The organism is Shimia sp. R11_0 (assembly GCF_017744035.1).
GTDB classification, from domain to species: Bacteria; Pseudomonadota; Alphaproteobacteria; order Rhodobacterales; family Rhodobacteraceae; genus Shimia; species Shimia marina.
The window spans coordinates 1-56,296 of record NZ_JAGHQY010000003.1; the positions used below are offsets into that span (position 1 = coordinate 1).

The 56,296-nt window shown below is 55.7% G+C and carries 54 protein-coding genes and 1 tRNA gene (1 of these 55 cut by a window edge); 26 read left to right on the plus strand and 29 right to left on the minus strand.

What is annotated here, in order from left to right:
* Positions 1-41: 41 nt before the first annotated feature.
* Positions 42-118, plus strand: a tRNA-Met gene (locus tag J7382_RS06950).
* 102 nt (positions 119-220) lie between these two features.
* On the opposite strand, the gene J7382_RS06955 is transcribed toward J7382_RS06950, so the two are convergent.
* The 6 genes from J7382_RS06955 to J7382_RS06980 form a co-directional block, all read right to left on the minus strand.
* Complete coding sequence (locus J7382_RS06955; RefSeq protein ID WP_209068325.1) at positions 221-790, minus strand: zinc ribbon domain-containing protein; 570 nt, start codon at positions 788-790, stop codon at positions 221-223.
* Between the two features lie 47 nt (positions 791-837).
* A complete protein-coding gene (locus tag J7382_RS06960; RefSeq protein WP_209068327.1) occupies positions 838-1,044 on the minus strand; it encodes a hypothetical protein in 207 nt (68 codons plus the stop codon).
* Positions 1,041-1,289, minus strand: coding sequence for a hypothetical protein (locus tag J7382_RS06965; RefSeq protein ID WP_209068329.1), 249 nt, complete (start codon positions 1,287-1,289; stop codon positions 1,041-1,043). The genes J7382_RS06960 and J7382_RS06965 overlap by 4 nt, the downstream gene beginning before the upstream one ends.
* Before the next feature lie 8 nt (positions 1,290-1,297).
* Complete coding sequence (locus J7382_RS19930) at positions 1,298-1,591, minus strand: transposase (RefSeq protein ID WP_247744896.1); 294 nt, start codon at positions 1,589-1,591, stop codon at positions 1,298-1,300.
* A 94-nt stretch (positions 1,592-1,685) separates the two neighbouring features.
* The gene (locus J7382_RS06975) at positions 1,686-2,651 is read right to left on the minus strand and encodes a pyridoxal-phosphate dependent enzyme (RefSeq protein ID WP_209068330.1); all 966 of its coding nucleotides are present in this window, start codon (positions 2,649-2,651) and stop codon (positions 1,686-1,688) included.
* An 8-nt stretch (positions 2,652-2,659) separates the two neighbouring features.
* A complete protein-coding gene (locus tag J7382_RS06980; RefSeq protein ID WP_209068331.1) occupies positions 2,660-3,613 on the minus strand; it encodes an ornithine cyclodeaminase family protein in 954 nt (317 codons plus the stop codon).
* 127 nt (positions 3,614-3,740) lie between these two features.
* On the opposite strand from J7382_RS06980, the gene J7382_RS06985 reads away from it, so the two are divergent.
* The gene (locus tag J7382_RS06985) at positions 3,741-4,361 is read left to right on the plus strand and encodes a PAS domain-containing protein (protein WP_209068333.1); all 621 of its coding nucleotides are present in this window, start codon (positions 3,741-3,743) and stop codon (positions 4,359-4,361) included.
* Positions 4,354-5,508, plus strand: coding sequence for an acetylornithine deacetylase (argE, locus tag J7382_RS06990; protein WP_209068334.1), 1,155 nt, complete (start codon positions 4,354-4,356; stop codon positions 5,506-5,508). Before J7382_RS06985 ends, argE begins: the two co-directional genes overlap by 8 nt.
* Before the next feature lie 45 nt (positions 5,509-5,553).
* On the opposite strand, the gene J7382_RS06995 is transcribed toward argE, so the two are convergent.
* From J7382_RS06995 to J7382_RS07005, 3 genes are all read right to left on the minus strand, one after another.
* Positions 5,554-6,678, minus strand: a complete 1,125-nt coding sequence (locus tag J7382_RS06995) for an aminotransferase (protein ID WP_209068335.1) — start codon at positions 6,676-6,678, stop codon at positions 5,554-5,556.
* 14 nt (positions 6,679-6,692) lie between these two features.
* A complete protein-coding gene (locus J7382_RS07000; RefSeq protein ID WP_209068337.1) occupies positions 6,693-7,652 on the minus strand; it encodes an ornithine cyclodeaminase family protein in 960 nt (319 codons plus the stop codon).
* A gap of 168 nt (positions 7,653-7,820) precedes the next feature.
* Positions 7,821-8,786, minus strand: a complete 966-nt coding sequence (locus tag J7382_RS07005) for a LysR family transcriptional regulator (RefSeq protein WP_209068338.1) — start codon at positions 8,784-8,786, stop codon at positions 7,821-7,823.
* Between the two features lie 241 nt (positions 8,787-9,027).
* On the opposite strand from J7382_RS07005, the gene J7382_RS07010 reads away from it, so the two are divergent.
* From J7382_RS07010 to J7382_RS07025, 4 genes are all read left to right on the plus strand, one after another.
* Positions 9,028-9,849, plus strand: coding sequence for a DeoR/GlpR family DNA-binding transcription regulator (locus tag J7382_RS07010; protein WP_209068340.1), 822 nt, complete (start codon positions 9,028-9,030; stop codon positions 9,847-9,849).
* Positions 9,846-10,619 carry an inositol monophosphatase family protein gene (locus J7382_RS07015; RefSeq protein ID WP_348540014.1) on the plus strand — a complete coding sequence of 258 codons (774 nt, stop codon included), beginning with the start codon at positions 9,846-9,848 and terminating at the stop codon, positions 10,617-10,619. The genes J7382_RS07010 and J7382_RS07015 overlap by 4 nt, the downstream gene beginning before the upstream one ends.
* Complete coding sequence (locus J7382_RS07020; protein ID WP_209068343.1) at positions 10,619-12,295, plus strand: Na/Pi cotransporter family protein; 1,677 nt, start codon at positions 10,619-10,621, stop codon at positions 12,293-12,295. The genes J7382_RS07015 and J7382_RS07020 overlap by 1 nt, the downstream gene beginning before the upstream one ends.
* 212 nt (positions 12,296-12,507) lie before the next feature.
* Positions 12,508-13,911 (plus strand): multicopper oxidase family protein, encoded by a 1,404-nt coding sequence (locus J7382_RS07025; RefSeq protein ID WP_247744897.1) that lies wholly within the window; start codon positions 12,508-12,510, stop codon positions 13,909-13,911.
* Positions 13,912-14,052: 141 nt separating this feature from the next.
* Here the strand turns inward: J7382_RS07025 and J7382_RS07030 are convergent, their stop codons facing one another.
* The 4 genes from J7382_RS07030 to J7382_RS07045 all read right to left on the minus strand — a co-directional run bounded on the left by J7382_RS07030 (position 14,053) and on the right by J7382_RS07045 (position 18,686).
* The gene (locus J7382_RS07030; protein ID WP_209068345.1) at positions 14,053-14,277 is read right to left on the minus strand and encodes a hypothetical protein; all 225 of its coding nucleotides are present in this window, start codon (positions 14,275-14,277) and stop codon (positions 14,053-14,055) included.
* A gap of 33 nt (positions 14,278-14,310) precedes the next feature.
* Entirely contained in the window at positions 14,311-14,997 is a 687-nt protein-coding gene (locus J7382_RS07035) for an extensin family protein (protein ID WP_209068346.1), read from the minus strand.
* Between the two features lie 402 nt (positions 14,998-15,399).
* Positions 15,400-17,499, minus strand: a complete 2,100-nt coding sequence (locus tag J7382_RS07040) for a S8 family serine peptidase (protein WP_209068348.1) — start codon at positions 17,497-17,499, stop codon at positions 15,400-15,402.
* A 2-nt stretch (positions 17,500-17,501) separates the two neighbouring features.
* On the minus strand, positions 17,502-18,686 hold the full coding sequence (locus J7382_RS07045) for a phosphatase PAP2 family protein (RefSeq protein WP_209068350.1): 1,185 nt from the start codon (positions 18,684-18,686) through the stop codon (positions 17,502-17,504).
* Between the two features lie 169 nt (positions 18,687-18,855).
* Here J7382_RS07045 and J7382_RS07050 point away from each other — a divergent pair, with 169 nt between their 5' ends.
* Positions 18,856-20,472, plus strand: coding sequence for a hypothetical protein (locus J7382_RS07050; protein ID WP_209068352.1), 1,617 nt, complete (start codon positions 18,856-18,858; stop codon positions 20,470-20,472).
* A gap of 250 nt (positions 20,473-20,722) precedes the next feature.
* On the plus strand, positions 20,723-21,808 hold the full coding sequence (locus J7382_RS07055) for an extracellular solute-binding protein (RefSeq protein WP_209068354.1): 1,086 nt from the start codon (positions 20,723-20,725) through the stop codon (positions 21,806-21,808).
* Between the two features lie 29 nt (positions 21,809-21,837).
* On the opposite strand, the gene J7382_RS07060 is transcribed toward J7382_RS07055, so the two are convergent.
* Positions 21,838-22,518 (minus strand): GntR family transcriptional regulator, encoded by a 681-nt coding sequence (locus J7382_RS07060; RefSeq protein WP_209068355.1) that lies wholly within the window; start codon positions 22,516-22,518, stop codon positions 21,838-21,840.
* A gap of 122 nt (positions 22,519-22,640) precedes the next feature.
* Between J7382_RS07060 and J7382_RS07065 the strand changes: the two genes are divergently transcribed.
* Positions 22,641-23,627: an AbrB family transcriptional regulator gene (locus J7382_RS07065; RefSeq protein ID WP_209068751.1), complete on the plus strand. Its 987-nt coding sequence runs from the start codon at positions 22,641-22,643 to the stop codon at positions 23,625-23,627.
* A 1-nt stretch (position 23,628) separates the two neighbouring features.
* On the opposite strand, the gene J7382_RS07070 is transcribed toward J7382_RS07065, so the two are convergent.
* The 4 genes from J7382_RS07070 to J7382_RS07085 form a co-directional block, all read right to left on the minus strand.
* Complete coding sequence (locus tag J7382_RS07070; protein ID WP_209068356.1) at positions 23,629-24,480, minus strand: ABC transporter permease; 852 nt, start codon at positions 24,478-24,480, stop codon at positions 23,629-23,631.
* 12 nt (positions 24,481-24,492) lie between these two features.
* Positions 24,493-25,350 carry an ABC transporter permease gene (locus J7382_RS07075; protein ID WP_209068358.1) on the minus strand — a complete coding sequence of 286 codons (858 nt, stop codon included), beginning with the start codon at positions 25,348-25,350 and terminating at the stop codon, positions 24,493-24,495.
* A complete protein-coding gene (locus J7382_RS07080) occupies positions 25,350-26,450 on the minus strand; it encodes an ABC transporter ATP-binding protein (RefSeq protein ID WP_209068360.1) in 1,101 nt (366 codons plus the stop codon). Before J7382_RS07080 ends, J7382_RS07075 begins: the two co-directional genes overlap by 1 nt.
* 75 nt (positions 26,451-26,525) lie before the next feature.
* Positions 26,526-27,596, minus strand: coding sequence for an extracellular solute-binding protein (locus J7382_RS07085; protein ID WP_209068362.1), 1,071 nt, complete (start codon positions 27,594-27,596; stop codon positions 26,526-26,528).
* Positions 27,597-27,853: 257 nt separating this feature from the next.
* Here J7382_RS07085 and J7382_RS07090 point away from each other — a divergent pair, with 257 nt between their 5' ends.
* Entirely contained in the window at positions 27,854-29,095 is a 1,242-nt protein-coding gene (locus J7382_RS07090) for a cytochrome P450 (RefSeq protein ID WP_209068363.1), read from the plus strand.
* Between the two features lie 15 nt (positions 29,096-29,110).
* Positions 29,111-29,431, plus strand: coding sequence for a 2Fe-2S iron-sulfur cluster-binding protein (locus tag J7382_RS07095; RefSeq protein WP_209068364.1), 321 nt, complete (start codon positions 29,111-29,113; stop codon positions 29,429-29,431).
* A gap of 48 nt (positions 29,432-29,479) precedes the next feature.
* Here J7382_RS07095 and moaA read toward each other — a convergent pair whose 3' ends face one another.
* The 4 genes from moaA to glmU form a co-directional block, all read right to left on the minus strand.
* A complete protein-coding gene (moaA, locus tag J7382_RS07100; RefSeq protein WP_209068365.1) occupies positions 29,480-30,484 on the minus strand; it encodes a GTP 3',8-cyclase MoaA in 1,005 nt (334 codons plus the stop codon).
* A 125-nt stretch (positions 30,485-30,609) separates the two neighbouring features.
* A complete protein-coding gene (locus J7382_RS07105) occupies positions 30,610-31,287 on the minus strand; it encodes a DNA alkylation repair protein (protein ID WP_209068752.1) in 678 nt (225 codons plus the stop codon).
* Positions 31,288-31,297: 10 nt separating this feature from the next.
* Positions 31,298-33,121 (minus strand): glutamine--fructose-6-phosphate transaminase (isomerizing), encoded by a 1,824-nt coding sequence (gene glmS, locus J7382_RS07110; protein ID WP_209068366.1) that lies wholly within the window; start codon positions 33,119-33,121, stop codon positions 31,298-31,300.
* Positions 33,121-34,476: a bifunctional UDP-N-acetylglucosamine diphosphorylase/glucosamine-1-phosphate N-acetyltransferase GlmU gene (gene glmU, locus J7382_RS07115; protein WP_209068367.1), complete on the minus strand. Its 1,356-nt coding sequence runs from the start codon at positions 34,474-34,476 to the stop codon at positions 33,121-33,123. Before glmU ends, glmS begins: the two co-directional genes overlap by 1 nt.
* Before the next feature lie 136 nt (positions 34,477-34,612).
* Between glmU and J7382_RS07120 the strand changes: the two genes are divergently transcribed.
* Together J7382_RS07120 and J7382_RS07125 are read left to right on the plus strand one after the other, a co-directional pair.
* Positions 34,613-35,287, plus strand: coding sequence for an HAD-IA family hydrolase (locus tag J7382_RS07120; protein ID WP_209068369.1), 675 nt, complete (start codon positions 34,613-34,615; stop codon positions 35,285-35,287).
* Between the two features lie 57 nt (positions 35,288-35,344).
* Positions 35,345-36,550, plus strand: a complete 1,206-nt coding sequence (locus tag J7382_RS07125; RefSeq protein WP_209068370.1) for an aminotransferase class I/II-fold pyridoxal phosphate-dependent enzyme — start codon at positions 35,345-35,347, stop codon at positions 36,548-36,550.
* Positions 36,551-36,662: 112 nt separating this feature from the next.
* Here J7382_RS07125 and arsC read toward each other — a convergent pair whose 3' ends face one another.
* The 3 genes from arsC to J7382_RS07140 are packed head-to-tail and all read right to left on the minus strand — an operon-like array spanning position 36,663 to position 38,403.
* Entirely contained in the window at positions 36,663-37,001 is a 339-nt protein-coding gene (gene arsC, locus J7382_RS07130; RefSeq protein ID WP_209068372.1) for an arsenate reductase (glutaredoxin), read from the minus strand.
* Complete coding sequence (locus J7382_RS07135) at positions 36,998-38,065, minus strand: quinone-dependent dihydroorotate dehydrogenase (protein WP_247744899.1); 1,068 nt, start codon at positions 38,063-38,065, stop codon at positions 36,998-37,000. Before J7382_RS07135 ends, arsC begins: the two co-directional genes overlap by 4 nt.
* Entirely contained in the window at positions 38,062-38,403 is a 342-nt protein-coding gene (locus J7382_RS07140; RefSeq protein WP_209068754.1) for a DUF952 domain-containing protein, read from the minus strand. The genes J7382_RS07135 and J7382_RS07140 overlap by 4 nt, the downstream gene beginning before the upstream one ends.
* Positions 38,404-38,527: 124 nt before the next feature.
* Here J7382_RS07140 and J7382_RS07145 point away from each other — a divergent pair, with 124 nt between their 5' ends.
* The 6 genes from J7382_RS07145 (at position 38,528) to J7382_RS07170 (ending at position 45,532) form a co-directional block, all read left to right on the plus strand.
* Entirely contained in the window at positions 38,528-40,090 is a 1,563-nt protein-coding gene (locus J7382_RS07145; protein ID WP_209068378.1) for a 5'-nucleotidase C-terminal domain-containing protein, read from the plus strand.
* A 69-nt stretch (positions 40,091-40,159) separates the two neighbouring features.
* The gene (locus tag J7382_RS07150; protein ID WP_209068380.1) at positions 40,160-40,465 is read left to right on the plus strand and encodes a DUF1992 domain-containing protein; all 306 of its coding nucleotides are present in this window, start codon (positions 40,160-40,162) and stop codon (positions 40,463-40,465) included.
* The gene (locus tag J7382_RS07155; RefSeq protein WP_209068382.1) at positions 40,465-41,124 is read left to right on the plus strand and encodes an SOS response-associated peptidase; all 660 of its coding nucleotides are present in this window, start codon (positions 40,465-40,467) and stop codon (positions 41,122-41,124) included. The genes J7382_RS07150 and J7382_RS07155 overlap by 1 nt, the downstream gene beginning before the upstream one ends.
* 118 nt (positions 41,125-41,242) lie before the next feature.
* Positions 41,243-42,061: a bifunctional allantoicase/(S)-ureidoglycine aminohydrolase gene (locus J7382_RS07160; RefSeq protein ID WP_209068384.1), complete on the plus strand. Its 819-nt coding sequence runs from the start codon at positions 41,243-41,245 to the stop codon at positions 42,059-42,061.
* A gap of 167 nt (positions 42,062-42,228) precedes the next feature.
* Positions 42,229-43,227 carry a type I glyceraldehyde-3-phosphate dehydrogenase gene (locus tag J7382_RS07165; protein ID WP_209068386.1) on the plus strand — a complete coding sequence of 333 codons (999 nt, stop codon included), beginning with the start codon at positions 42,229-42,231 and terminating at the stop codon, positions 43,225-43,227.
* A gap of 28 nt (positions 43,228-43,255) precedes the next feature.
* On the plus strand, positions 43,256-45,532 hold the full coding sequence (locus J7382_RS07170) for an NADP-dependent malic enzyme (protein ID WP_209068388.1): 2,277 nt from the start codon (positions 43,256-43,258) through the stop codon (positions 45,530-45,532).
* 182 nt (positions 45,533-45,714) lie between these two features.
* On the opposite strand, the gene J7382_RS07175 is transcribed toward J7382_RS07170, so the two are convergent.
* Positions 45,715-47,487, minus strand: a complete 1,773-nt coding sequence (locus tag J7382_RS07175; RefSeq protein WP_209068390.1) for an SLC13 family permease — start codon at positions 47,485-47,487, stop codon at positions 45,715-45,717.
* 142 nt (positions 47,488-47,629) lie between these two features.
* On the opposite strand from J7382_RS07175, the gene J7382_RS07180 reads away from it, so the two are divergent.
* Complete coding sequence (locus tag J7382_RS07180; protein ID WP_209068392.1) at positions 47,630-48,370, plus strand: YebC/PmpR family DNA-binding transcriptional regulator; 741 nt, start codon at positions 47,630-47,632, stop codon at positions 48,368-48,370.
* Positions 48,371-48,451: 81 nt separating this feature from the next.
* Here the strand turns inward: J7382_RS07180 and J7382_RS07185 are convergent, their stop codons facing one another.
* The gene (locus tag J7382_RS07185; protein ID WP_209068400.1) at positions 48,452-49,003 is read right to left on the minus strand and encodes a superoxide dismutase family protein; all 552 of its coding nucleotides are present in this window, start codon (positions 49,001-49,003) and stop codon (positions 48,452-48,454) included.
* A 319-nt stretch (positions 49,004-49,322) separates the two neighbouring features.
* Between J7382_RS07185 and opgC the strand changes: the two genes are divergently transcribed.
* Positions 49,323-50,408 (plus strand): OpgC domain-containing protein, encoded by a 1,086-nt coding sequence (opgC, locus tag J7382_RS07190; RefSeq protein ID WP_209068401.1) that lies wholly within the window; start codon positions 49,323-49,325, stop codon positions 50,406-50,408.
* On the opposite strand, the gene J7382_RS07195 is transcribed toward opgC, so the two are convergent.
* Positions 50,401-51,276, minus strand: coding sequence for a LysR family transcriptional regulator ArgP (locus J7382_RS07195; RefSeq protein ID WP_209068403.1), 876 nt, complete (start codon positions 51,274-51,276; stop codon positions 50,401-50,403). The genes opgC and J7382_RS07195 overlap by 8 nt on opposite strands.
* Before the next feature lie 85 nt (positions 51,277-51,361).
* Between J7382_RS07195 and J7382_RS07200 the strand changes: the two genes are divergently transcribed.
* Positions 51,362-51,979 (plus strand): LysE/ArgO family amino acid transporter, encoded by a 618-nt coding sequence (locus J7382_RS07200; protein WP_247744900.1) that lies wholly within the window; start codon positions 51,362-51,364, stop codon positions 51,977-51,979.
* Positions 51,980-52,074: 95 nt separating this feature from the next.
* Positions 52,075-53,007, plus strand: coding sequence for a pirin family protein (locus J7382_RS07205; protein WP_209068406.1), 933 nt, complete (start codon positions 52,075-52,077; stop codon positions 53,005-53,007).
* Here J7382_RS07205 and J7382_RS07210 read toward each other — a convergent pair.
* On the minus strand, positions 52,991-54,151 hold the full coding sequence (locus tag J7382_RS07210; RefSeq protein WP_209068408.1) for a methyl-accepting chemotaxis protein: 1,161 nt from the start codon (positions 54,149-54,151) through the stop codon (positions 52,991-52,993). The genes J7382_RS07205 and J7382_RS07210 overlap by 17 nt on opposite strands.
* Before the next feature lie 200 nt (positions 54,152-54,351).
* Between J7382_RS07210 and J7382_RS07215 the strand changes: the two genes are divergently transcribed.
* Together J7382_RS07215 and betC are read left to right on the plus strand one after the other, a co-directional pair.
* The gene (locus tag J7382_RS07215; RefSeq protein ID WP_209068409.1) at positions 54,352-55,257 is read left to right on the plus strand and encodes a DMT family transporter; all 906 of its coding nucleotides are present in this window, start codon (positions 54,352-54,354) and stop codon (positions 55,255-55,257) included.
* Positions 55,258-55,371: 114 nt separating this feature from the next.
* On the plus strand, positions 55,372-56,296 hold the 5' portion of the coding sequence (gene betC / locus J7382_RS07220) for a choline-sulfatase (RefSeq protein ID WP_209068410.1). 584 nt of this gene lie beyond the right edge of the window; only the first 925 of its 1,509 coding nucleotides appear in the window; it begins with the start codon at positions 55,372-55,374; its stop codon lies beyond the right edge, outside the window.

Genomic DNA, 56,296 nt, shown 5'->3' on the forward strand with positions numbered 1-56,296 from the left:
CAAATAGCCTCAAAGCCAAAAGGCAAAAAAGGCAAAAGCGTCGCGGGATGGAGCAGCCCGGTAGCTCGTCAGGCTCATAACCTGAAGGTCGTAGGTTCAAATCCTACTCCCGCAACCAATATATACAGAACGGGCCGAAGCAAGGCGCTCCGAGGCCGTTTTTGTTTGGCCCAAGGCCAGCAAACCAGCCAGCTCCCCAACCAGTTCAATGTCCATGCCATCAGTGCGTGGGGGGCAGCTGGATCTCCTCCAGCAGGGACCGGATGATCGTTGTGGCTTCGGCTTTGGTCTCGGGATCGTTTAGCGCTTCGCTTAGGTTGGCGACCTTGCTGCGGTACACATCGGACAAATTGGGATGCAGCAACACTGGTGCCGATTGGTCCGCATTGGACAGATCGGCTTCCAGTTCCGCCTTATGGGCTTCCAGGCTGTCCATCTTCTCTTTCATGCTCTCGTGAAACATCCCTTCGGCAATGGCGTCGATGATGCGGTCGATCTGCCGGGTGACCTGGGTAAGGTCACGTTTGGTTTTAGCTTCATCAACAGAACTCTGGACTGAGAGGCGATTGTGTTCTTCTTGGTAGGCTTTGACAAACTCGGCAATGAGATCGGGATGCAGAAGCTGGTCTTTGAGGCCAGTTATAACACGGCTTTCCAGTTCTTCCCACTTGTTGGTCTTGCGGTTGTCGCTGGTGCCTTTGTTCCGAGTATTGGCGCAGCCGTAGTTGGTTTTGCCCACAATGGTGTAGCCGCCGCTGCAGCAAGCGCACTTCAAAAGACCTGAAAACAAGTGTTTTGCTCGCTTGGCGCGCTCTGGACGGTTGAGACCGTCCGCTATCACGGCGTTGCGTGACGCTTTTGGGCGTGCTTTGGCAGATATGTGATGTCGGCACACCAGACTTGGTTGGGCTGGGTTATCCGCAAACCGCGCAACAGATAGGGATAGGTCTTGTGCCCTTTCGCCGCCTTGCTGGTGTTGGGCTTCTGGTAGATCGGCATCAAGCCCATCAGCCGCATCAGGCGTCGGATGCGCTTCTCGTTCACCAACCTCTCGGGACATTGCCCCGCAATGCCCTGCCGGTCAGTGGATGGCCTTCGTTTCGCAAGTGCCAAGTCATTTGCCGGACGCCAAAGAACGGTGTTTCCAGAAACTGCTCATCGATCTGGCGCATCAACAGCAGATTCATCGCTGTCTCACCCTTGGGCAGGTAGTAAAACGACGATCGAGAGATCGATAACAGCTTGCACTGTTTGCCAATCGACAGGTTGGTATTCGCAGGCTCAACCATCTTGCGTCTCACTTGCCGGTCCACGGCTTGAGCTTACGTGATACAAAATCGTTGGCGACGGCCAACTCCCCGATCTTCGCGTGCAGTTCTTTGACCTGCTCTTCGTCGATCTCTGGAGGCTTCTTTCCGCCGCGTTCAGACACGCCCGACGCGCCTTTCAGCAAAGCGCGTTTCCAGCTGTGGATCATCGTCGGATGGACGCCAAATTGGCTGGCAAGCTCAGCCACAGTTCGCTCCCCCTTCAAAGCCTCAAGCGCAACTTTCGCCTTGAACTCGGGCGAGTGGTTCTTCCGTTTCGGCATCTCTGATCTCCTCTCCGTCGAAGATCAGCAGACAACAAATCGTAGCTTACGTCAGTTTCCGAATTTCGGAAGGTCGCTCAAAAGGTACGTGGTGTTATATGATGGTGCTTGTTATCTGATCTTGGTCAAAATTAGCCCCACAGAGAAGCACGGCGCTTGTTTGATTTTTGTAGTTTTCAGGGTTGTTAAGGTAGGGAACAAGGGCAAGTGCGGCGGCGCCTTCGACAAGCATGTTGTCTTGCCAAGCGAGTGCTTTAAGGGCTTCGGCGATTTGAGCTTCATCGCAGTGAATGATTTCGTCGATAACCTCTGTGGCCATGGGGAGAGTCACAGACCCTTCATCCACACCGCCGGCAACGCCATCGGCCAATGTATCGAAATGATCTGTTTCGACGATTTGGCCTGCATTGATAGAGGCGGCCAAGGCGGCGGTGTTTACGGCGCTTACGCCAATCACCCGTGTATGTGGCGAGAAGGCCTTCAAGACCGCGCCAATACCAGAAATGAGGCCCCCGCCGCCCATGGAGATAAAGATGTTATCAAGCCTTGGGAGTTGGTCGAGCAACTCGAGACCGATGGTGCCCTGACCTGCGATGACCCCAAGATCGTTGTATGGGGAAATATAGGTGTATCCTTCTTGCCTGGCCAGCTCTCGAGCATGTACCTCCGCGAGCGAAGAATCTGCGCCTGCGATGATCACGCGTGTCCCATAGCTTTCGATGGTTTCGCGTTTTTGTGTCACGACATTTTCTGGCAGGACCACCGTCAATTTATGCCCGGTTTTTTTCGCTGCAAAGGAGCAGGCGATGCCGTGATTGCCGGAGGAGGCTGTGATGACGGGCCGCTCTGTCGGAGTCGTGGTGAGCTTGGCCGTGGCACCGCGCAGCTTGAAAGATCCGGTAAACTGGAAGTTTTCCGTTTTATAGACCAGTTGCGTTCCCTCAGGCTGTGTCAGTCGGGATGGGATGATTGGTGTCTTGTTGATCAGCTGCGCGATGCGCTTGTGTGTGGTTACGGAAGCGGCAGCGGAGCGTAGGATCAGTTCGGAAGGCTTGGACATGGAGGCGCTCATAAAGATGTGTTTTGAAGATTGGCCGCGCGCAAGATCGCGAGGGACACGGCGGCATCCTGTACGGCCAGTCCTGTCAGGTCCGCGATGATGATTTGAGTATCATTTGTGCGGCCGGGGTGATCCTGGTTTAGAACGTGACCGAGGCAGATTGGGCGGCTGTTTGGCGGGAGGTGTTGAAACTCGCCCAATTGCAGAGATTGAGAGGAAGCGTCACAAATCAAAAGCTCCGCAGATGTGATCAGGTTGGTGGAGAGTTCCTGTTTGCCGGGGCTATCCGCACCAAGAGCCGTGATATGGGTGCCGGGCTCGATCCAGTCGCTTGTGATCAATGGCTTTCTTGACGGCGTGCATGTGATAATGACCTCAGCGGCGCCACAGGCTTCAGCCAGATCTGTGACCGACACGGCATCAATTCCGTGTTTCCGAAGCTCTTCAGCGGTTGAATGAGCTTTGGCGGTGTCTCTTCCCCATATTTTAAAAGAGAGGCTCCGATCGGGGGTCAGCTGTTGCAAGCACCGGGCTTGATGGCGGGCCTGCAAGCCTGTTCCAATCACCAGGACGGTGCCGAAGCCTGATTTTGCCAATGCCTTCGTGGCAAGTGCGCCGCCAAGTCCGGTGCGAATGTCGGTGAGCCAGCCTTCGTCCCTAAGTATCGCCAAAGGCGCGCCTGTTTGGGCGCAAAAGACAAGGTTCATTCCATTTGAAGAGGGCAGGCCATTGTCTGGATTACGGTAAAAGCCGGTTGAGACTTTCACAACAAACCCTTCTGTCCCCTCAATAAACCCAGTTTTGACACAGCATTCTCCTTGGGGTTCAGGGAATGTCAGCTGGGCTATGGCTGGGGTCTGTGTGTGGTTTTTAGCGGATGCGATAAAGGCGTTTTTGATCGCCTCTGATGCAATGGAGAAGTCGAACAGCTCTTGAATTTGGTCTTTGTTCAGGTCGATCACTGGGAAGTCTCTGTGGCGGCTCTGTCAGCGGGATTGACCGTTGACCTCTGTTTTGGACTAAAATATCTAAAATAGACATATGAGTCAATTGGGCGTGTCGCCAGACGTGCGTTGAAAGGACAGTTTCTTGTCTCTGAGAACCTTGCGGGCCAACGCCTGTGCCACTGCGGATGCAATTGGATCTTTGTTTGGCCAAAGTGTCGAGGTTGTGGTGCATGATTTGGAAGCGGGCACGATTGCCCATATTGTGAACCCTTACTCACGTCGTGTTCCTGGAGATCCCTCAAACGTGCAGGACGTGGATTTCCGCGCTATGGATATGGTGATTGGTCCATATGAGAAAATCCACTGGGATGGCTCCATCTTACGTTCGATCAGTATTGTGCAGCGTACTGAGGAAGGGCGTGCGGCTTATATGATTTGTGTGAATTCGGATCAGTCTGGATTGCTGTCTCTACAGCGCGCTGTGGAAGCACTGCTTCCGAGCAAGGCAGCAGGATCGGATGTAGGGGATGTATTTCGCAATGACTGGCATGAGCGGCTCAATATCTTTGTCAGCGACTGGTGCCGCGTACGGGATGTTTCAATCGAACGGCTCGACCGTAGTATGCGTCGCGCGCTTCTAGCTGAGCTTGATGTGTCCGGCGCATTGAATGAGCGCAATGCAGCTGCCTATGTTGGCCGCCTTCTTGGCGTGAGTCGCGCGACTATTTACAATGATCTAAAAGCAGGAGCCTCTGATGTCTGATCTCCAAAATACGTTGAGCATTCTGGAACTCTTGGTTGGCTTTGCGACAGTGTCTGAGCGGTCCAACACAGACCTGATTGTCTATGTTGCCGAGTATCTCGAAGAGTTGGGGGTTGAGGCACATGTCTTCCCCGATGCAACCGGACAGAAACATGGCCTCGTTGCACACATCGGTCCCTTGGTCCCCGGCGGCGTTGTTTTGTCTGGACATACAGATGTTGTGCCGGTGACAGGACAGGATTGGCATAGCGATCCTTGGACCTTGACTGAACGAGGTGGCTGCTACTACGGGCGTGGCACATGTGACATGAAAGGGTTTCTGGCTCTGGTATTGGCGGCTGTACCTAAAATGCTGGCCGCGCCTTTGCAAAAGCCGATTCAGTTGGCGTTGTCTTTTGATGAGGAAGTTGGCTGTACCGGGACTGTTCCATTGCTTGCAGAACTGCAGGCGCAGTATCCCATTGCCGACCGAGTGATTGTTGGTGAGCCGACCAACTGGCGTGTTGTGACAGGCCACAAGGGGGGCATTGATGTGACAACTGACATCAAGGGAAAGGCGGCCCACTCTTCCATGCCGCATTTGGGGGTTTCTGCGATCTCCGCCGCAGCCCGTCTTGCGGCATGGCATGAAGAAGAAATGCGGCGTTGTGCTGAACATGCGGATTTGACATCCGGTTTCATGCCTCCGCACAGCACCTTGCAGGTGGGGACCATTCATGGGGGTGTTGCTATGAATATTGTCCCTGACGCTTGTGTGATGGAGACTGATATTCGCTTTACGCCACCTGAAACGGCAGAGGAGTGGCTGCAACGCTACGGATGTTTTGCGGCAGAGGTTGAGCGTGACATGCAGGCACTTCACCCTGAAGCCAGCATCAACTTGCGTGGCATCGAGGTGATCCCCGCGATGATGCCGGAAAAAGAGGGGCCAGCGGAACGTTTGGCGCGTCAATTGACAGGAGACAATGCTGGTCATTGTGTGTCCTATCAGACGGAGGCGGGCCATTTTCAGAGTGCTGGGTATTCCACGGTGGTCTGTGGGCCGGGAGATATCGCACAGGCACATCAACCCAATGAATTCATCACGGCAGAACAGTTGCGGCGTGGGCAGGATGTGATGGAAAAGCTGATCGACAGATTGTGTTAAAGTAGCTGGAGCAAAAGGCCCAAGGCGGGCCCTTTGCAGCACAGGTCAGATGGCGTGGCGCTTGAGGAAAGCAGAAAACTTGGCCAAGCCAGCAACCAGATCAGCTGTTGGATTGGTGTAACCAAGCCGAAGCCAGCCCTCCATGTCCATTGCGCTGCCGGGGGTGAGCATCACACCTTCTTCTTTGAGCAATGTGACGCAGAGCTCGCGGGAGGTCATGGGCAGGTTGTACTTCAAGAGCGCGGTGGTGCCCGATTTTGGTTTGACCCAGCTGATCAGAGGCTCGTTTTCGAGCCAATCCTCAACAATCTGAAGGTTTTTGCGAGTGATGCTCTGCGCGCGCGCAAGAATTTTTTCGCGGTTTTCCAAAGCCATCGCAGCCAGGAGTTCATCAATCTGACCAACGGAAATTGTGTTGTAGTCACGATGGATCATCACATCATGCAGCATGTCTTTGGGGCCTGCGATCCAGCCGACCCGCAGGCCCGCGAGAGAATAGGCTTTGGACATGCCCGCAGTGCTAATGCCTTTTTCATACAGATCAGCGACTGCTGCGGTCATACCATCGCCGTCTTGATCTGTGCCGCGGTAGACTTCGTCACATAGCAGCCACGCATCAACTGACCGCGCGATTGCAACAATCTCTTCCAGCAGAGCCTTATCCATAAGCGCGCCGGTGGGGTTGTTGGGATTGTTGATGGCGATCAGCTTTGTATCTGGGCGCACCATGCTGCGCAATTTGTCCAGATCTGGCAGGAAGGCTTGCTCAGGACGCAGATGTAGTAGCTCAATATCCGCTCCGATGCTTTCAGGGATGGAGTAATGTTGTTGGTAGGTGGGGATGACCGAAATCACATGATCGCCACGTGCAACAAGTGTTTGATGCACCAGAGAGTTGGCCCCAATTGTGCCATGGGTTGTCAGCACATTTTCACGATTTTGGGTGGTGTAGAGGCTGGCGATGGCGTCGCGTAGCCGGTCAGAGCCTTCGATGGCTCCGTATGTCATCTTCATGCCTGACAGTTGGTCTAGAATGCTGTCTTGCACGCCTGCCATCTCAAAGAGTTCACCAAGAGTGATGGATTCAACGCAGGTTTCAGCGAGATTGAGATCACATTTCGTCTCATACTCGTTCATCCACATTTCGACGCCAAAGGGACGAATATCCATTGGTTTGTCCTTTCTCAGCTTTGGTTCTTTGCCGCGTCATAAACGGCGCGGGCCATGAAAATATCTTCGAGCCCCAAGCCAATGGAGCGGAAGAAAACCGGTTTGTCACCTGAAGGTGCCGCACAGGATGTGGTTTGCAGCTCTGCAAGATCGCCACGGATGCTGTCAGCGGACCAGCCGGCTTCCGTTGCCAGCTTCATGTCGCCAGCAGAGGCCGGAGTGGTTGCGCGATAATCGCAATAGACGTCGGCTTCAGAGAGAAATGCCGGGTCCACCTCATGTGCGTTGGCCACATTGGTGCTGATGGAGGTCACCAGTGTTGCGGGCGGGAGGTCGGTTGTGTTGAGGACAGGCGTGCCCGAAGAGGTGCAGAGCATGATCACATCGGCATCACGCGCGGCGGCTTCGGCGCTTTGGGCGCATTGCACGCGCGTGTCGAGAGCGTGCCAGTGTTGCTGAAGTTCCGGGTTCTCGTTCAGAGATGGGGAGAAGACGTGAATGTCTGACCAGTCCCGCAAGGCTGCCGTATGGCGCAGGTGCGCTTGGGCAACTTTGCCAGACCCTATGATTGCAAGCTTTGCTGCACCGGGTTTGGCGAGATGGTCGACCGCCAGTGCGGTGGTGCCCGCAGTGCGTTCTGTTGTCAGCTCACCGGAGTCACACAGCAGGAGGGGTTGCCCGGTATCCATGGACATAAGGACGGTCCAAGCGGTGATCACCGGTTTGCCCGGTTGCACAAGATAGGGGGAAAGCTTGGCTCCAAAGAGGTTGGCACCGGTGCTGGCTCCCTGGTAGGTGATGAAATCCCCTTTGTCTTCGGGGAAAAGTGTCAGGGTTTGTGACGGTTGCACGGCCTGACCTTTGCCCAGCTCTGTAAAAAGTGCACGCATGGCACCAAGGGTGTCCACCTCGGGCAAAATTGACTGAACTGCAGCGGCATCCATGACCAAGGGGGCGGGGGAGGCGGTTGACATGTCTGTGTCTCCTGAACGGTTGGGCGCTTTTGAGGCTATATTGATTGAGCGAGGCGAATGTGTGGCTTGAACCAAATGCCTTTCGCAAATGTGCTTGGGGCTGCTTTATTCTGTGGCTTTCCTTGGGAACATTCGAAACATCGGCTGGATATATCGAGAATTTCGATGTTATTTTCCCAAGGGGACCACCGCACCTGATTGTACAAGGTGATCTGTGAGCAAGGGTTGTTCGCGTACCCGATTGATGAAGGATCTTAAGATAATGTTATGCTCAGCATTCTTGCGGTAGGCGAGATAGATCGGGGAAAAATACTGAAGCTCAGGTCCCGTTTTCAACGCAACGAGGTTGGGGAGAGATGCACCGTAGTAATCTGGCAGAAACCCTACGAAGCGACCGCTGCGAATAAGGATGGCATGGGTTTCCATTTGATCTACCGTTGCCGAAGACGTGATGCTGCCATCGCCCGCATGCGCCGTTTTGCGTTTGTCTTTGCGAATGAAGGGGAAGCGTTGCAGTTCGCCGGGTGTAACAATCAATGAGTGCTGGCTGAGCTCTTCGAAGCCGATGTGCGGAAGTTTCGTCAGCGGGTGGTGTGGCACCGCATAAAGCGAGTGGCGTTCCTGAAAGAGAGGGATGTATTCAAGCCCGCTGCGTTTTTGCGGGAAGGGGCCAATTACAACGTCCTGCTGCCCCTCTAGGATCTGAGTTTCCATGGTTGAGGGCGAGATGAGCGACAGGTCCACATGCGTGTCGGGCGCGCGTTCAGAAAAGCGTCCGAGAACATTGGGCAGCGGCCATGCCGTGTTGGCCAGCATCGCATCCATGATCCCAATGCGAAGCACGCCGCGCAAGTCACCTGAGATTGTTGCTGTTGCGTTTTGAAACCGGTCTGCTGCGGAAAAGAGATCTTCTAGCGCTGCGAGCAGCTTTTTACCCTCGGGAGTTACCGAAAAGCCGCTGCGCCCACGCTTGCACACTCTGAACCCAAGACGTTTTTCCAGATCCGCCAATTGCGTCGAAAGCGTGGATTGTGAGCAATTCAGTGTTGCTTGGGCGCCTGTGATCCCCCCGGCGTCCACGATAGCCTTAAAACTGCGCAGGAGTTTGAGGTCAATGTCTTGTAGGCGCTTCATCTGTGTTTCTCACCGGGGCTATTTGCATCGAGAAAGTAGATGTTACAGGCGTGTTCTTCGACAAAAAAGATGAAATCAGCGCGCCAAGCGTGTCGCGTAGAAACCCACAAAAGCGCTCAAAAGTTGGAGGCGGTCACCCGTATTTAGGGAGTAACTCAAAAATAGACGGAGTTTTTGGTTGCATTATTGGGTGGTTTTGTGGGTTATTGCGGGAAAATGACTGAATTTGGTTTTGGGGTCTATGGACGCTGGACGTTTTTCGCATCGGGAGCTGGAACTCCTCTCTGCTTTGCGCAATCTCGGAGGATCTGCACGTTCTTCCGAGTTGGCTAAGCACATGAATGTATCGGAAGAAACGATCCGTCGCGGCATTAAATCCCTGTCTAAGGCTGGTGCCTTGGAGCGCGTACACGGGGGGGCCTATCTGATTGGAGGTGTTGGAGATCCCAGCTACTTTCAGAGAATGGGGTTGTTTCAACAGGAAAAACGGCGCATCGCGAAACATGTGGCCAAGCAAGTCCGTGGGAATATGACCGTTTTTCTCGATGTTGGCTCGACCACGGCTTTTGTTGCAGAGCGGTTGCGCAAGCTGTCGGGGCTGACAATTGTCACAAACTCTATGGGGATTGCTCAGACACTGATGGGTACAAGCGACAACAGAGTGCATTTTTTGGGTGGCGAAATGCACAGCAAAGAGCGTGGCACTTTCGGGGCGCAGACCGAAAAGCAGGCGCAGCGGTTTGTGTTTGACGTGGCTGTTCTGAGCGTGGACGGGCTTTCAGCAAAGCGTGGAGCGTCGTTTGCGAATGTGGCCGAAGCGACCTTGTCAGAAGTGGTGGCCGAGTGCTCCGAGCGGGTCGTTATTGGTATGGATCATAATAAATTTGGCCTAAAGGCCCCGCATGTCGGGCTGTCGCCTAAGGCCATTCACAGTCTGATTGTGGATAAAAAGCCAGAAAAAGAAATGGCGCGTGCGCTGAAGTCTTGGGATGTGGCCCTTGTGGTTGTGCCCGATGAAAAAACGGATGGCGAAACGGATGCGTGTCTGGAGGACAAAGAGTGACAAACCTAGAAGAACTGGCCCAGCACGCGGCAACCATGGCAAAAACGATTGTGCCCACGGCGCTGTCGCATTTTCGCGGAGAGTTGGGTGTTGAATTCAAGTCCGATGAGAGCCCGGTGACACAAGCGGACAAAGCTGTGGAAGCGGATGTCAGAGCATATCTTTCCAAGCATTTCCCGGAACACGGAATTTTCGGGGAAGAAGAGGGTATGGATCTCAAAGACAGTGCGCATCTTTGGGTGATTGATCCGATTGATGGGACAAGGTCGTTCCTTTCCGGCAATCCATTGTTTGGATTTCTGCTGGCGCATTTGATCGATGGGCGGGTGGAGATCGGGGTGATTGGTATGCCTGCGCTGGGAGAGGTCTTTATTGGTGTGCGGGGCGCCGGCGCGATGAAGAATGACGCGCCAATCTCTGTGTCTGCACAGCGTGATCTGTCAAAAAGCGTTCTCTATGTGAATGAGGGTGACAAGATCTATCACAACCACCCGGAAGTTTTTGCGCGGTTGATGCAGGCAGGTCAGACGCGGCGCATGGCCTATGATTGCTATCCGCATGCGCTTTTGGCGATGGGGCATGTGGATGTGGTGGTCGACTATGATCTGCAACCTTATGATTACCTCGCGGTGTCCGCCGTCATCGAGGCCGCGGGTGGGATCATGACGGATTGGTCTGGCGCTCCTTTGACTCTGGAAAGTGATGGGCGCGTGGTTTCTGCTGCCACGCCTGAACTGCATGCACAGATTTTGAAGGTGTTGAACTACTGATGGAAATCTTGAGTTTTTTTCTGAGCCTGGCCGGTGCCACAATGCTCCTACTATTTGCCGTTCGCATGGTGCGTACGGGCATCGAGCGCAGCTTTGGAGCGTCATTTCAAAGAATTATGACTGGCTCGCGTGGCCCTCTGGCCAATTCCTCACTTGGCTTGGGATTGGCAATGGTGCTGCAGAGTTCCGCAGCTGTCGCACTGTTGGCCACGGGTTTTATGGCCAGCGGATATCTGCAATTTCCAGCGGCCTTGGCGATTGTATTAGGCGGAGATCTTGGATCTGCTTTGGTGATCCAGATCCTGTCTTTCCGTCTCGACTGGCTGGTGCCTTTGCTGCTTGCAGTGGGGGGGTGGCTTTTTGTCAAAGTAGAAGAACGACGCTGGCGGCAGGCTGGGCGGATCCTGATGGGCGTCGCGTTCATCCTGATTTCGTTGCGCTTTTTGCGGGAAGCTATGGATCCCATACGGGACAGCGCCTTTTTGCCTGCGATTGCCGAGTATCTGGCGCGTGACTATGTGACTGCGTTCCTTGTTGGGGCGGCTCTGGCGTTTGTTATGCATTCCTCTGTGGCAGCTATTTTGATGTGTGTGACACTGGTACAGATTGATGCCATTCCTTTCGCTGCGGGACTGTCGCTTGTGTTGGGGGCCAATCTGGGGTCTGCGTTTATCCCGGTCTGGCTGGCGCGTGGCATTGAGGGCGAGGCAAAGCTTCTACCTTACACGAACTTGGTGCTGCGCGGCGTTTGGGCTGTGATTTCTCTGTTTGTGGTCAATGTGTTGCTGCCACAGGGCTTTTGGGGTGCCTCGCAATCTGGCCAGATGCTGGTTGTCGCGCATGTGACCTTCAACGCGGTTCTGGTTGTTTTGGCGATGCCTTTTGGCAAATTGATCGCGACCACTGCTTTGCAATTCGCTCCGAAAAGGAAGACCGCCGCTGATTTTGTCGCCGATATTCGCCCGGGATCAGCCTTGGACATCGAGAATGTTGGCACACCTGCGCAGGTGATTGCCAGCTTGAAGAAAGAGCTGCTGCGCATGTCAGAATTGGTTGAGGTGATGTTCCGACCAACGCTTACGCTTTACCGAGATGGGGATCCTGAGCAGATCAAAGCGGTTCAGGAGATGGATCTTGAAGTGAACGCTTGCTTGCAGAACATTCGTGAATTTGTCGCCATACTGCCGACCAAGAGCTTAGACAAAAGCAAACAAAAGACGGCTCGTGATTTGATGGAGTACGCTATCCGCCTGGAAACCGCTGGCGATGTTGTTGCAAAGCGTTTGTGTGTATTGGCTCAGGACCTGAATGAAGTGCATACCACGTTCTCAGATGATGGTTGGGCAGAGCTTACACGTATGCATGAAGCTATTCGCGCAAACCTCACGTTGGCGAGCAATACGCTTGTGTCCGATGATCTGGAAAGTGCACGTGTTTTGAGTTTGGAGAAAACCGAGATCAAACGCGCGGAGCGCAAGAGCCGAAAGCGGCATCTGAAGCGTCTACAGCTGGGGCAGGAAGACAGCTTTGCCACGTCGGACATTCATTTGGAAACACTGAGGGCTTTTCGCGAGTTCAACAGCCATATTTCCGCGATTGCTTACCCGCTGCTTTATAAACACGGTCAGTTGCTGGAGACCCGTCTGATTGAGGACATGCCGCCAGCCGAGGCTTGATAGGCCCTCTTGGGGCTTAAATGTCGGGCTGGCTGCGCGTGTGCTCGACATTTCAAAATCCTGTGGTACGGAGGTCTTTGCCAGGAGAGTCCTAGCCTCAACATACGGCGGTGCCTACGTCCGGAAGATTGCGAAACCAGCCCTTTGGGGTGTGCCGTCTGAGGCGTATGTCCGCCATATGTTGTTTTTCTTGAGCGAGGGAGGGCAGTATCATGTTTCCGACACCAAAAATGAACCGGCGCAATTTCTTGTACGGGGCAGGGGCCTTGGCATTGGGGGGCTTGGCGGGTGTCAGCCAGATCCGCGCCAGTGCAGGGACGCCCCTGTCTTTGAGGACCCAAAAAACGGCCTATGCGATTGGGGAGCGCCCGGCGACAGAGGGGCTGTTCAGCTTCGCGGAAAACGCACCGCCTCCAGTTCTGCGCCTGAAACGCAATCAGGTGGCGCGGATTGATGTGACCAATGGATTGGAGGATTACACGAGCATCCATTGGCATGGGCTTAGGATTGCCAATGCAATGGATGGGGTGCCCTATTTGACCCAGTTTCCGATTGCTTCAGAAGAGACCTTTTCCTACGAATTTACGCCGCCAGACGCTGGCACGTTCTGGTATCATCCGCATTGCAACACGATGGAGCAGATGGCCTATGGGCTGACTGGCATTCTGATTGTGGAAGAGGAGGAAGACCCTGGATTTGATGCGGATGTGCCGATCAATCTCAAAGACTTTCGCTTGGATGATGACGGCAGCTTGTTGCCGTATTTTACGGCGAGAGGCGCGGCGCGTGGTGGAACGTTAGGGACTGCGCGGACTGTGAATTGGCGGACCGCACCTGAGTATGAGATCCCATCTGGAGGTTTGGTGCGGTTGCGCATCGTAAATACGGACCTCACCCGGGTCTATAAGGTGTTCCTGCCCAATACGGAGGGGCACATTATCGCTTGGAATGGCAATCCTCTGCGTGAAGACATTGCTTGGCCGACGCAGGAGGCCCCCCTTTGGCTGGCACCTGGGGAGCGTGTCGATATTGCTCTCCGCGCGCCAGATGTTGCTGACGAGGTTATTCAGGCACAAACCCTTATTGCGCGGCAAGCACAGCCCCTGTTTTCATTGCGGACCACTGGTGTCTCCAAGAAGCGTGACTTGGCAGAGTTGAAATCATTGTCTCCTGTGGAGGTGCGGGAGCCAGATCTCAGAACTGCTGAAACAAAGGACATTCTGTTTGGCTGGTCGCCTGAAGGTACGGGCAGTAACAACGGTTTGTGTGGAGATTTCGGCTATACGTTTTGGTCCATAAACAGAAACCCATGGCCCGGGGATGCTGTGAAGGGCAGTGGGCCGGTGGTCGAACTCAAGCAAGGCGAGAGTTACATCCTAAAGCTTACCAACAAATCGCCAAATCTACATCCGATCCATTTGCATGGGCTCATTTTCCGCCCTCTCAGGTCTAATCGTAGGGTGCTTCCAAGCAACTGGACCGATACGATTTTGTTGTTGAAAGATGAGGTGATTGAGGTCGCTCTCTTCGCGGATAATCCCGGAGACTGGGCCTTTCATTGCCATGTCATTGAGCATCAGAAGTCAGGGTTGTCCGGCTATATTAGCGTTGTTTGAAACGCGTTTAGGTTACAGAGAGCAGACCGCCAAAAGAACGCGACCATCGCATATCATGCGGGTTGGGGGCAGCTGTGACGGGCCAAGAAAACAAGGCGCGCCGGCGCCTCGTACAATTGCCTTTCTGTCCCAATTCAGCGTTTACTGCGCGGCGTAATGCTGCGGTGTGTCCCAAGACGCAGGGAGGCAGTGCTTTGTTTGGAAGGAGATCGCATGTGACGCAGGCAGGCGGCAGGTTACAACAAAGTCGCCCTCTGCGTTGATCTGTGTTTCCATTTCGCCGCCGAGCGCGCTGCAGTTTGCGTGAAGCTCGCTCAGTTGCTCCACCCCGATATTGAGGTAAGGGCCTAATAGTACATGTGTCATTGGTTTCCTTCCTGATGGATGTTTTTATGTGTCTTAGCTGAAGGCTTTGACGATGGCGGGCATCGAGAGGCGTTCTTCCAGTGCTTCGATACTCGCGGTTAAGAAGTGATCCCAGTTGTCGCGTATAGACAAAGCGCCGAGATTCAGCTCCGCGCGTACAGCGCGCTCTGCTTGTTGGGTCTCTGGCCCGTATGTTCCGTCACATTCCAGTTCTTGGTCGAAGAGATAGCGCAGAGCATTTTGCAAAAACAAAGTACGGCTCTTGGAGTGTTTGCGAAATCCTATGGGATCACCGTTGTCAAAATGGATATGATCCTCAAATCTTTGATCGTAGCCATAGGTCAAAACGGTGCCAAAGGCGCGCCGTAGGTGGGCTTCGATGATCAGATATTCAAATCGCCGGGTGTTAAAGCTGTTTGCAACCCAAGTCTGACCGTCAGAAAAAACGAGGCCGTCCAAATCAAAGGCGCGCTTTCTTTCATGATAGCCAACGCCGCCACCAGAACGGGAGATGCCACCTGTGAGGATGGACGTCACCTCGCCAACGCCCGCTGCAGCGAGGCTCAGGAACATCTCCTGAAATGCGCGGTCTGCCGCGGCTGCAAATTTTGCATCGACATAAGGGCGTAGCGGGTACCCGGTGTGTCCATAATTGGAGTCAGGTTCGCGATCATATAGGATCGGAACACCTGCCAGAGCTTTGATGCGCTGAATTGGCATTTGGTCTTGTTTCCCGAAGAGGTTGCCTGGCGGATAAGCGTCAGGAGTAGGGTTCGAGGTCTCCATCCATGGAGAGCCTGAGTGGGGTGTCTATCGGCATGTAGTGCCCCTGCATAAGCCCGCATGCTGCGGATGGTGCAAAAGAGGCAGAGCTCAATAAACGCAAGATTGGTGCGGCACTTCCCCGCCCGCCTTTGCGATACTTCGGGAGAGGCCAGAGCATATCGATTTCCTCAATTGTGAGTCGCTTCTGCAACTTCGGTTCTTGAGTCAAATTAGAGATAGGTCGTGATGGCAGCGTGATTTTCCGCAAGAAAAAGCGCAGCAGGTGTGGGGTGCACAAAAAAACGCCCGCTGTTAGGGAAGCGGGCGCAGGTACAGGGATTGATTGACGGGATTGCTTTACCGAGGCACTTTCGTGGCGCGCCCTTCTGGCACTACCCGCCCGGAGCCAATTTTTTTATCCATAACAGGGCATTTGAACCACCCGTCCTCAGGACGTTGACGGGTTGCTATGTTGGAGAGGAACCGATCAATAGAGATCGTTCCATACGGATCATGCTCCTTGTCCAGCCAAGCCTGCAAGATCACGCGTGTGGCCTGCGCGCTGGCGAAGCTGGTGCCTTGCATGGCAACGATTGACCCATCGCTTGCACCGTCGGCGAGAATGCCCAGATGGGCATACCCATCATCTGTTGGGAAGGCTGCGGTGGGTTGGGCGCGGCGATTTGCACTGGTCACCACACGTGGTCCCGTACTCGAGTAGGGCGCAGGACGACCGTCATTTGCGCGATATCCTGCAATGGTTGCGACAGCTTTGTTGGCCGAATAGCTATTCAGGCTGCCGTGACGGCTTACCAGATCTGCGGTGTCCAGATCCTTTGCTGGATCTGCGGACTGTGCCATTGTACGGAACCCATAGCTGTAGGTGTCGCGGATCCGCCCATCGTCATTGTAGGCTTTGTAGGTCGGATCAATGAGATAGGAGCTTCGTGGTTCGCTGGCACCCGGATGAGCGGCCTGATCCGTCTGGATCAGCAAGGAGACAGTCACGGGGGCACTTGTGGGGTTCTTGAGGTAAATGCGCCAGCGCCCGCTTGGTGGAGAGCTCCAAGTGTCGCTGCGGTAGCGATCTGGCGCAAGGCAGACCAGATATCGGAAACGCGTCATTGAGCTGTCCGCAGTGTCGACACGTGCGCAGAAAATCTGCCCAAGGGGTTTGGCGGCGTTAGGCCCGCCTGCAAGCGTCTTGATTTGTGCGTCCATGCCCGCAGATGTGCCTGATTGGGGCTGTCCCGGAGGGACAAGTTCAATTTCCAAGGGCGCGGTTGCTTGCGGCATCGTGCTGGGCTGTTCGTTCCAGATCTCCAAAAAATTGGAGGTGTCGTCATTTGGGGGGATCATCCAATCCAGATGCTTTTCTTCCCCCGGCTGAAGTATGACATGCGCGGCCGCGCGCTCAAGGTTTGAGTTTCCAGCTGCCAAGATTGCGTGGAAAGGCTCCATACTGACCGCAGCATCGAGCGGGGGCACGTGATCCTGATCCAAGAGCTCGGCAACGAAGGGTTCTGCCGCATCTTTGGCGCCCGCATGTTTGCCAATGGAAATATTGGTGACCAGAGGCAAAGGTTTGGACAAGCCGGATTTCGCGGCAATGCGGGCATTCATTTCCAAAATCCAGCGCAACGCATAGATAAGGTAAAAATCCAGAAAAGTGCCACCTTCACCGAAGGCAAACTCTGGTGGCAGCGTCACCAGAAGGAAGCGCGTACGCTTGCTGAAGGTGCTTTGTAGTGGATCTTTGGCGTCTGCGCCGCCCACAAGGCCCATGACATGAGCGCCATGTGTTGCCCGCGTTGCCAAGCCTCGCTCGCCTTCTGGCAAATGAAAGTTCACCAGACCAGTGGCGCGGTTGAAGCCGTCTTGATCCAAGGGGCGGGAGAGATCTTGATCAACGCTAAATGCTTGGAGGGTGGCATTGATGTCCGCTTCCATCAATTGAGCGCCAAAAGGCAAGAAGGGTTGTTTTGGCGCGCCTGTGGTATCTGTTGGTACGGGGGCGCCTTGAAGCCAATGCCCTAAGACCCGTGTCTGGCCGTTTTCAAGTCGGAAGCGGCTGTGCCCCATTGGGAGCCCAATATCAATGATACCTGCGAGAAGGGTGTCTGCAGGAACCGTTGGGCACTCAAAATCCTTCGCAGGTGGCAACCAAGTGGATTTGTCGCTGCGATTATTCCACCATTTTGCAAACTTCTGGTTGGTCAGGTACTCCGGGGCGCGGATTACGAAAGGCGTAGATGGGCCGGCGGTCGTTTCTTTGGGGGCTGCAAGCGTGGTTTCAGCATGATCTAAAGTGTGAAACTGATTCACAGCGCGCGGGACAACCTGTCTCACAAATTTCGGTTTGGGGCCAAGGCGGCCTTTATGGACCTTACGAAACCACGCCACATAGGGCGTTTCAGCCCCTTGTGGATGATCTCTCCAATTATTCCAGCTGTACATGGTCACACCTCCGGATCGGTGCCGTTTGGTGGGAAGGCGGAGTTTTCGTTCCACGCTTTTGTGGCTTTGCGCCACTGCTGTGCAAGGAAGGCAGGCGGTGCGGCGAATGCCGTGCCGTCCGCCCCCACGATGGCGCGTTTGAGCGTATCCGTTGTGCAGTCTTCATTGGTGATCACAGTGCCGTCTGGATCCAGTTTCACAAAACTGTCCGAGCGGAAGTTGAACGCCTTTGGTGCAGTTTCTGTGGCGTAGGCGGCAATCGCTTCGCCGATGCTGCACCCCAAAGTCGCACCAGCCAAGGAATCTACTGGATAGTGTACACCAGCAACGGTGCGATTGACCGCGATGCGGTGGGCGAGTTGAAAAACTTGTTTGCCTTCGGCGATGCCTTGCTGCGCGCTTTGGTCGAACTCAAGTCGGTTGAGAACCGTCGCGATGGCAAATGCTTCAGTCGCGTGACCGGAAGGATAAGCACTGTGATCTGGCGTGTCGATCACAGGTTGGACCTTGTCTGAAAACAGTGCAGGGCGGGGGGATTGCAGCAGGTGTTTGACCTGCATTTCCACCATGATGCACAGGCTTTGTGTCAGCGCGACCAGCTCTGCGGATCCTGCGAATGTTGGCAGTCCAAGTGGGCGTACAGCCATGAACGCTGTGGTGATATCATCCGCTTGCAGCAAAATTTCCGTCAGGCGATCCGCGCGCAAATCTGCATAAGCTCTGAGCCAGGTCATTTGTGCGCCAAACTCTGCCACAGTCGGTTTTGTCATCGTGCAAATCGTGTTGTTGGGGTGACCTACGCTCACTTTTCCACTGACATCTATTGATACCGGGAACAGGGGCATCAGAGCGCCCAGCATGACGGTCAGGCGTCGTTGCACGCTCAGGTAATCCAGTTTCGCAGCATCAGGTTTCCAATGTGCGCCGACATTCAGATTGCCTTCTGGTGGAGCCCAGTAGTTGGCCAGCGCGTCATGCGTGCTGATGCGGGCAGCGGCCACTGCGCCCGGGCTTCCCCCGATACCGCCGCCGATGCCACCACCAATGCCACCGCCGATGCCACCGCCGATGCCACCACCAATGCCACCACCGATGCCCCCCCCGATACCTCCACCGATACCACCGCCGATGCCGCCACCAATTCCACCACCGATGCCGCCACCAAGAAGATTGCCACCATTGCTCATTGAAGTGCCCCTTTAAAAATCGTTTAAAATCCTGACCTCACCATCAAGATGGAACCCTCCCTCCGTCAATTCTTAATTGTGTGGTTCACGCTGCGCTCACAAATGGCATTCCAACGTTCATGGGTTTCGCGTAAGGTTTTCCGGCATCTCTGAAGTGGGTTTTGATTGGGTGAAACAGACGTTGGAATATACTGGCACGCTAACCCTGCAGTTGACGGGACCTTTCTCTGTTACCGACGAGAGTGGCGTGGATTTTACCCCTCGTAGTCGGAAAGCACAGGCGTTGTTGGCACTCATTGCCACCTCCACGAAGCTCAGACGTAGCCGTACGTGGCTTCAGGACAAGCTCTGGAGCCAAAATGATGCGGCGCAAGGCAGTGCAAACCTGCGCCAAACTCTGACGACGTTGCGCAAAACACTGGGGCCCTATGCTCATGTTTTAGAAGCGACACGTTTGGATGTCGCTTTGAGCCCTACGGCCGTTGAAATTGCTTGGAACAGCGCAGAAAATGACGTGCAGGGGGAATTTCTGGAAGGCCTTGATGTTTCTGACCCTGAGTTTGAAACTTGGCTTCGGGTTATGCGTGGCAAAGATAAAGTTGTCGAGCCGGTAAGATCCGTTGCCGCACCGAGCGGCACCCGATGGAAGGTTGTATTGCAGCATGAAGATGGCGGGGAACATGCCGCCTTGGTGCAAAGCTGTGTTGATATGGTTGCACGCGTACTGCGCGAGCAAGGTGAGCTGGAAATTACGGAAGATCCCCGAGATGTCGGTGAGGACCGCTTAGTCAGCGTCTATGTCAACATGGTGCCGGGGCCAAAGGGGGTATCGTCGTTGCGCCTTGTCGCGCAAGATTTACAACTCAACAGGCAGATTTGGGCCCAGACATGGTCTGGCAGCATCGCAAACCCCTACGAGTTGCAGGATCTGGACCTTCTGGGCATGATTTTTCAGCTGCAATCTGAACTCAGCCGTTACATGGCGCAATCACGCAATATGTTGGAGGGAGATGGCGCATCCCCACTCGTTTTGGGCGCTGCGATCCCACGCATTTTTTCTTTTCAGCCTGAGGAATTGGATCAGGCTGCGTTGATGTTGTCGGATGCGATGGACAGTCGCAATGCAGCTCAATTTCTTGGTTGGCAGGCGCAGATTGCGGTCATCAATCTGATCGAACAGTTCACAGATGCGCCTGAGGCCTGTGTCGAGCAGGGGAAGATGCTGGCGGCTAAGGCCATTGAGATGGATCCTATGAATTCAGTGGTGTTGTCCACCGCGGCAAACGCACAGGTGTTGCTTGACCGTGGGGATGCGTCCGCTGGTGGGGATTTGGCCAAATTGGCGGTGCAGGTTAATCCAGCCAATCCCTTAGCTTGGTGGGCGTATGCCAATGTGGCGATCTATGCGGGTAAGACCGATGAAGCCCTTAAAAGTGCGCGGGTGGCTTCCAAGCTTGCTGCGCGCACCCCTCTGCAATTTTGGTGTGATTTTCAAATGGGCCTGGCTGCTTTTAAGGCTGGCGATTTCAATGCAGCGCGTCGCGCGCTTGAAACTTCTGCAAGTCTGGCTCCGCAGTTTCGTCCGCCGCGACGTTACCTGCTCGCGATTTATGCCCATGAGAAGGAATTCGACAAGGCAGCCCGTGTGCTCGTGCAACTAAAAAAGTTGGAGCCAGGTTTTTCATTGGATAACTTCGTCAATGATCCGAACTATCCAATCAGCCTTGTCAGAAAACGAAATATGTTGTCGTGGAACCAATTCCAGAACCTCAGCAACTTTGGATAGCGCGTTCCCATCGAGATTTATTTATAGATGGTGTGGATCGGCGAGAGAGGTACGATGTCACTATTTGCTGATTTGATTGGAGACCTTAATCTATTGGCAAGAGCTGAATAATATCCAAAAATGGTGAAAAAGTTTGGTTGGTTTCAGTATGTCGCCTCATGCATTGTCCAATTGCTATAAATCCGAGTTGCAAGCTCCCGTGGGCACGCGATGCAGCGCGTACGGTGGTCGTGCGACAGGAAAAGCAACTTTGAAAAAAAGGGCAATAGTGTCTGTCGCGTTATCCTGTTTTTTTCCATCTTTGTCATCGAGTGCGGAAAACGATAGCTTTAGCTTTTTAAACTGGGGCGCCTATGTCGCCCCCGATGAGATCACTGCGATGGCCGAAGAGTTTGGCTGGGAAGTGCAAGAGGTCACCTACGAGAATTCCGACAAAGCAGAGTCCCTCTTGTTGGCGGGAGGCTCAGGTTTCGACGTTGCTGTCGTTGCTACGGAAACTTTGGGGCGTTTGGTAAGCGCTGGTGCTCTTCAGGAGGTGTCGTCATTTGAGTTTTCAGGGCGTGCTGAGTTGGAGCAGGGTCTTTGGCCGCTATTGCTTGAGGCTCTGCCGGTTGCTGAGAAATATGCGGTGCCCTATGCATGGGGAACACTGGGCCTGGCGTTTGACATAAATGAAGTTCGTGCACGTCTCCCAGATGTTGCTCTAGACAGCTGGTCTTTGATTTTTGATCCTCAAAATGCTGCGGCTCTTGCAGATTGTGGTATTTCGATAGTGGACTCAAACGAAGAAGTTGTCGCTGCGGCGCTGACTTATCTTGGGCGAAATCCACAATCTGTTCTACAGCAAGATCTGGATGCGGCGTTTGAGGTTTTGGAAAGCATCGCGCCATTTGTTCAGTCATATGACACCTTTCAGCATGATGCGTTGATTGATGGAAGAGCTTGCCTATCCATCTCTTGGAGTTCCGAGGCATTTGAGCCGGACCTAAAAACAGCGCTGCCTCACATTAAGTATGTCTTGCCGAAAGAGGGTAGCAACTTGTGGGCAGATCTTTTTGTGTTGCCTGCGGACGCGCCCTCGCCACAAAAAGGCGTTAAGATGATAAATCGCTTTTCTCATGTTGACGTGATGGCGGCAAATGCAAAATTTACATTTTCAGTCGCGCGTTCCGCTGATGTGCGGGCCCTTATACAAAGCCCATATTATAGCCATTCAGCATTGACGCTACCTGATGAGGTCCTGAAAAATCTGTATGTGGTGCATGCGCGGGACGGCGCTGGAAAGCGATTGCTGGACCAAAGATGGCATAAAATGCAGCTTGGTATTCGGCAGTAGCCTCACTGGTTAGTGGAATTTTGACAGCATCAGTCCGAAGGATAGATGTCGTTAGGATTGTCGAATTCAGAACGTAGGGCGCGGATGCGCGCGCGTTGACCCGCGAGGATATGCACACGCATTGCGTCTTCTGCCGCAAGGCTGTCACGAGCATATAAAGCGTCAAGGATTGCTTGATGTTCCATCAGTGCGCTGTCGTATCTTTCGCTTTCTGCCAGCGTAGTAGGGCCCAATATCAGCATGGCTTTTTGTAAGCTGACCATTGATTTTATTAGAAAACGGTTCTTTGCAGCTTCTAGCAATGCGCGATGAAATTGACGGTTGAGACGAGATGCTTCCGCACCTTTGCCCACATTTGATAAATCGTCATTTATTGAGTGGAGTTCGGCTAACTCGGCCTCAGAGGCGGCGCGGGTTGCCATACGAGTTGCTGTGGTCTCGAGTACCAAGCGCATTTCATAGAGCTCCATGACCTCAGAGTAATCAAGCTTACGCACTGTGGCACCAATGCGTGGCAAATGCGTGACAAGTCCGTCAGCTTCAAGTTGTCGAATAGCTTCTCGCACGGGGGTACGACTGATCTCAAAGCGCACCGCCAATTCGGTTTCACGCAAACGATCGCCGGGGGAAATACGTCCTTCTCGGATTTCAGTAAGCAATGCGGAGTAGGCAGCATTCCCGTGCAAGGGATCAGAGGGAGAGTGAGGCATGGGAACACGCTTATTGTTAAATTGCATCCAAATGTATACAAGAGGATGCAATCGGTCAATTATGATTGGAATCACCCGTGGCAGTTTCGCGACTTCGCATCATCACATTTTTAGTGGCTGCGATGGGTGCCTTGGGTTTTTGGAAATTTGGTTTACCACTTCCTTTTCTGTTTGGGCCAATGGCCGCTTGCCTTTTGGCTGCATTATGTGGTGCACAATTTGCTGGATTTGGGCAAGTTACGGTCGCAGCACGGACGATCCTCGGGGTTGCAGTTGGCACGTCCATAACGCCTGAAGTGGCTGGCCAGTTGCCTAGCATGATGGGTTCTTTGGCTTTGATGCCGCTTTACATCCTGCTTATTGCGGTGGTGGGTGTGCCGTTCTTTCACAAAATCTGTAAGTTTGACCCAATCACGTCCTACTACGCAGCGATGCCCGGAGGCTTGCAGGACATGATCCTGTTTGGTGAGGAGGCGGGCGGAAATGCCCGCGTGCTTTCTTTGATCCATGCCACACGTGTTTTGGTTATTCTGTTAGTGGCGCCGATCATGTTGGTCTGGGTGTATGATGTGAGCCTTTCCAACCCGATTGGTGAGCCTGCTTCACAGCTACCATTGCATGAGATGTTCATCATGGCGGGTGCTGCGCTTTTGGGATGGAAAGGGGGGGAGAGGCTCGGCTTGTTTGGAGCGTCCATTTTAGGCCCCATGATTGTATCTGCGGCACTGACGATGGGAGGCGTGCTGCATTCTCGTCCGCCTCAGGAAGCCATCTGGACGGCACAGTTCTTTATTGGAGTTGTTATTGGCGTCCACTACGTCGGCGTCACCCTGCGAGAACTGCGCAGCGTGGTGCTATCTGGTTTGGCGTTTATGGTCGTATTAGCGATTTTGACCGTGTCTTTTGCCAAGGCCGTCACTTTCTTAGATGTCGCGCCGGAGATGGAAGCGTTTCTGGCATTCGCGCCAGGGGGGCAGGCAGAGATGACGCTGCTGGCGATTGTGGTCGGCGCTGATCTTGGATTTGTGATCGCCCATCATCTCTCACGCATTGTCTTGGTTATTCTTGGCGCGCCTGTTGCGGCGCGCTTTGTCAGGCGTGTAACCTAGACTAGCCCTTCTTTTGGAAGGCAATCATGATCAGTGCCAGCAAGGACGATCCAACCATTAAAAGAAGGCTGACAGCATTTAGCAGGGGCGTTGATCCTTCCTTTAAGCGATCAAACATCGCGATTGTCAGTGGTGCGTCGGAGCCTACCAGCATCAGTGTGGTGTTAAAATTTTCAAAGCTCATGAGAAAGGCCACCACAAAGGCGCCGATCATAGCGGGTGCGAGATAGGGCAGGGTGATGGTGCGGATTGCCGTTAGACGCCCAGCTCCCAGGTTAAGTGCTGCCTCTTCCAAGGATCGGTCAAATTTTTGCAAACGTGCCGCAATCACTAAAGTCGCAATTGTGGTTATGAAGGAGAATTGTCCTAGGACGACCAGCCACAAACCCGGGCGAAGTGCTTCAATATCCCAACGAAAACCATCCCATAGGCCATTGGCTACTCTGCTGGAAGCTACGAGAATGGAAATACCCAATACGATACCGGGGATGACCAAGGGGAGCAGCATAAGAACATACAGCAAGCCCTGACCGCGGAATTTGTAGCGGTTGAATAGGAAGGCATTCGACAGACCGACTACCATCGAGAGAGCGGAGACACAAAACGCGACAAAGACCGACGTGCCAATGGCTCGCAGAATGGATCGCTCGTGAAAAACACCGATCATTGGGCGTTCGGAGCCAAAAAACCAGTTCAAAGTGAACCCTTCCCAGGGCAGAGAGGGGAACTGGCTGTTGTTGAATGCAAAACTGGCGACTACGATCAACGGTAGCGCCAAGAAGATGAAGAAAAGCGCCACATAGGCTATGTAGGCCGTTTTGATTAGTCGGGACTGCGGAATCGAAGGGATCATTGTGGCGGCTCCTTACCCCATTGTTTTTTCAAGGGACTGTCCGGTTAAACGCAGCATGCCCCAAACAATCACAGACGAGAGAAGCAAGAGTAAGAAGCCAAAGGCGGCGCCAAGCTCCCAGTTGAAGCGCACAATGAACTGAGAATAAATCAACTCTGTGAACCAGAGGCTCTCCTTACCGCCCAGCATCGTTGGCGTCAGATAGTTGCCGAGACACAGCATAAAGACAACAATCGAGCCAGATACAATGCCAGGCATCGCGTGTGGGATGATGATTTCGCGCAGCACGCTCAGGCCGTTTCCTCCCAGATCGTAGCCTGCTTCGACCACTTCGTCGGGCAGGCTTTCTAGCGTGGTCACAAGCGGCACAACCATAAACAGCATCGATGTATATACCAAGCCCACCATGATCGCTGCGTCGTTGTACAGCATTTCGACAGGTGCATGAGCCAGGCCCAAAAACTGCAGAAGATTGGAAATTATTCCAGTTTCGCGCAGCAGGATCATCCAGCCGAAGGTGCGAACGAGTTCGGATACCCAGAAGGGGACAAGGCAGAGGAGGAAGAGTGCAGACTGAATTCGCCCCTTCGCCAGCTTGGCAATGTAGTAGGCAACCGGAAAGCCGATCAGAAGGGTAAGGATCGTTGCGAAAACGGACATCACAGCGGTACGCACAAAGGTGATGATATAGAGCGGTTCACGGAAGAACGCAAAGTAGTTTGCAAAGCTCACTTGGTATTGCCCCACTCCCACGCGTTCACGCAGTGACACTAGAAACAAATCAATGTGCGGGATGAAGATCAGTAAGCTGAGCCACAGCAAAAAGGGTGTCAGAAGTAGAATTAATCCGAGTTTTGCCTGTTGCTGCATCAGGCTGCTCCTGTGGCAAAGCATGTTGCCTGATCGCTGGACCAAGCGATGTGCACTTCTGCGCCCTTCGCCAAAGACGCAAATTCTCCGGATTGCGGTAGGTTTACGGCGATCTCCTGCAATCCTTTCTGATCTTTGACCAGCACACGAGAAGCTGCACCGTTGAATAGGATAGATGACACGATACCTGACACCTGATTGTCAAAGCCTGACAGTTCCTCGGCTTTGTAGGCGATACGAATGGCTTCGGGACGGACAAAAGCGTCAATACGTTGTCCTTCTTGGAGACTATTGCCCTTAACAGTTCCACGCAGGCTTAGTCCATTGGAGGTTTGCACAAGGAGATTGGCGCCGTTTTTTTTCAACACGGTACCGGACCAACGATTACTGTCGCCCACGAAGCCCGCCACGAATGCGGTTTCTGGTTGGTAGTAGAGTTCCTGCGCACTGCCGACCTGTTCAAAGCGGCCTGCATTCATGACCGCGATCTTATCCGACATTACCAGGGCCTCGGACTGGTCATGTGTGATGTAGATGAAGGTGGTGTCAAAGGCAGCTTGGAGTGCTTTGAGTTCCACTTTCATATGCTCGCGCAGTTTAAGGTCCAGAGCGCCAAGTGGTTCGTCCAGTAGGAGCACGTCAGGCTCGAGAACCATGCAGCGTGCGATGGCGACACGTTGCTTCTGCCCGCCTGAGAGCTCTTCGACGCGGCGCATGCCAATATCCGGCAGTCCGATGCGATCCAGCGCATCTTCAACCTTAATATCGATCTCTTTTTTGCTGAGCCCCTTTCGCCGCAGCCCATAGCCAATGTTCTCCGCGATATTCATCATTGGAAACAGTGCAAGGTGTTGGAACACCATATTGACCTGTCGTTTGTTGGGCGGAACGTTCAATACTGACTGGCCTTTGATTTGGATGTCGCCGGATGTCGGTTCCAGAAAACCAGCAACCATACGCATAATTGTGGTTTTACCACAGCCGGATGGCCCCAGAATAGAAAAGAAAGATCCGGCTGGCACAGTAAAGGACACGTTGTCTACGGCGTTGGTGTCGCCAAAAGTCTTGGTGAGGCTGGTGCAGTGCAAGTCAGGGGTCATGTGGGGCCTTTAGAACGTATGAAGCGCGCGCCCAATACGTCAGGCGCGCGCATAGTTTTGAAGATTGGATGGAGCTTACTTGGCTGCTTTGACGCGATCCAGAACGCCACCTTCGATGGCTTCCAAGCCCGCAGGCACAGGTGGATACCATTTGATGTTGTCAATTGCTTCGGCGGGGAAAGAGGCCTGGTAACGTGCCTTAAGGTCGTCTGCTGCAAAGGCATCCGCGCCGTTTGAGGCCGTAAAGTTACCTGCGGCGGCAGTGATCATTGCTGCGATTTCGGGCTGCATCACAAAGTTGATCCAAGCATAGGCCGCGTCGTCAGCTTTCCCTTTTGCGGGCAAAACAAATGTATCCACCCAGCCCAATGCGCCTGCTTTTGGTGCAACAAAGGTGATGTCCGCGTTGTCCGCGTTTAGCTTCCAACCGCCGGTGTCCCAAGCCATGGACGCCACAACTTCACCAGAACGCATGAGGCCCATGAGTTCGTCGCCGCCGCCCCAATAAGTTTTTACGCCAGCCTTGCATTCAATCAACTTGGCTTCGACTTGGCTCATGATTTCTTCATAGGCGGCCGCGTCGCCATATGCCGCGAAGGGATCCAGGCCCATCGAATAGGCAAAACCAATCAGCGTTGGACGTTTCAGTCGATAAGAAACCTTGCCAGCCACTTCTGGTGCACAGAGGTCAGTATAGTCCTGGACCATTGAAGCTTTCGCGGTGTCTACAACAAGGCCCGATGTGCCCCATACATGCGGTACACCGTAGACATCACCACCGACTGTGGTGTTGCCCTTTGTCGCGTCCAGCATAGACGGGATAAACAGCGAGGTCTCAATTTTTGACAGGTCGATTGGCTTGTAGATGCCAAACTCTTCTTGAGGACCTGCAATGCGATCTTGGCTTGGTTGCGCCAGATCAAAGCCCCCGCCACGGGTGGCGCGCAGTTTTGCGATCATCTCTTCGTTGTTGGATTTTGTCACCTCTACAGTGTGACCTGTTTGCTCTTCGAACTTTGCCACAACTTCTTCAGGAGCATACCCGCCCCATGTCAGCAAACGCAGGGTATCCGCTTGAACGGCTCCGGCGCCAAAGGTTGTGGCAACAGCAATCGCTGTAGACAGCTTAAACGATTGACTTGTCATGGAACTCTTCCCTCTGAATGTAATTTCAGTTGTTAACGAAATTCAGAATGAAATGTTTCTACTGCGTGGTCAAATATAAACAGATATTGTTGAGGAACTTTCCAATGGAGTCCTTTGCGGGCAAAGTTCGCATGCACAGGCTCATTAGGGGCGCTTGCTCTTTCGAGCACCTCCTCTTGAAGTTCTTACGATCATTTTGCATTTTCGCGCGGTTGCGGCCATGTACGATGGCGCGCCGCCCAATAGCTGAGGAGCCAATGACGTCCATTCCCAACTCCCATTTGTCTTTGGATCCGCACGGCGCAGAGTTCGCCCGAGATCCTTATGCGATCTATGAAGCCATGCGCGCTTTGCGTGAGCCATTTTACTATGATGACATCGAGACTTGGATGTTGACGCGCATGGCGGATGTCGAAGCGGTGGCTCTGAATAAGACGATGCTGCGCAACAACGAGGAGTATATTTCTGAGCAGGCGCGTTTGGCGCAGCAGAAAGCGCTGAATTTTCACGATATGCCTCATCACGAACGCTTCGTGCAGATCAACCTTTTGGAAAGTGAAGGCGACACCCACGCCCGCTTGCGCAAGGTTGTTTTCCGGGAGTTCACGCCGGCAATGATTTCCCGGCAGAGAGCGGCCATTCAGGCCTATGTGGATCACTTGCTGGATCAGCTCTCAGATCACGAGGAAATTGATTTTGTCGGAGATTTTGCAGCGCATGTGCCAGGGCATATTATTGGCCGCGTGCTCGGGGTTCCTGATGAAGATTGCGATCAGTTGCGCCATTGGTCTGAAGAGGTTGTGCGCTTCTTTGATCCGGGACGGGATGATGCGGACAAAGCGCGGGCGGAGCAGGCGACCAAAGAGTTTTACGAATATCTGCTGACGCTTTTGGCAGAACGGGAGAAAAAACCGCAGGAAGATCTGCTTTCACGCCTTGTAGAGCAACGCAATGCGGGCAATCTCAGTCAAGATGAGTTAATTTCAACGGCAATGTTGATCCTTATGGCCGGGCATGGTTCGACCATTGATGTATTGGGCAGCGGCATGCATGCTCTCTTGCGTTTCCCTGATCAGCATGTGCGTCTGCGCGAGGATCCAAGCCTCATGAAGACAGCCGTGCAGGAGATGTTCCGCTTTGAATCCCCGCTGCCCTTTTTCCACCGCTTTGCGACGGAAGAAACGGAAGTTGGGGGGAAGACTTTCCCGGCAGGCACGCGCTTTGGTTTACTCTATGGCGCGGCAAACCGTGATCCGAAACGCTTTGAAAATGCAGACCAGTTTGATGTGGGGCGGGTGCCCAACAGGCATATGGCCTTTGGAGGCGGTGCCCATTTTTGCCTTGGCAACCATCTTGCACGTCTCGACATGGATGTGATTTTCACCACTCTGAATACGCGGTTTTCTCAGATTGCTCTGGCAGACCCATCACCTGAATACAAACGCGGCCTGTCCGTGCGCGGGCCGAAGGCTCTGCGTGTGGGCTGGACCCGTGCCTGAGGAGGGCAATACCCAATGGTCAAAGTGATTTTTATCGAGGCAAGTGGCAACCGTATTGAGGCGGAAGGCTCGGTTGGTGATAGCGTGATGCAGGTGGCGGTTGCGGCTGGCGTTGAAGCGATTTCTGCGGATTGTGGTGGTGCCTGTGCGTGCGGCACCTGCCATTGCGTAATGAGCGAAGACTGGTTTGCCCGTTTGCCAGCACCTCAGAGCGATGAGGTGGATATGCTGGAATTTGTGATTGATCCCCAACCAAGCAGTCGTCTGAGCTGTCAGGTGACGCTTTCTGAAGCGATGGAGGGTATCGAAATTCAGGTGCCAGCCAGTCAAATCTAAGCAGCACTTGGCGTAGCGGCCCCTTTCAAGGGGCCGAAGCGCTTAACGTCATCCGCCTGTGTGGCTCATGTGGCGCGACATTTGGCCGTCAACCTTCTGACGGGAATAGTCAAAGTCATGGCCTTTCGGTTTGAGAGCAATTGCGGCACGGATCGCCTCTTCCAGAGCCGCGTCGCTTTCGCTACCTCTGAGAGGCGCGCGCAGGTCGGCCATGTCTTCTTGCCCAAGACACATAAAGAGCTGCCCGGTACAGGTCAGGCGGACACGGTTGCAACTCTCACAGAAGTTATGGGTCATGGGCGTGATAAAGCCGATTTTTTGCCCGGTCTCTTCCAGACGCACATAGCGCGCTGGGCCGCCTGTCCGCTCAGCCAGATCCGTGAGCGTATAGCGCTCAGAAAGCCGTGCGCGCAGATTTTCAAGGGACCAGTACTGATCCAGACGATCTTCGTTGCCAAGATCGCCCATGGGCATGACTTCGATCCAAGTCATGTCCATGTCCCGCTCCGCGCACCATTCGGCCATGGTGAAGAGCTCGTCCTCGTTAAAGCCCTTGAGGGCAACAGCGTTGATTTTGATCCGTAGGCCGGCTTTTTGGGCCGCATCAATGCCGCGCAATACCTGAGGCAGGCGGCCCCAGCGGGTGATGTCGGCAAATTTGTTTTCGTCGATTGTGTCCAGAGAGACATTCACACGGCGCACGCCACAATCGTATAGCTCATCTGCAAAGCGTTCGAGCTGGGACCCATTTGTGGTCAGCGTCAGCTCTTTGAGATCACCACTCTCCAAATGCCGGGTCATACCACGGAAGAAAGTCATGATATCGCGGCGCACAAGCGGCTCACCGCCGGTAATCCGCAGCTTTTGCACGCCGAGACGCACAAATGTTGAACACATACGGTCGAGTTCTTCGAGCGTCAGCAGCTCTTTTTTGGGCAGAAACGTCATGTTCTCCGCCATGCAATAGACGCAGCGGAAATCACATCTGTCTGTGACGGACACACGCAGGTAGGAAACGGCGCGATGGAAGGGATCAATCAAAGGAGCTGTCATAGCCCATAATTAGTGGGCACCACTGAACAGGACAAGGGCGGCTAAAGTTGTAGGGCGATAAGTTTGCTGTAGGGGCGAAAATAGGGACAAAATGTCCAGCCCATTGCGTATCATCGCCCTATTGATCAGGTAAGATGCCTAGACGCTTCTTTCACAGCAAAGGGTTTCATTTCAGGGCTATTTGCCGTGAGAAAGGCGCGGGTGCGGTCTGGATCATGTTTGGAAAGGTCACGCAGCCACCAGGCCACCGCCTTTTGGATGAACCAGTCCTGATCCTGCACATAGCGCGCCGCCCAGCCCAAAACGCGATCCCGGATTTCCAGATCGGTGGGTTTGGGAAAATTCTGTTTGGTCCATGGCAGGGTAATGACCAAAGCGGCGCGACGCGTCCACATGTGATCTGACTGTGTCCAGCTTTCCACGATGTCGATCCGGCTAGGATCCGCCAAAAGACGGCGCTGCCCCGCCATACAGGCGTGGTCGGCGATCGCCCAACTGTCAAAATTCGGAACCCAGTGGCAAATCAACTGCCACGCCACGTCATCCGGACGCAACCGTGCCTGCGTCAGCATCTTGGCGGCGACAATGCGCGCCTCAAAAATATCGGTGTCCCAAAGGCTTTCTGCCAACGTCACTCGGTCTTCAACCGACAAGGACCGACGCCATGTCTTGCTGATGTCATTCAGCGCGGGATTGGCTATGCCCAGAACCTGCCGCGTCTGCTTGTGGTACGTGGCCATCCCTTCGGCGCGTCCCGGCTCGATGTGTTCGCGCAAGACAGAGAGCGCGTCATCCAATGAAATCATAGAGTGCTTACTCCACAGTCACAGACTTGGCGAGATTTCGAGGTTGGTCCACGTCGGTACCTTTGGCGATAGCTGTGTAGTACGCCAGAAGCTGAGCAGGGACGGCATAGAGAATTGGCGACAGCACTGGAGAGACCTGCGGCATCTGGATCGTTTGCCAAGTGCCTTCCGCGCCTTCCTTCAAGCCAGCGCTATCTGTGATCAGCAGGACCTTACCAGCGCGTGCCATCACTTCCTGCATGTTTGAGATCGACTTATCAAACAGCTCATCATGCGGTGCCATGACAACAACCGGCACATGTTTGTCGATTAGCGCGATCGGGCCGTGTTTGAGCTCGCCAGAGGCATAGGCTTCGGCATGAATGTAGCTGATCTCTTTCAGTTTCAGCGCGCCTTCAAGGGCAAGGGGGAACATGCGTCCGCGCCCTAGAAAGAGAATGTCACGTGCTTCTGAGAGTTTCTGAGCCACCTCTTTGATGTGTGCTTCGGCACCCATGGCTTGGTTGATCAGGCCGGGAATGCCGCGCAGATCGCTCAGATGCTGCGCAAGGGCATCCGCAGAGAGGGCACCACGATCTTCTGCAGCTTTCAGGGCCAGCATCAACAACACGGTCAGCTGGCATGTGAAAGCTTTGGTTGAGGCCACGCCAATTTCGGCACCTGCCAAAATGGGGAGAGCAAGATCGCTTTCGCGTGCGATGGAGCTTTCAGGCACGTTTACAACGGAAACAATGCTGTCCGCCTTGCCCGCACAATAGCGCAGAGCTGCGAGCGTGTCGGCGGTCTCGCCAGATTGCGATACAAACAACGCCACGGTGCCATCTGTGATGGGTGGTTCGCGGTAACGGAACTCAGAGGCCACATCGACTTCGACAGGGATGCCTGCGATCTGTTCGAACCAGTATTTTGCCGTCAAGCAGGCGTAGTAGGCGGTTCCGCAGGCCACCATGGTCAGGCGGTTGATTTTTGTGAAATCCAACCCGCTGCCCGGCATGTTGACGGATTTACCGTCTTTGGACAGGTAGTGATCAATGGCCTGACCAAGGACCATTGGCTGTTCGCCAATTTCTTTGGCCATGAAGTGCTTGTGATTGCCTTTGTCCACCATCGATTGATCGATGTTGATGATCTTGGCCTCGCGGGTCACTTCTTGGCCAGCTTCGTCCCGGATCAAAAGGCTTCTGCGTGTCACAACCGCGCTGTCGCCTTCTTCAAGATAGGTGATCTCATTGGTCAGCGGCGCAAGGGCAATAGCGTCAGAGCCCACATACATTTCCCCGTCACCATGTCCAATGGCCAGCGGGGATCCTTTGCGTGCAGCGACGATCAGATCGTCCTCGCCTTCAAACAGAAACGCCAGGGCAAAGGCACCCTCAAGGCGGGAGAGCGTTTTTAGGGCTGCATCGACAGGGGCGAGGCCTTCGCTGACATAGCTTTGGGTCAGAAGCGCCACGGTTTCTGTGTCCGTTTCTGTGACGAAGGAAAAGCCCTTTTGGGCCAGTTCTTCGCGCAGGTCGCGGAAGTTTTCGATAATACCGTTGTGGACAACAGCGACAGGGCCTGCGCGATGTGGATGGGCGTTGATAACTGTTGGCGCGCCGTGGGTGGCCCAACGGGTATGGCCGATCCCGGATTTGCCGCGCAGCGGGTCATGCACCAGCAGGTCAGACAAGTTGACCAGCTTGCCCACGGCACGGCGTCGATCCAGCGCGCCGTCGTGCACCGTCGCAATGCCAGCACTGTCGTAGCCGCGATACTCCAGCCGTTTTAGGGCTTCTACAAGGATTGGGGCAGCTTCATGTGATCCAAGAACGCCGACGATTCCGCACATTATTTTGCCTCCGATACCAATTTTTGTTTCTTTTTCTTTAACAAGTCGAACAATTTTCGTGCAACGCCGGGTTTGTTCACCTGATCGGCACGCGCCAAAGCGAGGGCCGCTTCTGGTACATCTTTGGTGATGACAGAGCCAGAGCCTGTCATGGCTTCGTCCCCTACTGTTACCGGGGCCACCAGCATTGTGTTGGATCCGATGAAGGCCCGGTTCCCGATGGTGGTGCGGTGTTTCATCACGCCGTCATAGTTGCAGGTGATGGTGCCCGCACCAATGTTGGTGCCATTGCCCAAAGTGGCGTCGCCGATATAGGACAGGTGGTTGACCTTGGTGCCAGCGCCAATCTGTGCGTTTTTGATTTCCACAAAATTGCCAATGTGCGTGTCCTCAGCAAGTTCCGCGCCGGGGCGTAGGCGCGCATAGGGGCCGACGGTGGCCCCGCGAGAGACGTGACAGCCCTCGAGGTGAGAAAACGCACGAATGCGTGTGCCGCTTTCAACGGTCACGTCCGGGCCGAAATACACATTTGGCTCGATCACAGTGTCGCGCCCGATCACCGTGTCAAAAGACAACATGACGGTTTCAGGTTGTTGCAGGGTCACGCCTAAATCGAGCAGAGTGTCACGGGCGCGCGCCTGAAAAATCGCTTCAGCCTGTGCAAGATGCGCACGCGAGTTGATGCCCATGGTTTCGGCTTCGTCACAAGCCACAGCGGTCACGCTCAGGCCATGCGCGCGGGCCAGTCCAACCACATCAGTGAGGTAATACTCTTCTTGCGCATTGTTGGTTTCAATGGCTGCGATCAGATCGAACAGTGTTTTGCCATCTGCAAGCATGACACCGGAATTGCAGAAGCTGACGGCACGTTCGGCTTCTGAAGCGTCTGCAAACTCGACAATGCGCTCCAGACTGTCACCCTGCATGATCAGGCGACCATATTTGCCCGGATCGGCCGCTTCAAACCCGAGGACCACAACGGCATTCTCCGCCTTTGCCGCAATCATTTTTTCAAGCGTTTCAGAAGAGACAAAAGGCGTGTCGCCGAACAACACAATGACGTCTCCGTCAAAATCTGCGAGCGCATCACGGCACATGTCAACAGCATGGGCTGTGCCCTTCTGCTCTTCCTGCAGCACAACCTGCGCGTCCGGGTTATGTGCGGCAACTGCGGCTTGGACAGCGTCAAAACCATGACCTGCGACGACCAGGATCCGCTCAGGTGCAAGCGCTTGACCCGCCTGAAGGGCATGGATCAACATAGGGGCGTTGGCGACCGGGTGCAGAACCTTTGGAAGGTCTGAGTTCATCCGGGTGCCTTTGCCTGCGGCCAGGATGACAAGTGCGATGCTCATGTGTTTTCTCTTTGAATTTCGATTGTGCCCGTTTTATCGCAGTGCAGATAGGGTGCAAGGCTCTGAAGGATCAATTCAGGTTGCGCCCTGTAACAGCGGTGCGCGGGATATCGCGCAATAACCTAAGGAAATGCGCATGAAAACCGTGATTTTTGATCTCGATGGCACGCTGGCAGATACCAGCGGCGATCTGATTGCCGCTGCGAATGTATGTTTTCGCGATATGGGGCATGGAGATGTGCTCACGGTGTCGCGGGATGCGGGCGTGGCTCTGCGGGGGGGGCGGCGCATGTTGACAGAAGGGCTGACGCGCTTAGGCCTTATGGATGAGGCGGTGGTCTCGCAATACTACCCCGTGCTGCTGGAAGCCTATGGCGGTGCCATCGCTGAGCACAGCTATCTTTATGACGGGGCCATGGACGCTGTGGAGACTCTAAAATCTGCGGGGTATGGTGTTGGAATTTGTACCAACAAACCTGAGGCTTTGGCGGATCAATTGCTGATAGCATTGGGCGTGAGGGATGCGTTTGGCGCGCTTGTCGGAGCAGACACTCTGCCAGTGCGCAAACCGGATCCTGCGCCGTTGATCGAAACGGTCAGGCGCCTTGGGGGAGATCCTGCGGCCACCACATTGGTGGGTGACAGCGACACAGATCGCAACACTGCAAAAGCGGCGGGTGTGCCCAGTATTCTTGTCACCTTTGGCCCAAGTGGGGAGGATATGGCGGCGCTCGCGCCTGAAGCCCTGCTGCATGACTATGCGCGTCTTCCTCAGGTTGTGGATCTTTTGCTCGGACCGGCAGGCGCTTGATTGCAGGGCAGCAAGCTTTGCCCTAATGCTTGAGCAACGACAAAGGGCGCAAACCAGATGAGTGACGTGTTTACCGGCAATTTTACGCAGCAAGAGCCGATTTCCGAAGAGGCAATCGAGGCGGCTGTTGCGGTGCTGCGCAGTGGGCGGTTGCATCGCTATAACCTCACCGAAGGGGAAGTGGGCGAAACGTCCTTGCTGGAGCGCGAGTTCGCCGCTTATGTCGGTGCAAAATATTGTCTTGCTGTGGCCTCTGGCGGCTATGCGATGGGCTGTGCCCTGCGTGCTATGGGGGTAGAGCCGGGTGACAAAGTGCTGACCAATGCCTTTACGCTGGCACCGGTACCTGGAGCCATCGCAAGTGTTGGCGCGGTGCCCGTGTTTGTTGGGGTGACCGAGGATCTGGTGATTGATCTGGAGGATCTCAAAGCCAAAGCGGATCAGGCTGATGTGCTGATGTTGTCGCACATGCGGGGGCATATCTGTGATATGGAGGCGCTTATGGCGCTGTGTGATGCTGCCGGGGTGCGCGTGATTGAAGATTGCGCGCATACTATGGGCGGGGCCTGGAAAAATACCGCATCGGGCCGTTGGGGGAGGATGGCCTGCTATTCGACACAAACTTACAAACATATGAACTCGGGCGAAGGTGGGCTCTTGATCAGTGATGATCCGGAACTCATGGCACGGGCGACGATGTTGTCGGGCAGCTATATGCTTTATGGGCGCAATGGCGCCGTGCCAGAGGCGGAGGTGTTTGAGGCGGTGAAATATGACACGCCTAATGTGTCCGGCCGTATGGATCACCTGCGCGCCGCAATTTTGCGCCCACAGCTGCGCAATTTGGATCATCAAGTTGCTGCGTGGAACGTCCGGCATGACGTCATTTTAGAGGAACTGCGCGGCACACCGGGCTTAACGGTTGCGGAGCGCGCAGAGCACGAACACTACGTGGGAAGCTCAATTCAGTTCCTCCTGCTGGATTGGACTGAGCATGACATCCGCGAGGCGTTGGCGCGTTGCGCGGCCCGTGGTGTGGAGTTGAAATGGTTTGGGGGGGCGGAACCTGTGGCCTTCACCTCACGCTATGACAGCTGGCGGTACGCCCCCAGCGCGCCGATGCCGAAGACGGATCGGATCCTCAAGGGTATTGTAGATATGCGCATCCCTTTGACGTTTTCGGTGGAGGATTGTGCCTTTATTGCCCGGATCATTCGCGCAGAGGTTGGCGCGGTCTTTCAGGGACAACAGGGAACAGTTTAAGCACAGTTTGAGTACGGGGGCTGATTGTGCATGGGCCTGAGGGTAGGTGGGGCCCAGCCCCCACCCCCCCGGAGTATTTCCTGTCAGAAGAAGTGCTGGAACACCGCTGTCTTCAGAGGATGTCCAGCACAGCTTCGGGAGGGCGCCCGATGGCGGCTTTGTTGTTGGCCATCACGATCGGGCGTTCGATCAGTATCGGATTTTCTGCCATTGCTTTGAGCAATGTCTCTTCGCTGTCCTCTTTGGAAAGCCCCATTTCTTTAAAGCGAGCTTCTTTGGGACGCATCATGTCGATGGCATTTCCGCCCAGCAAAGACAGAACCTTCTGAAGCTCTTGCAGATTTGGCGTATCTTCGAGGTAGCGGCGCACGGTCACTGTGCCTTTTTCCTCCAGCAGGGCCAGGGTCTGCCGTGACTTGGAACAGCGCGGGTTGTGCCAGATGGTGATCATAGCCAGTCCTTTCGTTTGCTGCCAACCGCATCAGATACATTCGCAAAGCCATCACGCGCAAGAAGGGCATCAAGATCGCGGACAATTTTTTCTGCCAAAGAAAAGCCGCCATAGACCAGCGCGGTGTAAAGCTGCACTGCGGAGGCACCAGCACAGATTTTGGCATATGCCTGCTCTGCGGAGCTGATGCCGCCAACACCGATAAGAGGCAGTTTGCCTGCGCTTATCTCAGAAAGACGGGCGAGCACTTTGGTGGATTTCTCAAACAAGGGGGCTCCGGAGAGGCCGCCGGCTTCGCCTTTGTGAGCGCTGGCCAGACCGTCGCGAGAGAGGGTGGTGTTGGTGGCGATGATGGCGTCCAGATTGGCCTCCAGAGCAACTTCTGCAATTTCGGAGATTTCTGCGTCACTGAGATCCGGTGCGATTTTCAGGAAAATCGGGATTTTGCGGCTTAGGCTGTCTCTGGTTTCCATCACGCCTTTCAAGAGCGCAGCAAGCGCGGCCTTGCCTTGCAGATCACGCAGCTTTTCGGTGTTGGGCGAGCTGACATTGACTGTTGCGAAGTCCAGATGTGTGCCACAATGGGCCAGCACGCGCGCAAAATCTTCGGCGCGGTTGTCACTGTCCTTATTGGCACCAAGGTTCAGACCAATGACGGCGTTTTGGGGGCGTTTCGCAAGGCGAGCGCCAATGGTCTCCATGCCGTCATTGTTAAAGCCAAAGCGGTTGATAGCCGCATGATCTTCGGACAGGCGAAACAGGCGTGGTTTGGGATTACCTGGCTGTGGGCGTGGCGTGGCGGCACCGACCTCGACGAAGCCGAAGCCGGATGTCGCCAACCCATTGAGGGCGGTGGCGTTTTTGTCAAAACCGGCGGCCAAGCCCACTGGGTTGGGCAGCGACAGGCCTGCAACGGTTGTTTTCAGTCGGGAAGAGGTGATTTCGCCCGGCGCATTGGCAAGGCCCATTTCCAACGCCCGAATGGCGAGGCCATGGGAATGTTCAGGATCAATACTGCGCAGGGCTTTCATGCCCAAGCCTTCAAACATTTTGGCGAGACTCATGACAGACTTCCTTCGGGGAATTGGTGATGACCATCGATCAGGGGCAGCTCTTTGGCCCAGAGAACATCGCTGAGTTTGAGTGTGCGATAGAGATGCGGGAAGAGGGAGCCGCCACGTGACACCTCCCATTTAAGCGCATCGCCGAGCGCACCTGCATCCACAGCCAGAAGGGTAAGATCAGCTTCGCCTGCAAAATGCTTTGCGGCTGTCTCAGCAGCCTGTTCAGCGGTGGAGAAATGTACGTAGCCATCAGCCACATCGATAGGCGCGCCGGCGGTTTGTCCGTCTTCGCGCAGGGCCGACCATTCGTCGGCGCGGAAAATCTTGAAGATCAGCATGGTCTTGCTCATGCAACGCGCGTCAGGCAAGGTCAAGCACAGTAAGAGCGTGTTAATGTTTTGACATCTGCTGCTTTGAAACTGCACGATATTGATTGACTGATAAAACCTGAAGGGATTCTCCATGTTTGCTCGTTTGATGACTGGGGCGGCTTTGTTGGCCGTGACCGCCGGAATGGCCGCTGCCGATTATACTCTGCACATCGTTCACATCAACGATTTGCATAGCCGCATCGAACCCATCAACAAATATGATTCCACCTGTAAAGCCGAGGACAACGCGGAAGGTAAGTGCTTTGGCGGTTATGCCCGTGTGGCGACCAAAATTGCCGAGCTGCGCAAAGAATTGGATGGGCAGAACCTGCTCGTTTTGGATGCTGGAGATCAGTATCAAGGCTCCTTGATGTACACGACCTATAAAGGGGACGTGGAAATCGAAATGATGGAAAAGATTGGCTTTGATGCCATGGCCGTGGGCAATCACGAATTTGACGACGGACCAGAAGGTTTGCTGAAGCTCGTGGAGGGTGTCTCTTTTCCGGTGATTTCTGGCAATATTGATGTCTCTCAATCGGATGTTCTGGCAGGCAAAGTCGCCAACCATGTTGTGCTTGAAGTGGGCGGCGAGAAAGTGGCCATCATTTCTGCCTTGGCAACGGACACGGCGGAGACCTCGAGCCCAGGCGAGGCGGTGATTTTTGAAGATGAGATCGCAGCTCTGCAAGCGGATGTTGATGCACTGTCCGCGGAAGGTGTGACCAAGATTATCGCTCTGAACCATGTCGGTGTGAACAAGGACATGGCCATCGCGGAAGCGGTATCTGGCATCGATGCTGTGGTTGGTGGGCATTCGCACACGGAGTTCTCCAACACCAAGGAGGGCGCGATGGCCTATCCCACCATGGTGGGCAATGTGCCGGTTGTGCAAGCCTATGCCTATTCCAAATATGTTGGGCATCTTACGCTGACATTTGATGACGCGGGCAATGTGACGGCTGCGACAGGCGACACTATCCTACTAGATGCCTCTGTTGCCGAAGATGCCGATATCGTAGCGCGTGTGGCTGAGCTTGCGGGGCCGATTGAAGAAATGAAATCGCGCGTTGTGGCTTCAACGGATGCGGCGATTGATGGTGATCGCGGTTCTTGTCGGGCTGGTGAGTGTGCGATGGGCAACCTAATCACGGATGCGATGCTGGACCGCGTCAAAGATCAAGGTATTGAAATCGCGATCCAAAACGGGGGCGGTATCCGCGCGTCTATTGATGCGGGTGAAGTGACAATGGGCGAAGTGCTGACCGTTCTTCCATTCCAGAACACATTGTCCACGTTCCAAGTGAGCGGTGAAACTATTGTGGCTGCGCTGGAAAATGGTGTGAGCCAGATTGAAGATGGCGCAGGGCGTTTTCCGCAGGTCTCTGGCATGACCTATACGTTTGACGCAAGCGCGGAAGCAGGCAGCCGTATTAGTGACGTGATGGTCGCAGGTGCGCCAATTGACCCCGCCAAAGTCTATGGGGTTGTCTCCAATAACTATGTGCGCAATGGGGGCGACGGCTATAAAATGTTCCGTGATGCCATGAATGCTTACGATTATGGCCCAGATCTTGCAGATGTGACCGCTGAGTATCTGGCGGCCCATGGCGCGAAAGCTGCTGTGTTGGATGGGCGCATCTCCAAGAAGTAAGCATGGGGTTGCTTGACCTTTTGAGCCTTCGCCGGGACACTGGCGAAGGCTTTTTCGTTTGGGGGTTTTATGGATCATCCGCTGATCGACCTGATCAATCAGAAAATTCGCGAAGCCGAAGAGGCGGGCGCGTTCGACAATCTGGAAGGGGCGGGAAAGCCTTTGCCCAGAGAAGTGGACCCTGAGAATGCCTTGCTCAATCGTCTCGTGAAGGAAAGTGGCGCGGTGCCAGAGTTTGTTTCTCTGTCGCGAGAGCTTGCGCGGTTGCGGGCAGAGCTGCGCGAGACGGGGGATCGCACCAAGCGGCGCATCATAATGAAAGAGATGTCGCTGATGGAGGCCAAAATAGAGGTGGCGCGAAAGGCGCATCGCTAATGTGTGGACGCTTTGCAATCACGCTGCCCAACGAAGCAATGGCGCAGATGTTTGGGGCGATGCCCGCCAATGATCTCCCGGAGGTGCCAAACTACAACGTCTGCCCCACGACCAAAATTCATGTTGTTTTGGGCGGCTTAGATATTGGGCGCCGGTTGGTATCGATGCGGTGGGGCTTCCTACCCAGCTGGTATAAATCCCCGAGTGATGGGCCATTGTTGATCAATGCACGGGGCGAAACGATCGCCGAGAAGCCTGCTTTCCGTAATGCCTGTCGCGCGCGCCGGTGTCTGATCCCCGTCTCCGGGTTTTATGAATGGACCAAAGATGCCGCAGGGGAGCGTTGGCCGTGGTTTATTCACAGTGACGGCACTTTGGCGCTGGCGGGTGTTTGGCAGAGTTGGGGGCAGGGTGAGGAGCATGTGAATACCTGTGCCGTGGTCACGACCGCCGCAAATGAGACCATGTCTGACATTCATCACCGCATGCCTGTGGTCATAGATGAAGAAGATTGGGGGCTTTGGCTGGGGGAGAAGGGCCATGGAGCCGCGACTTTGATGTCAGCAGCGCGAGAAGATCTGTTATCTTTTCATCGGGTTGACCGCGAAGTGAATTCCAATAGGGCTGCGGGGGCGGAGCTTATTGAACCGATCGCGTGATCGGAAAGCGATTTTCAAGAAATCCGCAATAATCCTTCAGCTTCCTTGGGGACGCTTCGGAGTTGGCTGCGATGACGCTCTTGAGGATGATGGGACAACCATATTCGGAGAGTTTTGCATGTCTCGTGCCCCTTACTATGCCCCTCAGGGGGGGCTTCCGCCTCAGACACAATTGCTGACAGACCGTGCGATGTTCACGGAGAGCTTTGCAGTCATTCCAAAGGGCACATTGACCGATATTGTGACGTCCAATCTGCCGTTTTGGACAGGCACGCGCGTTTGGGTCATTGCCAGACCGATGAGCGGGTTTAGCGAGACGTTTTCGCACTACATTGTTGAACTCAGCGCAGGGGGCGGCAGCGATCGGCCCGAGTTGGAGCCTCTGGCGCAAGGCGTGCTGTTTGTGGTGGAAGGGCAGATCGCCCTGACCATTGACGGCAAGGAATATGATCTTGCGGAGGGCGGATACGCCTATTTGCCAGCCGGTAGCGCTTGGCAGGTGAAAAACTCCGGCGATAGTGCTGCAAAGTTCCATTGGATACGCAAGAAATATCAAGCTGTTGACGGGATTGAGGCGCCGGACGCTTTCGTTACGAGTGATGCTGACACCCCCATCCGTTTTATGCCAGATACGGACGGAGCCTGGGGCACCACACGTTTTGTGGATCCAGACGATATCCGCCATGATATGCATGTGAATATCGTGACCTTTGAGCCAGGCGGGGTGATCCCATTTTTGGAAACGCATGTGATGGAGCATGGGCTCTATGTGCTTGAAGGCAAGGCGGTCTATAAGCTGAACAGGGAATGGGTCGAAGTGGAAGCCGGGGATTACATGTGGTTGCGCGCGTTCTGTCCGCAGGCGTGTTATGCCGGTGGTCCGGGGAAATTCCGCTATTTGCTGTACAAGGACGTCAACCGCCACATGCCGCTGTGATTGACCAAACTGGTCTGTTTCCGTCGGGGCATGGTGGTTTTGCGGCATGACGGTCGCAAATGATAGCGATAACATGTGTTTTCTGTGCCCTGTCGTGCCTGATTTGGGCTGGCCTTTGCCGATCAAAACCGCTCAATTGGCCATTCAAGACGCATGGGACTCAGATCATGGCAGAGCGCAGGATCAAAATCTTTATCAACGGTTTTGGACGCATTGGGCGCACGGTGCTGCGCATTCTTGCCAAGGGGCAACATCCTGAGTTTGAGATTGTTGGCATCAACGATATCGAACCCTTGGAGACATGCGCCTATCTTTTTGAATTTGATAGTGTTTTTGGTGCTTATGCGGGAAAGGTAGAGAGTGGCGCGGGGAAGCTGTGCGTGGATGCGCTCTCCATTCCGTTTTACGCGGAACGTGATCTAAGCGCGCTGGATCTGAGTGAAGTTGATGTCGTGCTGGAATGCACGGGCATGGCGGGGGCGCGTGCGATTGCGGAGCGCGGGCTGAGCGCGGGCGCATCTAAGGTATTGATTTCAGGTCCGTCTGAAGAAGCGGATGAGACGATTGTGTTGGGCGCGAATGATCATGTGCTGAGCGATCAGAGGATTGTCTCTAATGCGTCTTGCACCACCAATGCTTTGGCACCTTTGATGCGGGTGTTGGATGAAAGCTTTGGGTTGATCAGCGGACATATGACAACGGTGCATTGCTATACCGGCAGTCAGCCCACGGTGGATAAGCCACGGGGGGATCTGGCGCGCAGCCGGGCAGCGGCCCTGTCGATGGTGCCGACGACCACTTCGGCACAGCGGATGATTGATAAGGTTTTGCCAGCCTTGAAAGGGCGCGTAGAGGCGCGTGCTATCCGTGTGCCGACGGCGAGTGTTTCGGCAATTGATCTGACAATTCAAACCGAAAAAGACGTTTCGGTTGAAGCTGTTAACCGCGTGCTGAAGGCCGCGGCTGACCGCGATGGAATTCTGGGCTGGACGCAAAAACCGCTGGTCTCTACCGACCTGCGGGCGCGTCCTGAATCCCTGATTGTGAGCGAGAGAGAGACCAGTGTTTCTGTGGGCGGGCTGCTGCGCGTCTTTGGCTGGTATGACAACGAATGGGGCTTTTCCAACCGTATGTTGGATATGGCCAAACGTATGGGGCGGCGGTGAGCCGAGCGAGGGGACTTGGAGAGATAGAATGACGAGCACTAAAGATCAGGATCGCGCGCGCGAGGCAGCGCTGAAATATCACGAGTTTCCCAAGCCAGGTAAGCTGGAAATCCGGGCGACCAAACCGATGGCGACAGGCCGTGACCTGAGCCGAGCGTACAGCCCCGGGGTCGCGGAAGCCTGTCTTGAGATTGAAAAGAACCCCGCGGATGCAACGCGTTACACGGCTAAGGGCAATCTCGTTGCGGTGATTTCCAACGGCACGGCTGTGCTTGGACTTGGCGACATTGGCGCGCAGGCGTCCAAGCCCGTGATGGAAGGCAAAGCGGTTCTCTTTAAGAAGTTTGCTGGCATTGATTGCTTTGACATTGAGGTCAATGAATCTGATCCGGAGAAACTGGCGGATCTGGTATGCCGCTTGGAGCCGACCTTTGGGGCGATCAACCTTGAAGACATCAAGGCACCGGATTGCTTTTTGGTCGAGCGTCTCTGCAAAGAGCGTATGAACATTCCTGTCTTCCATGACGATCAGCATGGCACGGCGATTGTGGCGGCGGCAGCAGCCTATAACGCGTTGATTGTCGCCAAGAAAAACGTCGAAGACATCAAGGTTGTGGCGCTGGGCGCGGGGGCGGCGGGGATCGCCTGTCTGAAGATGCTGATGACCATGGGCGTGCAGCATGAAAACATCCTCATGCTGGACAGCAAAGGCGTGGTGCACAAGCAGCGTAACGACCTGACACCAGAAAAGGCGGAATTTGCACAAGCCACTGAAAAACGGACCACAATGGAGGCCATGGAGGGAGCAGACCTGTTCCTTGGCGTGTCCGGTCCGGGGCTTTTGACCAAAGAAATGGTCGAGCAGATGGCGGATGATCCGATCATCTTTGCGTTGGCGAACCCGACGCCTGAAATCATGCCAGAGGAGGCGCGTGCGGCGGCGCCGGGGGCTTTGATCGCCACAGGTCGGTCAGACTACCCAAATCAGGTGAACAACGTCCTGTGCTTCCCCTTCATCTTCCGGGGGGCGCTTGATGCCGGGGCGACAGAGATCAACGATGCGATGAAGCTGGCCTGTGTGGAAGCGATTGCCGGTCTGGCGCGCGAAACCACCAGTGCGGAAGTGGGGGCGGCCTATAAGGGGGAAACCCTCACATTTGGTCCTAACTATCTGATTCCAAAGCCGTTTGATCCACGCCTCTTGCCGACAATTGCGGTGGCTGTGGCCAAGGCTGCGATTGACTCTGGTGTGGCGACCAAGGAGCTGGATCTGCATGCCTATGAAGACAAGCTTCAGGCGCAGGTGTTCCGCTCTTCGATGATCATGCGTCCGGTCTATGAGGCGGCGAGCATGTCGCGTCGCAAGATCGCTTTTGCAGAGGGCGAGGATGAGCGGGTGCTGCGCACGGCGCAGGCGATGCTGGAAGAAACCGTGGACACGCCCGTGTTGATCGGCCGTCCGGAAGTTGTCGCGCATCGTATTGAAAAGGCTGGACTAAAGATCAAACCCGGCGTGGATTTCGAACTGATCAACCCGGAGAATGACGCGCGGTATCGGGACTATTGGACCCACTATCATGCCAAGCTGCGGCGGCAGGGGGTGAGCCCGGACAGTGCCAAGGCGATCCTGCGCACCAACAATACGGCGATTGCCGCGATTGCGGTGGACCGGGGGGATGCGGACAGCATGATCTGCGGCACCTTTGGCGAATATCGCTGGCACCTGCGCTATGTGACGGAAGTATTGGAAAACAAAGACTTGCACCCAATTGGGTCGCTGTCTCTGATTATTTTGGACAAGGGGCCTCTGTTCCTTGCGGACACGCATATTCACATTGAACCCAATGCGGAGCAGATTGCGGAGACCGTGATTGCGGCGGCGCGCCATGTGCGGCGGTTTGGAGTCGATCCGAAGATTGCCCTGTGTTCTGGGAGCCAATTTGGTAACCTTGACAGCCACTCCGGCCGGGTGATGCGCGGGGCGCTGGACGTGCTGGATCAGAATGAGCATGACTTTGAATATGAAGGAGAAATGCACACTGACGCCGCTCTGGATCCAGAGTTGCGCGAGCGTCTGTTCCCCGGTGGGCGTCTTAACGGAAAAGCCAATGTTCTGGTATATTCCAACACCGATGCGGCGGGGGCGACCCGCAACATTCTGAAGTCGGTGGCCGATGGGCTCGAAGTGGGGCCGATCCTAATGGGGATGGGCAACCGGGCGCATATTGTGACGCCATCTATCACTGTGCGGGGCCTGCTGAACATTGCCGCGCTGGCGGGCACTGAGGTTTCCACCTACGGGTGACAAACGCAATATCTTAGAGTGCGCAACAGCCCCCGTGAACCTTGGTTTTCGGGGGCTGTTTTGCGTCGGTATCCCGTCGGTATTGCGGAGGTGCGATTTTCGGGCCGTTCAAAAGGTTACGGTAGCGTACGGTCGGGCGCGCAACGGGGGCGGGCGCGGTCCGGCTTTGCCCGGGGATTGGGTTACAGGGGCCAAAATACCAGAATGGCGGGGATCGACACGGCGACCACCAAGATCTCCAGCGGCAGACCCATGCGCCAGTAGTCGCCAAAGCTGTAGCCGCCGGGGCCGAGGATCAGCGTGTTGTTCTTGTGACCAATGGGCGTGAGGAAAGCCGAGGAGGCCGCCACGGCCACTGCCATCAGGAAGGGATCCGCAGAGACACCCATGGCCTGTGCCATCTGAATGCCGACCGGGGCGGCGACTATGGTGGTGGCGGTGTTGTTGAGCACATCAGACAGCGTCATGGTCACAAGCATGAGCACCGTCAGCACGGCCCAGGCGGGCAGGCCCGCAGTGAGAGAGACAAGGCTGTTGGCGATAAGGGCGGTGCCGCCCGAGCTATCCAGCGCGGCCCCAAGCGGGATCATGGAGCCCAACAGGACGACCACGGGCCATTCGACGTGATCATAAAGTTCGGAGAGCGGCACGATTTTGGCGAGCACATAGGCCACCACCACCAGCCCAAGCGCGATGGGCAGATAGATCAACCCAAGTGAGGCGGCGGCGACTGCGCCGACAAAGAGACCAATGGCCAGCCACATTTTGCTGTTTGCGGTGACCACCAGACCGCGATCGGCCAGAGGCAGGCAGCCCAGCCAGTCGGTGACATCGGGGCCGCGATCTTTGTGCACGAGGATCAGGAGGATGTCGCCGGGTTGCACCACGGTTTTGCGGATCTGGCTGCGGATGCGGCGGCCTTCGCGGGAGATCCCCATCAGGAGCGCACCCTGACGCCATGCCAGACCAAGCGCTGCGGCGGTTTTGCCCGCGATGCGGGCGGTTTCCGGCACCACCACTTCGATGATGTCCAGACCGTCGCCTGCGGCTTTGAGCTGTTCTTCGCGTTTTGCGTCGGAGAAGTTCAATGACAGCGCGGCGCGAAATTCATCCAGCGCGTCGGGGCTGGCCTCAAGCACCAGCGCATCGCCTTCGCGCAGGATGTTGTTGCGGGCGGTGCCATACATGCGTTTGCCTTTGCGCATGAGGCCGAGCAATTGCACATCGGCCTCTTCGGCCTGTGGGTCAAGCTCTGCCAGACGTTTGCCGATCAGTTTGCTGTCGGCGGGCACGGTGAGTTCGGCGATGTATTGGCCCAGATCGGAGACTTTTTGGCCTGCGTCCTCGCGATCTGGGATCAGGCGCCAACCGATGAGGGCCACAAACAGCAGGCCCGCGATGGCGGTGAGGCCACCCACAGGGGCGAAATCAAACATTTTGAAGGGCGCACCAAGCGCGTCTTCGCGGATGGAGGCGATGATGATGTTGGGAGGCGTGCCGATAAGGGTGGCCATGCCGCCAAGGATGGTGGCAAAGGAGAGCGGCATGAGGGATTTGGCGGGGCTGCGGCCTGCTTTGCGCGCGGTCTGAATATCCACCGGCATAAGCAGGGCGAGGGCGGCGACATTGTTCATGAAGGCGGAGAGCAGCGCGCCGATGGCGCCGATGATGGCGATGTGGCTGCCCAGTTTGCGCGCGCTGTCCACCAAGGTGCGGGTGATCAGAAACACCGCGCCGGAGCGCACCAGCCCTGCGGAGACAATCAGCACCAAGGCGACAATCAGCGTCGCCGGGTGGCCAAAGCCGGAAAAGGCCTCTTTGGTGGGGACCACGCCAAGCACAACGCCCAGAAGCAGGGCGGTAAACGCCACTAGATCATAGCGAAACCGCCCCCAGAGCAGCATGACAAAGACGCCGCCAAAGAGGGCAAAGAGGATGATCTGATCGGTGGTCATGAAGGCGGCCTGTCGCGAAAATTGTTGCGCAGAGTCAATCGCAGGGGCGCAGGAAACGCAAGCGACTTGCGGATTTTGGCCGCTCTGACGTATAGAGACCCCTGACACAGAAAGACTGCCAAGAGTAACCCGGAGGCGAACCATGGCCGGCCATAGTAAATGGGCAAACATTCAGCACCGCAAAGGGCGTCAGGACGCTGCGCGGTCCAAGCTGTTTTCCAAACTTTCCAAAGAGATCACCGTTGCCGCGAAAATGGGTGACCCGGATCCTGAGAAGAACCCGCGTCTGCGTCTGGCGGTGAAAGAAGCCAAGAGCCAGTCCGTGCCAAAGGATGTGATCGAACGTGCGATCAAGAAATCTGTGGCGGGTGAAGGCGACGATTACGAAGAAATCCGCTATGAGGGCTATGGCCCCAACGGTGTGGCCGTGATTGTGGAAACCATGACCGACAACCGCAACCGCACCGCCTCGACCGTGCGTTCCACCTTCACCAAGAACGGTGGCAATCTCGGCGAAACCGGCTCTGTGGGCTTCATGTTCGACCGGAAGGGCGAAGTGACCTATCCGGCCACTGCTGGTGATGCGGACGCCGTGTTTGAAGCGGCGATTGAAGCTGGTGCAGAAGATGTGGAAAGCTCTGAGGAAGGCCATGTGATCTGGTGTGAAGACACCGATCTGAACGAGGTCTCCACCGCGCTGGAAGCGGCTCTGGGGGAATCTGACAGCACCAAACTGGTGTGGAAGCCGACCACCACGACTGAAATGGATCTGGTGAGCATGCAGAAGCTGATGAAGCTGATTGATGCGCTGGAAGATGACGATGATGTGCAGCGTGTGACCACCAACTTTGAAGCCTCTGACGAGGTGATGGAGCAGCTCTAAGCGCTGTGCTCCGAGATGTATAAAAAGGCCCGTAGCGATATGCTGCGGGCCTTTTGCTTTGTAGAGATCCGTTAGAGATGATCAGTTGGCCGTGATCACACCGCAGGCGATACGCCCGCCGGAGCCGCCAATTGGCTGGGTGAAATGATCATCCGGGTTGGCGTGGATGACCAGCGTGGAGCCGTCTTCATCGAGCACTTTGCCTGCGCCCTGATCAAGCATCAGCAGGTTGGTGTAGAGTTCCACCTCAGCGGTGCCATCGGCGCCAACAATGAGGTTGGGCAGGTTGCCCGCATGGGGCCCATCCACGTGAAAGAACCCATGCGGCAGGTTGCCGGGCATGATGTGGCCATGCGCACCTTTGAAACTGTCCAGCGGCGTGCAGTCGCCGACCGCGTGAAAATGCATGCCGTGTTTGCCGGGGGGCAGCCCTTCCACGGAGAGCTGGATCAGAATGCCGCGCGGTCCTTGCATGAAAGAGGCTGCGCCGATGGTCTCGCCGGCGTTGTTGATCAGGGAGCTGCTGGCGGAGGCGGTGATCTGTGGAGCGTCGCCTGCGTGCAACAGAGAGGCGGGGATAAGCATGGCTGCGATGAGTGCCGCTGTGCGCAGAGAGGTGTTCAGAATGGTCATCAAAGCGTTCCTTCGCGTTTGGGTGTCAAGCTGACGGTGTCTGGGCGAGGTGGGCGGACCAAGCGCGGGATGTGTCCCCAAGGGCAAAGAGCGCAGGGGACGCATATGGCGCTGGCGAAGCTGGCCTCATGATACAAACGCGAGGGAGCTGGGTTTTATGCAAATTTTTTACAAATTCGTTTGGGTGCGCGTGCTGTTGGTGCGTGACCACTGATCAACTGCGGCGGAGAAGGACTGTTTTTGTACCAAGTTTCGCCGTAATTTGGGGCTAGTCCGTGCTCTGACGGTAACGAGAATTAAGAGTGTGAGGGGGACGGCCGTGCGGTTTGACCTTCTGGATGGGGTGCGGGGGCACCTGTTGTTCATGATGATGCTGGCCCATTTGGCGGCGCAGCCGGGCATGAGCTATCTGATGGATGTGCATCATGCGCGGGTGTTTCAGATTTTGGATGCTGAGTTTCTGGTGATGCTCTCCGGCCTGTTGGTGGGCATTCTCTACAGTCTCAAGTTTCAGGATCCGGGGCGTTTGGCGCAGTTTCTGAAGCAGCGGATTGGCAAAATTTACCGCTATTACCTGATCTCGGCGGGGCCGTTTCTGATCCTGTTGGCGCTCGAAGGGGCGGGCTTGGGGCCGCTTGCTTTTGGGTTGGGCGAGGTGCTGCTTATTCAGAATGGCGGTGCGTATTCGGATATTCTGCCGATCTATATCTACTGTTTTGCGCTGCTGTTTGTTTTGAGCTTTGCGCTGCGATTTGTGCCGCAGGGGGCGCTGTTGCTGCCCTCTGGGCTGATCTATCTGGTGAGCCTGTTCAACTACGATGGCGGTGTCTTTGGCTGGGGCGGCAAGTTTCTGGTGTTTGATATCGCCGCCTGGCAGTTTCTGTTTTTCATTTCCTATTATTTCGGCCTGCATTTTCGCCAGATTTTGAACTGGCTGAATGGGCTGTCGGCGGGGGCGTATCTGTTTTTGGTGCTGGGCACGGGCGTGTTGGCGCTGGGGCAGCGCTGGGCGTTTTGGTATCCGGTGATTGGCAACCTGCCGGAGGGGGTGGCGGAGAATTGGTTCCGCATGCAGCTGCATCCGGTGCATTTGTTGCGTACTCTGGCGGTGGCTGGGTTTTTCACGGTGGCGCTGGTGCGGGCGGTGCGGGGCACAGCGTGGCTCACGGCCGTGCTGCGGTGGTATTTTTCACTGCGGCTGCTGCGCTATTGCGGGGTTTGGGCGATCCAGATGTTCGTGGCCCATGTGTATATGATTGCCCTATTTGCCGCCTTGCTGCCGACATGGGACGCGGGGCAGAGCTTTGTCTGGGCTGTGCTGTTTCAAGGGGCCTATATGATTCTGCCCTTTGGCATCCACTATGTGATGGCATGGCAGAGACGGCGGGCTGCGGCGCTCAGTTGAGATGCTGACGCGCAATCTGCTGTAGGGCCTTGCTCAAGGGGGCCAATGCAGGGGCTAGCAGGCGGCTGGATTGCCAGAACAGAGGCGTGTCAAAGGGGGTGCCGGGCTGGAGCGGCACCAAGGCCCCGCTGTTGAGATGCGGGCGCACCAAAGGTTCCGGGTTCATGCCCCAGCCCAATCCGAGCAGGGAGGCGTCCACAAACCCCGGCGCCGAGGGCAGGTGATGGCTGGGCGGCGTGGGGGTGACGCCAAGGGTTTGTTGCACCCATTGATGTTGCAGGCGGTCTTTGGAACTGAAGATCAATACGGGGGCTTTGCTGATCGCCTCCGGGGTCACGCCGTTGGCAAAATGCTGTTTGACAAAGGCTGGACTGGCGGAGGCGATATAGCGCATGGCCCCAAGCGGGAGACTGTCACAGCCTGCTATGGGCGCTTCATGGGCGGTGACCGCTGCGACCACCTCGCCCCGGCGCAGCCAGTCGGCGGAAAAATCCTGATCATCGACAACCAGATCCACCAGCAGGTCGGGCACCTGTGCCACCGCTTTGAGAAAGAAGGTGGCAAGGCTGTCTGCGGTGACAGCGATGCGCAGGCGGGCGCTGCGCGGTGACAGCGCGGCAAGGTCGCGCGCCAGAGCCCCTTCCAGAAGGCCGACCTGATCCAGATGGGCGGCAAGGCGGCGGCCGGTTTCTGTGCCCACGCAGGGGCTGCCGCGCAACACCAGCGGCATGCCAATGCGTTCTTCAAGCGCCTTGAGACGTTGGGAAATTGCGGATTGGGTCACGCCGAGATCCTGCGCGGCGGCGTCAAAACTTCCAGTGCGCAGGATGGCTGCCAGCGCGGCGAGATGAGCGTAGTCAATCTGCATTAGTAATCCTAATGTGAGTGAAGGTCTTTTAATTTGAGTAATTTTGATCGCTATCTTAGTCAAGACGCACGAACAGGAGAGACAGATGGCAGAGATGAGTATTTTGGGACCAGCAATTGCAGGGTTTGCACTTGGGTTTTCGCTGATCATGGCGATTGGGGCGCAGAATGCCTTTGTGCTGCGCCAAGGGTTGCGCGGCGAATATGTGCTGCCGCTGGTGCTGACCTGCGCCATTTCTGACGCCATCCTGATCACCGCCGGGGTTGCAGGCTTTGGGGTTTTGATCGCGGCCAATCCGGCCTTGTTGGACTGGGTGCGCTATGCGGGGGCGGCTTTTCTGATTGTCTATGGGGCGATGAATTTTCGCGCGGCGCTGAAAGGTGGGGACGCCTTGCAGGATAAGGGCGGCACAGCAGGCAGCCTTGGCGCGGCGGTGACAACCTGCCTGCTGCTGACCTGGGCGAACCCGCATGTCTATCTCGACACGGTGGTGCTGCTTGGGGGGATTTCGGCACAATACAGCCCGGCATGGGCCTTTGGGTTGGGCGCGGCCGTGGCGAGTTTTGCCTTTTTCTTCATGTTGGGGTTTGGCGCGCAGTTGTTGCGGCCGCTGTTTACCAATCCGCGAGCCTGGCAGGTGTTGGACGTTGTGGTGGGTGCCACTATGTGGGCGATTGCCGCCAAGCTGATCTGGGGCATGTGAGGCGGCTGCACAGGATCTGTGCGCGTGTGCGGATTTGGGCGCATGGTGTTTTGGCGTAGGATGCGGGCAGCCACAGCCTTAAGAGGACATGCGCCATGAGTTGGAACCCCGCCCTTGACCCCACATTGCCAGATGCAACGGCCTTGGAGGCCATTGAGACCGTGATTGTGCCCCGCGCCCGTGATTTGGGGGGCTTTTCCGTGCGGCGCGCCTTGCCTGCGCCGAGGCGGCAGATGGTGGGGCCGTTTATCTTTTTTGATGCGGTTGGGCCAGTGGAGTTTCTGACCGGGCAGGGCATTGATGTGCGCCCCCATCCGCATATCGGTCTGGGGACGGTGACCTATCTCTATCGCGGGGAGTTTGAGCATCGTGACAGCCTTGGCACCCATCAGATGATTTATCCCGGTGAGGTGAACTGGATGGTGGCGGGAAATGGCGTGACCCATTCAGAGCGCACCAGTGCTGCCACACGTGCAGCTCCGAGTTCGCTGTTTGGCATTCAGACATGGGTCGCGTTGCCGGAGGCGCGCGAAGATGATCCGGCGATGTTTGAGCATCATGGCAAAGAGGCGCTGCCGTTTCTGGAAGGCGAAGGCAAGGAGGTGCGGCTGATCCTTGGAGAGGCCTGGGGCGCACGCGCGCCGGTGACGATGCTGTCAGAGACGTTTTATGCGGATGTGACGCTTGCGCCGGAGGCTAAGCTGCCGATGCCAGACAACCACGAGGATCGCGCCCTATATGTGGTCTCCGGTGCGGTAATGATTGCCGGGGATGTGTTTGAAGCGGGGCAGATGATGGTGTTTCGTCCCGGCGATGCGATTACGGTCACCGCAGGGCCGTTGGGTGCGCGGTTGATGGCGTTAGGCGGGGCCACAATGAACGGGCCACGCTATATTTCATGGAACTTTGTGAGCTCCAGTAAAGAAAAAATCGAAGCTGCCAAGGCTGATTGGGCCGCAGGGGACTGGGCGCATGGGCGGTTTCAACTGCCACCGGGAGATGCGGAGGAGTTTATCCCGTTGCCATAGCCTTTTGCGGTTCGTGCGGCCTGTTGTGCGGTGTCTCGACCGTCAGCAGGGAGAGCGCCTCGCCGCACAGGGTGATGTTGTTTTGAGAGCCTTGCACGGCGGCTTCGGTGTTGTCGCGAATGGATTTGATTTCAGAGACAATGCCGGAGAAGAGCGGCAATTGCTGACGGGTTTCTTCGCTGTTTGAGGCGATGTCGGCAACGAGGCCGGTGATGGTGGCCTGAATGTTATGCGTCAGGCTGCGGCAGGCCTCTCCGCGGGCGAGGCTCTGCTGGGCGGCTTGGGCCACATTGGCGACGGTGGCGGAGAGATCGGCCTGCGCGTCGGTGAGATCATCCATGCGCGATAGAATGCGGGTGATGTCTGCATCTGCCATATCTGCCAGCTCGCGCACTTCGCCTGCGATGATGGCAAAGCCGCGCCCCTTTTCGCCAGCGCGCGCCGCCTCAATACCGGAATTGAGCGCCAGCAGGCGAATGCGGTCGGCCAGGCCGCGAATGGCCTCAGAGGCATTGGCCACCTCGGCCAGGGTTGTTTCGATCTTCTGCACCGGGTCGGCGATATGGGTGATCTGTTGGGTGGTGTCGGAGGCAAGATCAAGGAAGCCATCGACCTCGCGGGTGACCTCCTGCACGGCGGTGCCTACGTCAGAGGCTGTGGCCGCAGAGTGGCTGGCCCCGTCGCAAAGTGTGTCAAAGGTGGTGCCGAGGGTTTCGGCCTGATCAATCAGGTTTGAGATGAAGGTGACCCGTTCGCGCGACGTGCGGTTCACGTTGGTGGCATTGTCGCGGATCGTTTCAACGCGCGCTGTGGCGTCGGTGAGCCCGTCTGGATAGATCAGACGCTCTTCCACGACGGTTTGCACCATAGGCTCTGCGGGGGGCATCGCCTCTGAGGTAGCCGGCTCTTGTGGTGCGGGTGGTGTCTTGGGTTGTGCCAGATAGGTGGAGAGTGCGCTGACGCAGAAAGGGACCAGAGTGGTGAGGCCAGCGGCGAGCCAATCCAGCGGTGCGCCCTGCGCGATATCCGCACTCTGATTGATAAAGGTCAGCACAGGGCCGACGATGCTTGCCGCAATCAGGCCGCGCTTGAGAGATATGCGCAGGGCGGAGCGGGGCGGTTTGTGGTGCGTTGCTTGGGACATGCGCAGGGCCTGTTCATTTCACAAGGGTGTCCATTTGCTAACAAGAAGAGGCAAAAACTTGGTAAACAGCAAATCACCTTTGCGCGCGCAGAGGCTGCGGAAAGCCATAGTAACAGCCTCTCTCAGGGCGATCTCAGGGGGAAGACCGTTAACCTGTTTCCTATCTCGACTTTCCTGGTGACGCATGTCTATGTGGCGTCATGACGGATGAAGCAGTTTCTTCCCCGCTGAAGGGGGTCTTTTGGATGCTTGTCACGGGGCTTTGCTTTGTGGCGGTGACAGCTTTGGTGAAGCTGGTGGGCACCCGATTGCCTGCGGCGGAAACCGCGTTTTTGCGCTATGCGCTGGGGGCTGTGTTTCTGATCCCGATGATCCGCCCGATTGTACAGGCGCGGCTGAGCCGACGACAGCTTGGGCTGTTTGGATTGCGGGGCGTTTTGCACACCGGAGCGGTGGTGGCCTGGTTTTTTGCGATGACGCGGATTCCGATCGCGGAAGTGACGGCGATGAACTATCTCTCGCCGGTCTATGTGACGGTGGGGGCTGCGCTATTTTTAGGAGAAAAATTGGCGTTTCGCAGGATTGCGGCGGTGATTGTCGCCCTGATCGGGGTGGCGATTATTCTAAGGCCTGGATTTCGGGAACTCAGCCCCGGGCATTTTGCCATGTTGTTCACGGCGCTGGGCTTTGCCGGGGGCTATCTGATTGCAAAGAAGCTGAGCGAGGAGGTGAGCCCTACTGTGGTTGTCGGCATGTTGTCTGTCACCGTCACCATCGGGCTTGCGCCGCTGGCGCTTTCTGTTTGGGTGGCACCCACGTTTGAGGAACTGGTGATCCTGTTTGCGGTGGCCTGCTTTGCCACGGCGGGACACTATACGATGACGCTGGCGTTCAAGGCGGCGCCGGTGACGGTGACACAGCCGGTGAGCTTTTTGCAGATGGTCTGGGCGGTACTGCTGGGATGGCTGGCCTTTGGGGAGCAGCCGGATGTCTGGGTGTTGGTGGGGGCGCTGGTGATCATTGGAGCGATCAGCTTTATCACCTGGCGGGAAGCGGTGCTCAAGCGGCGTCAGATCACACCTTTGGTGGGGCAGACCAAACTCTGAGAGCGCACGGCGCGCCTCGACAATCCGCGACATGCTTCGTGTCGCGTTTGCGATTGTGTTTGCGGCCCGTGCGGGCCTAGGGTTGCGGCAGACAGCGCAGAAAGAGGAGCCGCCATGACCCGTCCTAATATTCTTATTTTCATGGTGGATCAGCTCAACGGGACGCTGTTTCCCGATGGGCCGGCAGACTGGCTACATGCGCCGAACCTGAAGAAACTGGCAGCGCGGTCGACCCGCTTTCAGAATGCCTATACCGCCAGCCCGCTGTGTGCGCCGGGGCGGGCGAGTTTTATGACCGGTCAGTTGCCCAGCGACACGCGGGTCTATGACAATGCGGCGGAGTTTGCCTCCTCTATCCCAACTTACGCGCACCATCTGCGCCGGGCGGGCTATCAGACCTGCCTGTCGGGCAAGATGCATTTTGTCGGCCCGGACCAGCTGCATGGGTTTGAGGAGCGGCTGACCACAGATATTTATCCGCCGGATTTTGGCTGGACACCAGATTACCGCAAACCGGGCGAGCGGATTGAATGGTGGTATCACAATATGGGCAGCGTCACTGGCGCGGGTGTTGCGGAAATCTCCAACCAGATGGAGTATGACGACGAGGTGGCCTACCACGCCACGCGCAAGGTCTATGATCTCGCGCGGGGGCATGACGCGCGGCCCTGGTGTCTGACGGTCAGTTTCACCCACCCGCATGACCCCTATGTGGCGCGCAAGAAATATTGGGATCTTTATGAGGATTGCGAACATCTGCTGCCGGAGGTGGGGCCGATCTCTTATGAGGAGCAGGATGCGCATTCCAAGCGGATCTTTGATGCCAATGACTGGCGCAGCTTTGACATTACGGAGGAGGATGTGCGCCGGTCCCGTCGGGCCTATTTTGCCAATATCAGCTATCTGGATGACAAGATTGGCGAGGTGATGGAGGCGCTGGAGGCGACCCGTCAGGAGGCCATCATTCTGTTCGTGAGTGATCACGGCGATATGCTGGGCGCGCGCGGGCTGTGGTTCAAAATGAGCTTTTATGAAGGCT

What these genes read in the sequence shown, in the direction of transcription:
- argE (WP_209068334.1), top strand. Translation starts at nt 4,354, where the DNA reads ATGTCTGATCTCCAAAATACGTTGAGCATTCTGGAACTCTTGGTTGGC.
- J7382_RS07215 (WP_209068409.1), top strand. Translation starts at nt 54,352, where the DNA reads ATGACGGATGAAGCAGTTTCTTCCCCGCTGAAGGGGGTCTTTTGGATG.
- J7382_RS07075 (WP_209068358.1), bottom strand. Translation starts at nt 25,350, where the DNA reads ATGCAGCAACAGGCAAAACTCGGATTAATTCTACTTCTGACACCCTTT.
- J7382_RS07200 (WP_247744900.1), top strand. Translation starts at nt 51,362, where the DNA reads ATGGCAGAGATGAGTATTTTGGGACCAGCAATTGCAGGGTTTGCACTT.
- J7382_RS07065 (WP_209068751.1), top strand. Translation starts at nt 22,641, where the DNA reads ATGGGTGCCTTGGGTTTTTGGAAATTTGGTTTACCACTTCCTTTTCTG.
- J7382_RS07150 (WP_209068380.1), top strand. Translation starts at nt 40,160, where the DNA reads ATGGATCATCCGCTGATCGACCTGATCAATCAGAAAATTCGCGAAGCC.
- J7382_RS07085 (WP_209068362.1), bottom strand. Translation starts at nt 27,596, where the DNA reads ATGACAAGTCAATCGTTTAAGCTGTCTACAGCGATTGCTGTTGCCACA.
- J7382_RS07095 (WP_209068364.1), top strand. Translation starts at nt 29,111, where the DNA reads ATGGTCAAAGTGATTTTTATCGAGGCAAGTGGCAACCGTATTGAGGCG.
- J7382_RS07210 (WP_209068408.1), bottom strand. Translation starts at nt 54,151, where the DNA reads ATGTCCCAAGCAACGCACCACAAACCGCCCCGCTCCGCCCTGCGCATA.
- J7382_RS07145 (WP_209068378.1), top strand. Translation starts at nt 38,528, where the DNA reads ATGTTTGCTCGTTTGATGACTGGGGCGGCTTTGTTGGCCGTGACCGCC.
- J7382_RS07185 (WP_209068400.1), bottom strand. Translation starts at nt 49,003, where the DNA reads ATGACCATTCTGAACACCTCTCTGCGCACAGCGGCACTCATCGCAGCC.
- J7382_RS07155 (WP_209068382.1), top strand. Translation starts at nt 40,465, where the DNA reads ATGTGTGGACGCTTTGCAATCACGCTGCCCAACGAAGCAATGGCGCAG.
- J7382_RS07180 (WP_209068392.1), top strand. Translation starts at nt 47,630, where the DNA reads ATGGCCGGCCATAGTAAATGGGCAAACATTCAGCACCGCAAAGGGCGT.
- J7382_RS07165 (WP_209068386.1), top strand. Translation starts at nt 42,229, where the DNA reads ATGGCAGAGCGCAGGATCAAAATCTTTATCAACGGTTTTGGACGCATT.
- J7382_RS07125 (WP_209068370.1), top strand. Translation starts at nt 35,345, where the DNA reads ATGAGTGACGTGTTTACCGGCAATTTTACGCAGCAAGAGCCGATTTCC.
- J7382_RS07175 (WP_209068390.1), bottom strand. Translation starts at nt 47,487, where the DNA reads ATGACCACCGATCAGATCATCCTCTTTGCCCTCTTTGGCGGCGTCTTT.
- J7382_RS07025 (WP_247744897.1), top strand. Translation starts at nt 12,508, where the DNA reads ATGTTTCCGACACCAAAAATGAACCGGCGCAATTTCTTGTACGGGGCA.
- J7382_RS07080 (WP_209068360.1), bottom strand. Translation starts at nt 26,450, where the DNA reads ATGACCCCTGACTTGCACTGCACCAGCCTCACCAAGACTTTTGGCGAC.
- J7382_RS07030 (WP_209068345.1), bottom strand. Translation starts at nt 14,277, where the DNA reads ATGACACATGTACTATTAGGCCCTTACCTCAATATCGGGGTGGAGCAA.
- J7382_RS07160 (WP_209068384.1), top strand. Translation starts at nt 41,243, where the DNA reads ATGTCTCGTGCCCCTTACTATGCCCCTCAGGGGGGGCTTCCGCCTCAG.
- J7382_RS07170 (WP_209068388.1), top strand. Translation starts at nt 43,256, where the DNA reads ATGACGAGCACTAAAGATCAGGATCGCGCGCGCGAGGCAGCGCTGAAA.
- J7382_RS07040 (WP_209068348.1), bottom strand. Translation starts at nt 17,499, where the DNA reads ATGTACAGCTGGAATAATTGGAGAGATCATCCACAAGGGGCTGAAACG.
- J7382_RS07090 (WP_209068363.1), top strand. Translation starts at nt 27,854, where the DNA reads ATGACGTCCATTCCCAACTCCCATTTGTCTTTGGATCCGCACGGCGCA.
- J7382_RS06965 (WP_209068329.1), bottom strand. Translation starts at nt 1,289, where the DNA reads ATGGTTGAGCCTGCGAATACCAACCTGTCGATTGGCAAACAGTGCAAG.
- J7382_RS07045 (WP_209068350.1), bottom strand. Translation starts at nt 18,686, where the DNA reads ATGAGCAATGGTGGCAATCTTCTTGGTGGCGGCATCGGTGGTGGAATT.
- glmU (WP_209068367.1), bottom strand. Translation starts at nt 34,476, where the DNA reads ATGAGCATCGCACTTGTCATCCTGGCCGCAGGCAAAGGCACCCGGATG.
- J7382_RS07010 (WP_209068340.1), top strand. Translation starts at nt 9,028, where the DNA reads ATGGACGCTGGACGTTTTTCGCATCGGGAGCTGGAACTCCTCTCTGCT.
- J7382_RS07000 (WP_209068337.1), bottom strand. Translation starts at nt 7,652, where the DNA reads ATGTCAACCGCCTCCCCCGCCCCCTTGGTCATGGATGCCGCTGCAGTT.
- J7382_RS07195 (WP_209068403.1), bottom strand. Translation starts at nt 51,276, where the DNA reads ATGCAGATTGACTACGCTCATCTCGCCGCGCTGGCAGCCATCCTGCGC.
- moaA (WP_209068365.1), bottom strand. Translation starts at nt 30,484, where the DNA reads ATGACAGCTCCTTTGATTGATCCCTTCCATCGCGCCGTTTCCTACCTG.
- J7382_RS19930 (WP_247744896.1), bottom strand. Translation starts at nt 1,591, where the DNA reads ATGCCGAAACGGAAGAACCACTCGCCCGAGTTCAAGGCGAAAGTTGCG.
- glmS (WP_209068366.1), bottom strand. Translation starts at nt 33,121, where the DNA reads ATGTGCGGAATCGTCGGCGTTCTTGGATCACATGAAGCTGCCCCAATC.
- J7382_RS07070 (WP_209068356.1), bottom strand. Translation starts at nt 24,480, where the DNA reads ATGATCCCTTCGATTCCGCAGTCCCGACTAATCAAAACGGCCTACATA.
- J7382_RS07035 (WP_209068346.1), bottom strand. Translation starts at nt 14,997, where the DNA reads ATGCCAATTCAGCGCATCAAAGCTCTGGCAGGTGTTCCGATCCTATAT.
- J7382_RS07120 (WP_209068369.1), top strand. Translation starts at nt 34,613, where the DNA reads ATGAAAACCGTGATTTTTGATCTCGATGGCACGCTGGCAGATACCAGC.
- J7382_RS07135 (WP_247744899.1), bottom strand. Translation starts at nt 38,065, where the DNA reads ATGAGTCTCGCCAAAATGTTTGAAGGCTTGGGCATGAAAGCCCTGCGC.
- J7382_RS07140 (WP_209068754.1), bottom strand. Translation starts at nt 38,403, where the DNA reads ATGCTGATCTTCAAGATTTTCCGCGCCGACGAATGGTCGGCCCTGCGC.
- J7382_RS07205 (WP_209068406.1), top strand. Translation starts at nt 52,075, where the DNA reads ATGAGTTGGAACCCCGCCCTTGACCCCACATTGCCAGATGCAACGGCC.
- J7382_RS07060 (WP_209068355.1), bottom strand. Translation starts at nt 22,518, where the DNA reads ATGCCTCACTCTCCCTCTGATCCCTTGCACGGGAATGCTGCCTACTCC.
- J7382_RS06975 (WP_209068330.1), bottom strand. Translation starts at nt 2,651, where the DNA reads ATGTCCAAGCCTTCCGAACTGATCCTACGCTCCGCTGCCGCTTCCGTA.
- J7382_RS07020 (WP_209068343.1), top strand. Translation starts at nt 10,619, where the DNA reads ATGGAAATCTTGAGTTTTTTTCTGAGCCTGGCCGGTGCCACAATGCTC.
- J7382_RS07005 (WP_209068338.1), bottom strand. Translation starts at nt 8,786, where the DNA reads ATGAAGCGCCTACAAGACATTGACCTCAAACTCCTGCGCAGTTTTAAG.
- arsC (WP_209068372.1), bottom strand. Translation starts at nt 37,001, where the DNA reads ATGATCACCATCTGGCACAACCCGCGCTGTTCCAAGTCACGGCAGACC.
- J7382_RS06995 (WP_209068335.1), bottom strand. Translation starts at nt 6,678, where the DNA reads ATGGATATTCGTCCCTTTGGCGTCGAAATGTGGATGAACGAGTATGAG.